This window comes from Flavobacterium sp. (assembly GCF_046317795.1).
Classification (GTDB): Bacteria; Bacteroidota; Bacteroidia; order Flavobacteriales; family Flavobacteriaceae; genus Flavobacterium.
Genome location: NZ_JBKCVI010000154.1, coordinates 1 through 49,430, shown reverse-complemented (window position 1 = coordinate 49,430; position 49,430 = coordinate 1). Strand labels below are relative to the sequence as shown.

Below are 49,430 nucleotides of genomic sequence, written 5' to 3'. Positions count from 1 at the left end.
GATGGTACTGCATTTTGTGGGAGAGTATGTCGCTGCCTTTTTTATGGAAGTCCTCATCATTTATTTGATGGGGACTTTTTTTGTTTTATATAAATTTTTAGAAAAAATTAAGTAAAGATAGTCGAACAGAGAAGTTAAGCCCGTTTGCGTCCCGTCCCGAAGTTTCGGGATTGGGAGTACTGCATTTTACTTCGTCTGTTCGCTACGCTCGGGTGTGGGAGTCCCGATAGCTATCGGGAGTCGCTGTCCTGCCTGCCGGCAGGCAGGCTTTTTTAGTGGAACCCTTTACAGAAATGTAGAGGGTTTTTGTTTTATATAAATTTTTAGGAAAAATTAAGCAAAGATAGTCGAACAGAGAAGTTAATCCCGAAGTTTCGGGATCGGGAGTACTGAAATTTACTTCGTCTGTTCGCTACGCTCGGGTGTGGGAGTCCCGATAGCTATCGGGAGTCGCTGCCCTGCCTGTCGGCAGGCAGGCTTTTTTATTGAACTCTTTATCAAAGATGAAGGGTTCTTTTTTTATAGGAGCAGCGTGTCCCCGCTAAGGCGGGTCGATTGAAACTATAGGTATCCACCATAGATGTTTCGGGATTAGAAAGCGGCAGCTATTTTGTTAGAATTTATAATTAATTGCTCCTAAAGGGCCACAATTAATAAAATTAAATACTGCTTTCAAGTTAGCAGAGTAGTACAAAAAAACTCGAAATTTTTTATTTCGAGTTTTTATTGTGAACTATTTATAAGATTATTTTATTCTAAAAATAACTTTTCTAACAAGACTTCTTGTCTCTGGAGAACTTGGATCGTATGTTTGGTCTTCTCCAGCAGAAATAGCTTTTAATCGGTAAGGTTCTATTCCTAATTTTACTAAAGTTTCTTTTACATAATTAGCCCTATCTAACCCTAATTTTTTATTGAATTCATTTGGACCTATTTCATCAGTATACCCAATCAAATCCATTTTAGCTTCAGGATTTGTCAATAAATAAGTTAGAATGAAGTTGACACTATCATTTGAAGAACTCTTATATACAGACTTCCCTGTTTCGAAAAATATACAAATGTAGCCTTCATCTATTGCTTTCTTGAATATATCGTCATTTGATTTTGTTGTATTATTACTTAAATTTCCGTTGACATTCCCTTTATTTAAGTCCAAATATTTTTCGACTTCATCAGGAATATTATTTTTATTTTTATCAAGCATAATCCCTTTGCTGTCAACCAAAGCTCCTTCTATTGAATTATTTTCTAAATCTATATTATCCGGAACTCCATCTTTATCAGTATCAATCAATTTAGATTCAAGCTCAGAAAGTCTTTTTTCTAATTCAGCATTTTTTGCTTCATCTAGTTTCTTTAGTTCTTCTTTTTCTTCATTGATAATTGGTTTTCCTAATTTATAACTTATTCCTAATGAAAAACTACTCATTTGACCTGTCAAATTGTTCTTTTCATCAGAAACATTTCCATCCCACGTATGGTGTTGTCTAAAGTTATTTATTATCGTTACATCTAAAAATAATGAAGTTTTCTTGGTTACATTATAGGAAGGAGTAAGTCCTAAAATAAGTCCTATGATATAATCAGGTGAACCAATTATTTGATTTTGTGATGACTTAATAGTTTTTAAAGAAGCAATATTCAATCCTAAATGAGGTTGTAATTTAAATCTTGAAAATTCGTCTAAACCAAACAACATATTGATATTTAACATTGTTTGAATAGACCATCTAAATTGAGCCACATCAAAGTCAAAACTTCTATCACTTCCAGGGATAAATCTATCAAAAGCCAAATCAGATTTAAAAGTTACATATTTATTAAGATAATATCTTGCACCAATAGTAACCGAGTTTAAACTTAACTCTCCTAAAAACTTATCATTTACTGTTGAATAATAGCCGTCATTGTAGGGTCTAATTCCTCGACTACTTCCAAAAGAAAAATCCAAAGACCATCTATTTATTTTAGTTTTTTTTGTGCTTGCTGTATCAATAATTTCTTGTGAAAAAGAAGTACTTGCAACAAGAATTAATAAAAGTAAAGACAAATGATTTCTCATAAGAATATATATTTTTTTGCAAATCTATTCATTTTAAAAGTCGTTAAAAAACAGCAAATTAATTATTAACAATTTCAAAACATTCATCACATTTTTAATTTAGGAAGTAATGATTTGTTAATGTTTTTTTAATGATATACTTGTATTATATAATTTTATATTAACAATAACTTGACAATTGCGCCTTTAGTTTGCATGTAGCAAAAATCTAAAGCATGAAATTATTTTACACCTTACTTTTATTCACAATATCTCAATCTATTTTCTCTCAAACGGGTATTATCTCAGGAAGCGTTGTTGATGAATCAAGCGGATCATCATTACCTGGAGTGAATGTTACTTTAAAAGAATTAAAAAAAACCTTAACTAGCGATTCTGATGGAAAATTTATTTTTAGAAATATTCCTGTTGGTATTTACGAATTAGAATTTCGATTTATCGGCTATGAGACAAAAGCAGTGTCGGAAGTAAATGTAATTGCTAATGAAACAACCAGTATCAACGCTTCATTAAATTCCCAAAAAAATGTATTGGATGAAGTAGTAATTACGAGAACAAAAGCAAAAACTGAATCAGTTAAATCATTATTGATTGCTCAAAAAAATAGTGCCAATGTATCCGATGGTATTTCTGCTGAAACCATAAAAAGAACTCCCGACAAAAATACTTCAGATGTACTAAAAAGAATAAGTGGTGCGAGTATTCAAGACAATCGTTTTGTCATTGTTAGGGGTTTGAATGATCGTTATAATGCCGCCTTTTTAAATGGTGCTCCATTACCTAGCTCCGAATCCGATAGAAAAGCATTCTCTTTTGATATTTTTCCTTCTAATATGTTGGATAATTTAATTATAACTAAAACTGCTTCACCCGATTTACCAGGTGACTTTGCTGGAGGTGTCGTTCAGGTAAATACAAAATCGGTTCCTGATAAAGATTTTCAAACTATTACTATTGGTACTGGTTACAATACCATAACAACAGGTAAAACTCAAAGAACTTACAAAGGCAGCGGTACTGATTGGTTGGGTTTTGATAACGGAACACGTGCTTTACCTTCTACCATTCCTAATACTGAAGTATTTAGCACTTTGGGTTTTCAAGAAAGAGTAGATGTAGCAAAATCGTTTCAATCCGATTGGAACATCAATAATAGTACTTTTGCCCCAAATTATAGTTTTCAGTATTCTATAGGCCATCATTTTGATATTAAGGATAAAACATTGGGAATTATGTTTTCGGTTTCCAATAATAAATCAAATAATTTTAATACTGCTTTGAGAAATGATTATGAATATCCTGGTGCTGGTATTCCTGCCGAATTAACACAAAAGTATACTGACAGCAATTATAGAGAACAAGTTTTAACTGCAGCTCTGGCCAATTTTTCCTTAAAATTTAATGATAATCACTCTGTTTCTTTTAAAAATATTTTGAGTTTGAATTCCACTGATTTAGTTCTAGAAAGGTCTGGGCAAAGAGATTATCCAGAGGTTAGGATAGTTAATACAGATGTAAGATGGTTTAGAAGTAGCAGAATTTATTCAGGACAACTAAATGGGGAACATTATTTTTCTAAGCCAAAAATTAAACTGAACTGGACTGGATTTTATAGCGATATAAAAAATGAAATTCCAAATCTGCGTTCGAATGCTTATACTATTGCTGACCCTAATAGTACAAATCCATCAGACACGACCCCTATTGCTATAATTGAAACTAATAATGGCTCACCAGATTCTGGTGGATTTATGTTTTGGTCTGAGACTAAAGAGTTTATCACAGGAGGTAAAATAGATATTTCAAGAAAATTCTCTATTGGTGAAAAATTGAATAATGAAATAAAAATTGGTGCATTTACTCAATATAGAGAAAGAAACTTTTTTGCACGTCAATTGCAATATAATAAGCTGACACAAGGAGGAGGTACATTTGATTCAGCTCTGTTAGAATTACCAAATGCAACAATATTTAACGTTGCTAATATGGGGCCACAACCTTCAGGAAAAAATGGCTTTACCCTTTTTGATGCTACAAAATTTACAGATGCCTATTTTGCAACATCTAGATTACATGCCGGGTATCTCATGTTGGATAATCGTTATAAAAAGTTTAGACTGATTTGGGGCGTTCGATTTGAAAGTTTTACACAAACTTTGGATGCAAGAAAAACTGAAGAAGTATATTTAGCATTAAATAAAAAACAAAATGATGTATTACCGTCTGTTAATTTAATCTACGCTATCACAAGCAAACAAAACTTACGAATTAGTTATTCTAAAACTTTAAACAGACCTGAATATAGGGAATTAGCTCCTTTTGGTTTTTACGATTTTGAAACTCAATTTTTTACGCAAGGAAATGATACTTTGACAAGAGCTACTGTTAAAAATTTTGATTTACGGTATGAATTTTATCCCGGAAAAGGGCAGCTACTTTCAATTTCCTATTTTAGAAAAAATTTCAAAAATCCAATAGAACTGAAGCAGGAAATTAATAATAAAACGGTAACCTACAGAAATGCAGAAAGTGCTGTAAATAGTGGAATAGAATTAGAATTTAGAACCTTATTAAGTTCCATTTTTACAAACGAAAACACGACTGTATTTGATGATATCACATTATTTGCCAACACTGCAATAATTAAATCTGTAGTTGATGTTGGAAATTTTAATACCGCTAATACAGACACAAGTGTTCCACTCCAAGGACAATCACCATTTGTCGTAAATGTAGGTGTACAATATTTAAACAAAGAGAATGGTTGGGTTTTTTCTTCCAATTTAAACAGAGTTGGAAACAGAATAGCGATAGCTGGAAATCAATTTAATCCAGCTTTGTGGGAAAAAGGAAGGACAATGATTGATTTTCAAGTGGCAAAAAGCTTAATGAAAAACAAAATAGAACTGAAACTTAACATTCAAAATGTTTTGGCTCAAGATCAAATTTTCTATCAGAACGATTACACTAATGCAGATAGATATGGAACTTTTGAAACTTTGGGTAATTATATATTTACTGGAGATTATCTTTATGAAGATGGCTATAATCCAAAATACGATATTCTATTTTGGCGTATAAAATATGCACCAACATTTTCTTTTTCAATGACTTATAATTTTTAAAAAGTTCTTTACTAAAAAGATAAGTAATGATTTAGCACGAATTGAAAGAATAATTGAATGTAAAAAAAATTATATACATTTTTATTCTTTTGACTTTTCTAAACTAAGATTTATGAGACTAGATTTATGAAAATTCTTTACACGGTTCAGGGCACTAGTAACGGTCATATCACAAGAGCTATAGAAACTATTCCCTACATACAAAAAAAAGGAAATTTAGGTATTCTTTTCAGTGCTATAGAAACTGTAATTGAGTTTCCATTTGATGTAAACTATAAATTTAAAGGACATTATACCGTTTACTTACCTTCCTATGATGCTATAGAAATTATCAAAAAATTAAAAAGAATAGAACAGGTCGAATGGCATTTTTTTTTAAAATATAGCTCAAAAAAATACAAAGTTTTCAACCTATCTATAAACCCTATAAACTCAAAACTTATTCCCAAAAGTAGGACTTCGGCTGAAGGAGTAGTAACAAACACTGGATTTGACAAAACCAGTGAAGCATTTTTTCTTAGAAAGAAACTGTTAGTAATTCCAATGAAAAAACAATTTGAGCAACATTGTAATGTTGCCATGTTAGCAAAAATGGGAGTTACCGTACTAAAAAAATTAAACAAAAAAATGATTCAACCTATACTAGAGTGGGGCAACAAGAATACGCTGGTAGAAGTAAAGTATAAAGATAATGGTAAAGCTATAATTGATTTAATCTTTAAAAATCATCCTGTTTTAATTGATAACATTCCAATTGACAACTAATTGATGTGAAGAAGTTAGAACAAAATATTGATTTGTCTTTCAATTATACAAAAGCTGATTTTGGTGATGACTTTTTATGGGGAGTTGCATCTTCTGCATTTCAAACTGAAGGCCATCATGATAAATTTGGAAAAGGAGCATCAATATGGGATGAATTTTCTAGTAGAAAAAAAGCCATCTTAAATAATGATTCTCCTAATATTGCTACCAATTTTTATGAAAATTATAAAGAAGACATAAAACTAGTAAAAGCATTATCCATACCCTATTTTAGATTTTCAATTTCGTGGTCAAGAATTCTTCCAAATGGTACTGGAGAAATAAATCAAGAGGGAATCAATTTTTATAATGATGTATTAGATGCCTGCAAGGAAAACAATGTTGAACCATTTGTAACCTTATACCATTGGGATTTACCGCTAGAACTAGAAAAAAAAGGTGGATGGACTAATCGAGATATTTTAGAATGGTTTGAGGAATACACTACAGTTTGCGTCAACGCTTTTAAAGATAAAGTAAAGTACTGGGTTGTTTTAAACGAACCTTCTATTTTTGTTGGTGCGGGTTATTTTTTAGGAATTCATGCACCAGGAAAAAAAGGAATAAATAACTTTTTGCCGGCAATGCATCATTCCCTACTTTGCCAATCTATAGGTTTTAAAACCATCAAAAAAATTGATCCAAATACGCAGGTAGGAACTACTTTTTCATGCACTTACATTACCCCAAAAACGTACAGTGAAAAAGACATTAAAGCCGCCGAAAGGATAGATACTCTTTTAAATAAAGCGTTTTTAGAACCTTCATTAGGACTAGGATATCCAATTTCTAAATTGCCCTTTTTAAAACATATTGCTAAATACACTCTAAAAGGGGATGAAGATTTGATTAAAGTAGAATTTGATTTTATAGGACTTCAAAATTATACTAGAGAAGTAATAGAACATCATTCTTATACACCTTATGTTAATGCTAAATTAGTAGCTGCCAATAAAAGAAATGTAGATACCACTTTAATGAATTGGGAAATACATCCAAAGTCAATCTATATGATGATTTTGAAATTTAGTGAATATGAAGGTGTCAAAAAAATTATTATTACTGAAAATGGTGCTTCATTCCTCGATGAAGTTAAATCAGATATAATCCATGATGAAAAACGGGTCAGTTTTATAGAAAGTTATTTACAACAAGTTTTATATGCAAAACAAAAAACAGACAAAGTTAAAGGGTATTTTGTATGGTCATTGACCGATAATTTTGAATGGACTGAGGGTTACAAACAACGATTTGGATTAATCTATATTGATTACGATTCTCAACAAAGAATTATAAAAAAATCTGGTATTTGGTACAAAAAATTTTTAGAAGGCAAGTAAATTTAGTAAACATAAATTAACATTTGATAAAAAATTGTGTCTTAAATAGAGCTGTTAACCCTAACTTAACAAATAGTAAAATATAAATTTACATTGAAGGCAAATTAGCAAACTATTCCTTTACCTAATAATCATCTTTATTTAATTTATTTTTTACACTCAATTATTCTGTTGAAACTATGTTTGCCATGTCTAACAAAAAAACATTTTTAAAAAATGAAAAAAAATTATTTAATTGCGCTTTTGGCATTATTTGTCAACTTTGCAAACGCTCAACAATTTATTGAGTCAACAACTTATCGTGGTGCCTTTGCACCTGGAACTCCAATGTGGACGGATTCATGGACCAATTATGATCCTATCAATGAACCGTATCTTGATGCTGCAACTGTTGTAAACGTAACTGCTGATATTACAGCAAACACAACGTGGACAACAGGTAAAACTTACAAATTAACAGGTTTAATTTATGTAAGAAACAATGCCACTCTAACTATCCAACCTGGTGTAGTAGTTAAAGGACTTTCTTCGGTTAACGGGACAGCTTTAATTATAACTAGAGGTTCTAAATTAAATGCTATTGGAACTGCAGCAAGTCCAATTGTGTTTACCTCTGGGAAAACAGTTGCTCAAGGAAGACAACCTGGCGATTGGGGTGGAATTATCATGTTAGGAAAAGCTAAATTTAATGCTAATAATGGTGTAAACAACATTGAAGGTATTACAGCAAATGTTAACACTGAATATGGTGGTGGATTAGCTCCTGTCGATAATGACAATTCTGGTACATTAAAATATGTTAGAATTGAATTTGGTGGTTATGTTTTCTCGCCAAATAATGAAATTAATGGATTGACAATGGGTGCTGTAGGAAGTGGCACTACCATTGATTATGTTCAAGTATCCTACACTAATGATGATGCTTTTGAATGGTTTGGTGGTTCTGTAAACTGTAAACACTTAGTTTCTTACAGAAACTTGGATGACGATTTTGATACTGATAACGGTTATAAAGGTATTGTTCAATATGGTTTAATTGTAAGAGACCCTTCTATCGCTGATAACCCTTCGGTTTCAACTTCAGAAAGTTTTGAGTCTGATAATAATGCTGCAGGAACTGCGTCAGCTGCTGGTTTAGATACTACTTCTGCATTATTTACAAACATTACTTCTGTAGGACCATCTTTCCGTGCTACTTTAGCTCCAACTACAACATTAGCTGTAGGACATGAAAGAGCATTGCGTTTAAGAAGAGCTACTCAATTGAAAGTCTTCAACTCTATTTTTATGGACTTCAAACAAAGTATTGTATTTATTGATGGATCTCTTGCTGTTGGAAATGCTAACGGTGGTACTTTAAAGTTTGTAAGTAATATTATGGCAGGTGCTGTTGGTACCTTTACAGGAGGTATTAACCCTACTTCATTAAATTCATGGTTTACATCAAACGGAAACACGACTCAAGCATCTAGTGCTGGTTTATTGGCTTTACCTTATAATGCTACTACAAATACCTATTTAGGTTTAGATTACAGACCAGGTACTTCTAGTGCAGCTTTAACTGGAGCTAATTTTACTGATAGCGCCATTGCTCCTTTTGTAATTCCTCCTACGCCTGGTACAACTCCAGTGGTAACAAACGTTACCTATTGTAGAGGTGCTGTAGCTGTTCCATTAACAGCTACTATTACTGGTACTGGTACTTCTTTATTATGGTATACTGTGGCTAGTGGTGGAGTAGGTTCAGCTACAGCTCCAACTCCTACAACATCTACTGTTGGTGTTAAAAATTTCTGGGTTTCTCAAATGAATCCAGGATCAGGAGAAAGCGCAAGAGTATTATTAACAGTTACTACATTTGCTTTACCAACTGAAGTTTTAGGTACAATTACTGGTGTAGGTCCTGTTGGATCGACTTCTACAACTGCAATTGGACCATTTGTGGGAACTACTTCTCAATTTGTTTATTCAATTCCAGCTTTTGTAGATACTACATTATCCTATTTATGGACTGTGCCTTTGGGAGTAAATATTATTTCTGGACAAGGAACAAATAGTCTAACTGTAAACTTTGCTAACGTTGCTTTTGGTGCTGGTGCTGTTGGATCAATCCAAGTACAAGCTGTAAATGCAAATGGATGTAGAACTGCTGCAAAAGCTATAGCTTTAACAAAAGCGTTACCTGCTGCACCAGGAACAATCAATATGTACGATATTACTTCGACTACTCCTACTACAAAAATTACTAACTATGCAAAATATATGGGTTCTACTACTCCATTAATGCTAACTGCAACTCCTGTTGTTGGTGTTACAACTTATGAGTGGGATTTACCAGCTGGTGTTACTATAAGTATTCCTGCAGGAACTCCTGCACCAGTAAATACAAGTGTAAACTATACAGCAGAACCATTTTTTAGTCCATCAACTGGATCGCTTCCTACAGGAACCAGATTTTGGACAGTCAACAATTCCACTTACACTATTGATGTAAATGGTACTCCAACAACAATTACTGTTTCTCAATGTGCTCAAAGATACCAAGGTGGTGGCGCATATCCTTCTACTACTGCACCTTACTTACAATACGGAACGGTAGTTAGAAGTAACTCAAACTCTATTTTAGTAAATTTTGCTGGAGTAACAAACCCAGCTACAACGACACTATATGTTGGAGTTAGATCACTTAACGGTGTTGGATATTCTGTTACAAATAATACAAATAATGCTGATGTTTTAGCTAATTTAACAGGAATTCCAGGTTTGTTTAATACAACGTATACAGCAACAGAGACATTAATTACTCCTCCTAATATTCAGGGAAGTACAACTTACACTCCAAGTGGATTTGCTCCAAAAACTTCAAAATTGAAAAAGTTTACAGGTACAATACCTAAAGCTCCTTCAACTTTAGTATTAACTAATCCAGCTTCATCAACACCAACTACTGCTATAACTAATGCAGGTGTGTTTTTAGGTACATCTACTTCATTAACATTGACTGCATCAGCATCAGCTCTTGCATCGTCATACTCTTGGGAGTTACCAGCGGGTGTTATTCAAACGTCTGGAGGAAATTCAAGAATTATCACTGTTGATTTATTTGGTGTAGCCCCAGGTACAACTACATTATATTTTGGTGTGAAAGCGGTTAATGGAATTGGTTCTTCAGTAACAGATAATACTGCTGCTGTTCCTGCAATTTCTTCTACTGCTAAATTGTTAAAAATAACAAACAAAGCTCCTGCTGCTGTTTCAACTGTAACGGGTACACTTACTGCTATTAGCTGTGGAACTACCTATAGCTATACGATGACTGCATCTCCATTAGCAACCTCTTACATTATTACTGGTCCTACTGGTTCTGTGGTTACTTCTGCAAGTAATCCTACAAATCCTACAAATACTATTACTACAAGTGATTTAACTTTCTCTGTTGTTTATCCAAGTAACTTGGCAACGGTAACACCAAAAACTATAGTTATCACTTCCGTTAATGGTTTTGGAAATAGTACAACAAACAAAACACTTACTGTTGTTCCAGCTACATTATCATCGGTAGGAACTATAGGAGGAGGTTCAACATTTAGCAGAACAATTCAGAAAACAATTTCAATTCCTGCTATTACAAATGCTACTACATATACATGGTCAGTAGTGAATGGTGCGGTAATTGTTTCTGGTCAAGGTACAAATTCAGTTCTTGTAGATTTTTCTCTTGTACCATTAGCTTCATCTACAAATGTTGTTTCTGTTTTTGCTAGTAGTAATTGTGGTGTAAATACACCAACAAAATCAATTACATTAACTGCTACATTACCAAGAATGGCAGAATCTACAATTATTGATGAAAATGTTTATAGCAATACATCAGTATATCCAAACCCTGCTACATCTGAATTAAATATTGATATTGATGCTTCGATAAGTGGAGATGTTCAAATGTCAATTTATTCAATTACTGGTATTATGGTAATGAACTCAAAAACTATTAAGTTAGAAGAAGGTAGAAATACTATCAATGAAAATATCTCAAATTTAAGCAATGGACTTTACATTGTTAGATTAGTAGACTCTTCAAACAAAGAAGTAATGGTTAAAAAATTAATGAAAAATTAATTTTTAAATCATAGTTTTAAGGGCCGCCAATTTGGCGGCCTTTTTTTTTCTACTTAATTAAAAAATAACTTAAACATAACAATATAAAAATAATAGTAATTAATTCATTTTTACCTTTATGGTTTTAATTATTATGATGAAAAAGCTATATCTATTATTATTATTTTTGCCCTTTTTTTGTTCTTTAAATGCACAAATTATAACTTTTCCAGACTCAGCATTTAAAGCTAAATTATTAGAATCAAGCCCAAATAATTTTATTGCGAGAAATTTAAATGGCGATTACTTTTCTATAGATTCTAATTCAAATAACGAAATTGAATTTACAGAAGCTTTAGCAGTGGCCTATTTAGAAATTGATAATTCTTCCATATCCTCATTGAGCGGAATTAACAATTTTACTAATTTACTACTACTTAACTGTGAAAACAATTTACTTACCAACTTGGATGTTTCAGGTTTAATCAATCTTACCATTTTAAATTGTAGTTCTAATCAATTAGCTAATTTAAACGTAAATGGTTTAACCGAATTACTGAATTTAAATTGTCAATACAACCAACTTACTAGTTTAAATGTTAACGGAAGTACGAATCTTGAAATCGTAAACTGTAGCTATAACCTCATTGCTAGTTTAGTTTTAAATAACTTATTAAATCTGGAAGAAGTTAATTGTAATGACAATCTGATTACTTCTATTGGCTTAACTGATTTAATTAATCTTTCTTCTTTGAACTGCAGCAACAATAGGTTGACTTCACTAGATACAACCAACTTAACAAGTCTTGAATTTTTGAATTGCAACACAAATTTGTTGGTTTCATTGACGATTAATGGTTTAGTTAATTTTAATGAATTGAACTGTAGTAATAATTTATTAACGTCTTTAAATTTAATAAACACATCCAATCTAAGCGATTTGAATTGCAACTTCAACCAATTAACTTTGATTAATTTAAGTGGTTTGATTGGATTAAAAAATTTTAGCTGTAGCAATAACCTTTTAATCGCTCTTGATCTTAATGGTTTGACTCAATTAAAAGATGTAGACTGTTCGAATAATGTAATTACAACCATTAGCTTTTTAAATACAAATCAACTGCAAAATCTAAACTGTAATAACAATCAACTTGTTACTTTAGCAATTAGTAGTTTGATTAACTTAAAGTATTTGTATTGTAATAATAATTCCATAATTGATTTAAATACAAACGGACTTAATACGCTATTAGTCCTAAGTTGTAACGCGAATGAAATTACAACTTTAAACCTTTCATCAACAAACAATCTACAATCTTTATACTGTTCAGATAATCAAATTGCATCATTGAACTTGAGCAATTTGTTTAATTTTCAAAATCTATTTTGCTCAAATAACCTATTGAACAGTTTGTTTATAAAAAATGGAAGTTTTGAAGATAACTTGCAATTAACGGGAAATCCTAATTTGGAATTTATTTGTGCAGACGCATTTCAAATGGAATTTGTTCAGGATGAAATTAATGATAATAACTATACCAATTGTCATGTCAATAGTTATTGTTCATTTGTGCCAGGAGGTATCTCGTATACAATTCAAGGTAGCAGCAAATTTGACATCAATTCAAACGGATGTGATGCCTTAGATATTGTATTCCCTAATTTACAAATGGCTTTCTCTGATGGTTCAGTTACAGAAAACCTTATTTCAAATACTTCTGGTAATTATGCTCAATCAGTAAAAGAAGGTACTTATACAATTACTCCAATTCTCGAAAACCCAAATTATTTTTCAATTACACCCTCAACAGTTTCGGTAGAATTTCCTTTTCAGGCAAGTCCTTTGCTTCAGAATTTTTGTGTATCATCAAACGGAAATCATGCCGATTTAGAAATTGCTTATTTGCCATTAAACAATGCAAATCCAGGACAAGAGGCAAATTATAAGATAGTCTATAAAAATAAAGGAACAATTACACAATCTGGAAATGTAAGTTTAAATTTTAATGATGCCATTTTAGATTTTTTAAATTCTAATCCAGCCGCAACATCACAAACCGTAAACAATTTAAACTGGAGTTTTTCTAATCTGAAACCACTTGAAACAAGATCCATAGTAGTAACATTAAGAGTAAATGCCACAACCGATACACCATCGGTAACTGTTGGTCAATTATTACCTTATACGGCTATAATATCATCTTCAAATTCGGATGAATTTCCAAACGACAATGCAATAACGTTAAATCAAAAAGTGGTTAATGCCACTATTACAAATGATAAAGTTTGTATAGAAGGGAATAGTATTTCAACTTCTCAAATTGGCGATTATTTACATTATTGTATTCGATTTAAAAACACAGGTACCGCAATCGCACAAAATATAGTAGTAAAAGATGTAATAGACACTTCTAAATTCGATGTTAATTCGTTAATCCCTCTAGATGGAAGTCATCTGTTTGAAACAAAAATCACCAACATTACTACTGTTGAATTTATTTTTAAGAATATTAATTTGGCTTTTGGCCTTAATAACAGTGAAGGTTTTGTTCTTTTTAAAATCAAAACGCTACCAACGCTGACAAATGGAGACACATTTTCAAATACAGCTTCTATTTATTTTGATTATCTGGCTCCTTCTTCAACAAACATTGAAACAACAATTATACAAACTTTAGCCAATCAAAACCTTGCATCTTCTGAAAATTTCAAGGTATATCCTAATCCTGTAAAAGAAGTTTTAAATTTATATGCTACTGGTTTATATACGGTTAATTCTATCAGCATCTTTAATTCACTTGGCCAGTTAATCCAAATAATTGCAAATCCAACTAATCCATCTATTAATGTATCCAGATTAAAACAAGGTATTTATTTCATAAACATTAGTACCGAAAATGGAATTACAAGTTTTAAATTCATAAAAGAATGAATTTATCAATAAAAACTTTAATATAATGTATTAATAAATTCGGAGAGCAATGCTATTTTTTAAAACAATAGCTTTCAAACCACAAAACAATATTTTTTTCATCTTTTATAATGAAACATTTTAATGTCTTTAAAGCAAAAAGCACTTAGCGGATTTATATGGACTTATGCGGAACAATCTGGAGGGCAAATAATCAATTTTTTTGTAAACATCCTTTTAGCCAGAACATTATTCCCTGCTGATTTTGGGATTTTGGGATTGTTGTTTGTTTTCATAACAATAGCCAATGTGCTTGTCGATGGCGGAATGAAGGTTTCAATAATCAGGAAAAAAGAGGTTACAGAAAGGGATTATACCACCGTTTTTTTTGCAAACATTCTGATGAGTTGCCTCCTTTATGTCATCATTTTCTTTTTGGCACCCTATATTGCTGATTTTTATAAAAAACCACAATTGGTGTCCATAATGAGGGTTTTTTCGATTACAATAATTATTCAAGCTTTCGTTTTTGTTCAATCTGCTATTTTGACAAAAAATCTAAATTTCAGACAGCAAACCTTGATGAAATTGCCTTCCATCATTTTAAGCTCAGCTATAGGAATAAGTTTAGCATTGCTTGATTATGGCGTTTGGAGTTTAGTTTGGATGTACTTAACGCAAACCTTTTTTTGGGCACTTTTTCATTGGATTTTTAGTGAATGGAAACCAAAATGGATTTTTGACAAAGCCCTTTTTAAATTTCATTTTGATTTTGGGTATAAACTGACAATTGTTGAAATTCTAAATAGTGTAACAGCCAATATTTATCAAATAATTATTGGAAAATTTTATGCTATTAAGGATGTAGGATATTACACGCAATCATTAACTGTAAGACAATTGCCAATATCAAATATTTATGGTGCAGTTTCAAAACTCTTACTTCCTATTTTTTCTAAAGTTCAGGATGATCCAGTTAGATTGACAACGATTTACAAAAAAATATTATCCATAATACTAGTTATTATTACCCCAATTTTAATATACATAGCTTTTTTTTCTGAAGAGATTATTGTTTTTTTATATTCAGAAAAATGGAAATTAGCAGCACCTTTTCTATTTTATCTTTCTATTGCGGGTGTATTCAATGTGATTTACACCTTTAATTCAAGTGTTTTAAGTATAGTGGGAGATTCAAAATTAATTTTAAAAATTGAAATTTTAAATAAATTGCAAAGGTTTATTTTTATAATAATAAGCTTAATTTTAATGTTATCTATAAAAAGTTTTCTGTTAGTAATTTTAATTTCAACTATAGTTAATTATTTTATTGTCAACCATTACACTTCTAAATTATTGAAAATTAGCAATTTAGAATTATTGTTAGTTTTTTCACATATAGGATTAATTGCTTTTTTGTCAACCTTTAGTTCATATTTTATTTTTAATTTTTTCAGATTCAATAGTAATCCTTTTTTGATTTGTCTTACTTCAATTTTGTTCGGATTAATGGTGTATGTAAGTTTATTGTATATTTTCAAAAGAGTCATTATTATTAGTTTATTAGATTTTTTTAAAACATTAAAGCCAATTAGTTGAATGAGAGTAATTAGATTAACAACATTACTAGACTATGGTGGTCAAGAAAGAAAGTACATTTCATTTGTTGAAGATGGAAAAAAAGCTCTTAAAAACGACTATTTTTTTGCTGCTTTAGGTCATGGCGGACATGCAGAAAAATTTATTTTGGAAAAAGGGTTTCCAGTTAAAATTTTTAACTTAAAACCAAGTATCACTAATTTAAAAAATATTTGGCTGCTCTGTAAATGGTTTAAAACTATAAAGCCAGATATAGTTCACACCGCAGCCGCCGAAGCCAATTTTCACGGAATTATTGCGGCCAAGATGGCTGGAGTTAAAGTAATTATTGCCGAGGAAATTGGCTTGCCAAAACATTCCAAAATAGCTAAAATTATTTTTAAATATCTTTATAGGTTGACTAACAAAGTAATTTGTGTATCAAGAGCAGTAAAAAATTTTCTTATTAGTATAAATGAAATAGAAGATTATAAAGGAATTGTAATCTATAATCCTGCTAGTGAATCAAAAACAGTAGAACGTACTCTTTTAAATGAGTTTACGATTGTTAGCGTTGGTAGATTAGAAATTGTAAAAAACCAACAATTGCTGATAAAGGCATTTTCAAAAATAGATAATCTATCGGCTCAACTAATATTAGTGGGTGACGGAAGAGAGAGGGAAAATTTAGAGCAATTAATAGCAAGTTTACATTTAGAAAAGCGAGTGAAAATTACAGGTTTTGTTTCAAATCCAGAATTTTATTTGTGTCAAGCCCATCTTTTTGTTCTTCCTTCATTATCTGAAGGTTTCGGAATAGCTGTTGTTGAAGCAATGCAGCAGCAAGTTCCTTGTTTGTGTTCTAATGTTGGGGGTATTCCTGAATTTATTACTGAAAATGAAACAGGTTGGTTGTTTGATCCAAATAATGAAGAAGAATTAGTAGCCAAAATTAATGTAATTATGAGAACTCCATATGGAAATGTCCAACTCGTTGGGAATAATGGCAAAAACTTTGTAGAGAATCGATTTACAAGCCAAAAATATAGATATAATTTAGAAAATCTTTACCAAGAATTATCGTGATTAGAATACTACATATTCAAGAAACTATTGGATCAGGCGGTGTGGAACGACTTCGTTTGTCTCTTAGTAAATTATTGGATAAAGATAAATACGAGCTCAAAATTATTTGTACCCATACTGGAGGTAGTATAAAAGAGGAAATAGAAAAAGAGGGTACAGAAGTCATAGCTATTGGTCAGTTTAAAGGAATATTTGATTATAAAAAGCATCGTGAGGTTCAAAAAATAATCAATACTTTCCAACCTCATATCATTCACGGAGCCGTTTTTGAAGGAGTGACTATGGCTGCAATAAACGGTTTTATTAAAAAAGTACCCGTCATAGTACTTGAAGAAACATCAGATCCTAAGAACAGATCTTGGAAGGGAAATTTGTTAATGAAGTTTTTTGTTAAATTATCAGATGCAATTATTGGCGTTTCACCAGGTGTAGTTGATTATTTAGAGAACACTTTGAAACTACCTAAACACAAAATTTTTTTAGTAAACAATGGAGTGGTCTTGCCAAGAGAAATTAGCAGAACAGAAATAGCTGAACTTAAAGTTTCACTCGGAATTAACTCGAATGATATTGTTATTGGTTCTGTTGGCAGAATGCTTCAAGATGAACATAAAAGATTTTCTGATTTGATTAAAGCTTTTGCAATTGTTTGCAAAACTCATAGCAATGTAAAATTATTGTTAGTTGGTTCAGGCCCTGAGGTAGAGAAATACAAAAAACTTTCAAAAGAGTTGACAATCAGTGATAAAGTAATTTTTACAGGATACCAATCGGATGTCACCTTATACTATCGATTAATGAATATTTTTGTTTTAGTGTCTGCATATGAAGCTTTTGGGCTGGTTTTAGCGGAAGCGATGTTATCCAAACTGCCCGTTGTCGCCACCAAAGTTGGAGGGATGAAATATATTGTTGACGATACTAAAACTGGTTTTTTAGTAAAGCCATTTGATGTAAATGCAATAGCTGAAAAATTAGATTTTTTATGTGACAATGAGGAATTAAGATTAGGATTTGGTATAAATGGATTTACAAAAGCAATAGCAAACTATACAGAAAAGCAGTATGTAAATAACCTTTTTACTTTGTATCAAAAGTTGTTAAAAAAAAATAAGATACAAGTTCAATAATTTTTTTTAAAAATTTTAAAAAATAAAATGAAAAAAAAAATATATCTATATATAATTTATTTAATAAAATTTTATCGAAGATCTATTATAGAAATTATAAAATATTTTGGTTTAAAACAAAATGAAAGAATCATTATTGAAGGGTATTGTGAGACTTCCAATTTTGGAGACGCATTAAACTATCCTTTTGTAGAATATCTGTCAGGGAAAAAAGTTTTGTTGTCAAAATTCCTTCCCAAATTCATTTTATCTTCAGAGAAAACAAATGCCATAATTGGAAGTATAATACAAGTATCAAAAAACAATTGCATAATTTGGGGAGCAGGTTTTATTTCGGATAAAAATATTAGAGTACCTAAACCATATAAAATTCATGCTGTTAGAGGTCCTTTAACAAGACAAGTTTTTTTAGATAATAATATTGAATGTCCCGAATCTTATGGAGACCCAGCTTTATTAATGCCTTTTATTTATAATCCCGAAATTAAAAAAAAATACAAAATTGGTTTTTTACCTCATTTTGTAAACAAAAACTCTGAATATATTAAATGCTTTGAAAACAACAACGATTGTCTAATTATGAATATCCTTATTGGACAAGATTACAAAGGATTAATTAACAAAATGCTTTCCTGTGAATATATTGTTACTAGCTCATTACATGGATTAATCTTTGCCCATAGTTATAATATTCCGGTATTATGGGTTAAATATTCGGTTGAATTAGAAGGAGGTAGATTTAAGTTTGATGATTATTTACATACTGTCAATAAGCAAAACAGCAATCCTCTGTTTATAGACAAACAGTATACAATTGAAGAATATATAGCGTTAATGGATGCTGAAAAAATTAATTTCAACTATAAAAAACTCTTAGACACTTGCCCTTTTATTTGTCAATCTGCTAAAAACGAGATTGCTTTCAATATTAAAAAACGTGAAAAATCATCATGAAAATACTTTTCTTAGTAAATCATTTAGCTGAATATGGAGGTATTCAACGAATGCTGAATCATAAAATTTTGGCATTTAAAAAACATGGGGATTGCGAGATAATTATGGTTACTCGATTTCAGAACAATCGAGATTATTTATATGAAAGTCATCAATTGACAAAAAAATATGATTTAAATCTTGAAGGCAATAGATCCTTTTTTGGAAACCAAGTGATCAAGTTTAGTTTTTATAAAAAGACAAAAAAAATTATAAAGAACGAAAAACCAGATGTTGTGATTACAACACTTACAAGTTTCTATTCGCTAATTTTGCCATTTATAAGTAAAAAAACACCCAAAATAATAGAATTTCACAGTACTGCCAATACAATAAAAGCGGGTCAATGGAAATTCAAACGACTTATCTACAAACTGTATGATGCCGTTATAGTTTTAAATAAAGACGAAAAAAACAATTATGATTTAAAGAATACATTTGTGATACCCAATTTCATTCACGAAGAAAATCCTATTACTTATCCTGAATTCCATAAACGAAAACTTACCCTAATTGCAGCAGGAAGAATTGAACCTGTTAAACAATTTGACCATTTAATTCTAGCTTGGGCACAAATCAGTAACCAATATCCAGAATGGAAGTTAGAAATCTATGGCGATGGAAATATGAAGAGTGCATTAGAAAGTCTAATACAAGAAAATCAATTGTCAAACTCCGTCCAGTTGATGGGAAATACTAAAAATTTATCCAATAGTATGAGAGAAGCTTCCATATACTGTATGACGTCAAAGACCGATTGTTTTCCTATGGTTTTACTAGAAGCCAAACAAGCAGGATTACCTATTATCTCTTATGACTGTCCGTATGGTCCCAAAAATATTATACACCACAATAGTGATGGAATTTTGATTGAGAAAGACAATTTTAGAGCGTTTTCTAATGCAATTGAAAAATTAATTATGAATACGGAAATCAGAGAAAATATGTCGGTCAATTCCTTTAAAAATGCTGAAGAATTTTCATCAGGCAACATCGTGAAATTATGGTTTAGTTTATTCACTCAATTAAATGTAAATGTCGGAGAATAATAAAATATATTTACCAGGACTCAATGGCATTAGAGCAATTGCAGCTTTAGCAGTTGTTGCGTCTCATATAAACCATAGAAGTATCGGTTTTGGTCTGCCCGCAATGCCATTACTTGATCTAGCGGGTTATGGCGTAACCATGTTTTTTGTTTTGAGTGGTTTTTTGATTACTTTTTTACTGTTAAAAGAAAAAAAAATGACTAATACCATCAATTATAAATTTTTTTTTATCAGGCGAGCATTAAGAATATGGCCTTTGTATTTTTTGTATTTGTTAATTTTGATACTGATTTTTGGAGTCGATAGTTTTAGAGGTACCTTGGTTTATTATGTTTTCTTTATGCCCAACTTTGTAAATCTAGTGGTTGCCGAATATGGTGTTGTTCCTGTTTCTAAGGTTTTATCTGAAAAAATCGGTCACTATTGGTCGTTAGGTGTTGAAGAGCAATTTTATATATTTTGGCCCTTAGTAATTAAGTTTTTGAATAGATACCTATTTGTATTTTTGATTTTATTCCCTGTACTGTTTCTTTTGTTTAAAATTTTTCTAAAAATTTTACATTCACCAATCGAAATTCAAGCTTTTTTCCATTACAGTCGATTCGGATGTCTTGCAATTGGAGGATTAGGAGCATATTTGTATTGCAACCATATAGAAAGGTTGAAATACTTTAATTCTATTTTGTTGCAAATACTATGCTGGTCGATTATGGTTTTGATTGCAACTAATAATTTTTATATCTATGGAATTATTAATCACGAAATTGTCGCCATAGTTACAGTACTATTAATTTTCAACCAAGTACATAATCCTAAACCCCTAATTAATTTAGAAAATGCTTTTTTTGATTTCTTAGGTAAAATTTCTTTTGGTTTATATGTATACAATCCATTAGTTATTTTCTTTCTACAAAAATTACTTTCTAGTTTATTAATAAACAGTTTGGTTAAAATAGTGCTTGTTTATAGTAGTGTCTTTTCTGCATTAATTTTAGTTTCCTATTTATCTTTCACATATTATGAAAACTATTTTTTAAAATTTAAGAAAAATTTTATAAGGGTAAATAGTTTTTCAAATTTTAAATCATACAAAAGTGCCAGTTAACGTACTCTTTATCACTTGGGATGGACCACAAACCAATTACATGGAAGGGTTATTTATGCCCATTTTTCATCAGATTCAAAAAGAGAATAAATATCGTTTTCATGTAATTCAATTTACTTGGGGAACAAAAAATCGCACATTAATTACACATAAAAAAGCTCAAGAACTTGATATAATATATACTTCAAAAAAAATTCATAGAAAGCCCAATTCATTAATTGGTAGTTTTTTTACAATAATTGAAGGAATATCATTCATAAAAAAATATTTAAAAAACAACCCTATTGACATTATTGCACCCAGAAGTATTATGCCTTCCATTATGGTAAATCGACTATGGATTAAAAATTACAAAATTCTATTTGATGCCGATGGATTACCTATCGAAGAACGAATAGATTTTTCTGGATTAAAGAAAAATGGGGTCTTATATACTATTTATAAAAAAGAAGAAAGGTCAATGTTACTAAAAGCGGATGCTGTCATAACAAGAAGTAAAATGGCTATTGATTTTCACCTAAATTATATTGGTAAAAATTATCAAGATAAATTTTTTGTTGTAGTCAATGGAAGAGATGTTGATTTATTTAAACCAAATATTGAACTTAGCCAAAAACTAAGGGAAGAATTTAATATAAAAAAAGACACTAAAGTATTCATTTACAGTGGGTCTCTTGGCCCTCAATATGGATGGGAAATTATGATAAAAATATTTAAAAGGTATTTGCAAATAAACCATAATTCTATTTTTTTAATCTTAACAGGAAATATAGAATTTGCTTCAAAAAGAATTCCAGCTGCTTTACAAAATCATATAGTTTTGAAATCATCACCATTTGAAGATATCCCAAAATACCTCTCAATGGGTGATATCGCTTTTGCAATTAGAGAACCTAAACCAAGTATGCAAGGTGTAGCACCAATTAAACTTGGTGAATATTTGTTAGTAGGAATTCCCACTATAGCTTCATCTGGAATTGGTGATACAAAAGACATTTTAAAGAATAAGCACTTTTGCTTTTTGTTTAAGCATAACGAAACAGATTCTATTGAAAATGCAATAAAATTTATAGAAAAAGCAAAATATATCAATAAAGTTGAAATACAAAAGTTTGCTGTCGAAAATTTTTCAATGGAAATTAGCGTAGCTAGTTATAATAAAGCATTAGAATATTGCTCATGAAAGTAATTTATCTAACAAAATATAGTAGAAATGGCGCAAGTAGTCGTTTGAGAAGTTATCAATTCTTCCCTTTTTTAGAAAAAGAAGGAATAGATATAACAGTGAGGCCATTTTTTGATGAAGATTATTTGAATCATTTGTATGCTAAAAAAAAAATAGCCAAATTTAAACTGGCAAAATATTATTTTCAAAGATTTTTTGTGCTTTTTAGTGTAATTAAATATGACAAAGTTGTAATTGAAAAAGAACTTTTTCCCTATTTTTTTAGTTGGTTTGAAAAATTACTATTTCTTTTAAAAGTTAGCTATATTGTTGATTATGACGATGCTGTTTTTCATAATTATGATTTAAGCAATAATAAGCTTATTCGCTTTTTACTGAAAAATAAAATTGAAAACGTGATGAAGTATAGTGGTTGTGTTTTAGCTGGAAATAACTATTTGGCAGAAAAAGCAAATCAATCTGGTGCCAAGAAAATCATTGTTTTCCCGACAGTTATTGATATTGAAAAGTATAATTCTAAAAACTATATTACAACTAATGATAAAATAATTATTGGTTGGATCGGTTCACCTTCTACTTTCAAATATGTAAAAAAATTATCCGCTGTTTTTGAAAAACTCGTAAATGAAATTCCTTTTGAAATACATATTATTGGATCAAATGAAAAATTAGATATTCAAGGTTCAGTACACTATTTGAATTGGTCAGAATCGTCAGAAGTAGCTTTGATATCAAACTTTGATATTGGTATCATGCCTTTAGAAAATTCGCCATGGGAATTGGGCAAATGTGCCTATAAATTAATTCAATACATGGGTTGTAGTCTACCAGTTGTGGCTTCTTCAATTGGAATGAATAAAGAGGTTGTTGATGATGGCAGTAATGGTTATTTAGTTGACAATGAAAAGGAATGGATTGAAAAATTAAGAATTTTATTAAATGATTCCAACTTAAGAAAGCAATTTGGCAAAAATGGAAGAAGAAAAATGGAACAAGAATATACTTTACAAAATAACGTTCAAAAATTAATTTCGCTTTTAAAAGATGGAAGTGCAAAGTAAAAATAGATATCTATTTTTATTACAGATTTTTAGAGGATTTGCTGCATTTATGGTAGTTGTTCATCACGCTATTAGATTGGTTATCTGTTATTATATTATATTTGAAGAAAAGTACATGAATTTTATAAAATCCAAAATAATAGGATAAATTATGAATCTCCTATTTGTAATACTATTTGTTTTATTAGGTTTATTGTTTGTAAATAGTTTTAAAAATAAATTATCTCCAAACAATCTTACCTCACTTAAGCAACTTTATGTTTATCATTTACTGTTTGGAATATACTATTATTTCTTTATACTTGGAGATTCAATAGGGTATTGGCAACAACCAAAAGTAATGACTTTCGAAAGTTTTTTATACTCATTTCAAGAAGAACAAGGTACTTTTTTTGTACATGCTTTAAACTTTTTTCCGTCAAATTTTCTGGGTCTATCATATTTTACAGGTACCATAATGTATAGTATAATTGGCTTTATTGGATTTGCCTATTTTTATGTTACCGCTATTGATACAATTCCTAATAATCCAAAATATAAGGGATTTAATTTATTTCCATTTTTATTTTTTCTGCCCAATTTACATTTCTGGAGTTGTGCGGTTGGTAAAGATACGCTCTTGTTCTTTTGTATAGGTATTTTTGTTTACGGATTAATGAACATAACTAAGAGATTTTTGTTTGTCATTTTGGCATTGTCATTATCTTATGCTATAAGACCTCACATTACATTGTTTATGATTATTTCTTTTGGTTTTGTTTTTATGTTCAATAGAAGCAAATCATTATTCCAAAGAATTTTATTTTCTTCAATCATGATTGGTATTGCTATTTCAATATTCCCTTTGGTATTGAAATTTTCAAAAATTGAAGAAGTATCTATAGATAGTTTTAACAATTTTGCTTTAAATAAAGCTTCATTGTTGAGTAAGTCTTATACAAGCTCGGCAATAGACATATCATCGTATTCTCCACCTGTTAAAATATTTACTTTTTTGTTTCGTCCTTTCTTTTTTGATATAAATAGTATACCATCTTTATTGGCATCTATTGAAAACACTATTCTTTTACTTTTAACTATAAGTTATTTTATAAATAAGCCAATTACCTCATATAGAAAAGCTCCATTTGTTATTCAAGGGATGTTTTGTTTTTTGATTATTGGAACATTGGCCTTTTCTCAATCATTGGGTAATTTAGGAATTATGATTCGAATGAGAAATATGTTTTTACCTGGCTTAATTATATTTTTACTTTGGCACTTTTCATTTCTCAATACGGATGAAATAGAAGATATTTCAACTTAACAAAAGGCAACTATTCAAACCTTTTTTCTTATTTACTTTTAGATATCACGCTTTGTTTTAACTCAACTTAAAGTAATCTTTAAGACATCTTCCCTATTTTTAAATAATTGTAAAGTTTTGTTTTATCAACATTAAACAATACAATATGACCTTAAATTTGTTTTGATGATCGTATTCCTCAATGAATATTTTTTTATAAATTTTAAATACGAATTAAACCTGAATTAGGATAGTTCATGTCAGAAACAAGAAAGAAATTAGTTAGAATTACAACTGTACCATTGTCTTTGGATAAAATTTTAGATGGACAGTTGGCTTTCATGAACAATCACTATGAAGTGATTGCGGTTTCTTCTGAAAAAGAATATTTAATTCGATGTGCTAAAAATGAAGGTGTTCGTTTCAAGCATATTGAAATGACAAGAAAAATAACGCCAATTAAAGATTTCATTTCCTTAATTAAGTTAATATCGTTTTTGAAAAAGGAAAGACCTTTAATTATTCATTCACACACTCCAAAAGCAGGTATTTTAGCTATGCTTGCTTCAAAAATTACCAATATTCCTATCCGTTTGCATACTGTTGCTGGATTACCACTTATGGAAGAAAAAGGGAGTAAAAAAAAGTTGTTGGAATTGATTGAAAAATTAACTTATTCGTTTTCAACATTTGTTTTTACTAATTCCAATGGGCTTTACAAATACATTATTGAGAATAATTATGTTTCTAAAAACAAATTAAAAGTTATAGGCAATGGAAGTTCAAATGGTGTCGATATAAACTATTTTTCACCAACAAGTGTTTCAGTAAAAGAAAAGGAAAAACTAAAATTATCATTAGGGATTTTAGAAAACGACTTCACTTTTGTTTTTGTTGGAAGAATTGTAGCAGACAAAGGAATTAATGAATTGATTAATGCTTTTGACACAATATCTTTTCAAAACAATGCAATAAAATTGTTATTAGTAGGTGAACAAGAAAGCCATTTAGACCCTTTAAACGAAAATACTTTAAAATTAATATCAAGTAACAAAAATATAATTAAAACAGGTTTTCAAAAAGACATAAGACCATTTTTAGCTGTTAGTGATGCGCTTGTTTTTCCTAGCTATCGTGAGGGATTCCCAAATGTAATTATGCAAGCTGGAGCAATGGAATTGCCCGTTATCGCAACAAACATAAATGGATGTAATGAAATTATTATTAATGAAAAGAACGGTGTTTTAATTGAGTTAAAAAATAATGGCGCAATTGTAAAAGCCATGGTTAGATTAATAGAAGACGAAGCATTTTATAAAAATCTCAAATCAAATGCGAGAAGCATGATAGTTTCAAGATTTGAAAGAAAAGTGATTTGCGAAAAAATACTGTATGAATATAAAGAAATGGAAAAAGTTTTAAATTATGGAATATAGAGAACATTTTGTATTTGGTGCTGGTGGACATGGCAGAGTAATTGCTGAATTGATGCAATTCAACGACTGTAAAGTAGATGCTTTTATTGATGATTTTCCAAGAGCTACTAATGTCAACTCAATACCCATCATTTCCAGTAATTTAATTCAAAAAAATGAGTTAAAACTTTATATTATAATTGCAATTGGAGACAATTTAACTAGAAAAAATACTAGTAAAAGATTAATGAACAATATTTTCTTTTCCTGTATTCATAAAAATGCATCAATTTCTCCCACTTCTAAAATTGATAGTGGCACAGTTGTGATGTTAAATGCTGTAGTAAATACAAATACAGAAATAGGAAAGCATGTAATCATTAATACTGCAACAATTATAGAACATGACTGTGTTATTGAAGATTTTGTTCACATATCACCTAATGCTACATTATTAGGAAATGTTACTGTTGGCGAAGGAACACATGTAGGCGCAGGAGTAATTATTTTACCAGGAGTAAAAGTTGGAAAATGGTGTGTGATTGGTGCCGGAAGTGTTGTGTTAAATGATATTCCTGATGGCTCTGTAGTAGTTGGAAATCCTGGAAAAATAATAAAACATAATCCTTTATATCATGCAAGAGAATTCGAAGTGATGTATAAGGTTTTTGATTAAAAAAACTATAAAAAGTTTTAATATAAGATTACGAAAAGAATTCTTTTATTTTTTTGAAAATATTTTTCTTTGTTAGAACTTCTTGATTTCCATATCCATAATTATATCCATAATTGTATTTGTAACCGTATCTTTTGTTTATTTCAATATTATTCAAGATAATACCCATATTTGAAATATTATTTAGCTTTTTAAAATTAGAAATATATTTTAGAAGTGTTTTTTCTGTAAAATCAGCTCGAGTAACATAAAGAATAGTTTCTGCTAATCCTAAAATCAAACTGGTATCTGTTACTAATATTGTTGGGGCTGTATCTACAATAATGTATTCGTATTTATCTCTTAATTCGCTTAATAATTGTTCAAACCTTCCGTTAGACAATAATTCGGCTGGGTTTTGAGGTATTATTCCAGAAATAATTATATCTAAATTTAATTCGTTTTCAAGACTTTTAGTAATGATATCTTCACTGGTTAATTTATCATCATATAAATAATTGGTTACTCCTTTTACCAATACTTTTTTCAAATCTAACGTTTTATGTAATTGAGGATTTCTTAAATCTGCTCCAATTAAGACTACTTTTTTTCCAAAAGATGAAAGTGTGATTGCTAAGTTTGTTGATACAAAAGTTTTACCTTCACCTTTTATAGAGGAAGTGACAAAAATCACATTCCCGTCTTTTTTTAAATTAGAAATAAATTTTAAGTTAGAGGTTAGAATTCTAAAAGACTCCGACAGCATAGAACGATCAAATTCAACCACCTTTTTGTGGTCATCCTTAATATTGGGAATTTCTGAAACGACAACAATATCTTTAATTTCTTCTTCAATATCTTCTTTTGAAGTGATTTTATTATTAAATAAATTATTGATGTAAATAATAACGAAAGGAACTAATAAACCTAAAAAGAAAGCAATCCCAAAATATAATTTTCTATCTGGAAAAATTGGAGTCGAGTCAAAACTTGCATATTCAACAACTTTAACACTAGGGTTTGTTATAGCAAGATTTACAAGAGCTTCTTCTCTTTTTTGTAATAGCAAAACATATAAATTTTCTTTGATAGTTTGTTGTCTTTCAATTGATCTAATTTTCTTTTCTTTATTTGGAACACTTCCATATTTGCTTTTTTCTTCTGAATTAATTTTTCTTAATTCGTTTTTATTAATTGTTAAAACATTTTGATAACCAATAATAGAAGATTTTACATTGTTTTTTAATTGAATGACCTGACTATACGCTTCTTTAACAAGAGGATTGGATTCTCCTGCTCCAGATTGCAAAAGTTTTTTGTATTTAAGGAGTTGCTGATTGTATTTATCGATTAATATGTTTATTTCTTGATCTTCAAATCCAACATTAGGAGGCAAAAGCTCTAAATCTTTCGATTTATTAATAGAGAGCAACATCAATTTTGATAAAGTTAATTGAGTATTGGCTTTATCTAGTTCCGATTTTGATTGAAAAGTACTTTGCATCAAAATACTAGCATCACTATCTAAATTTACTACTTCATTTTCTTTTTTGTAATCTGCTTTTGATTGCTCAATCGAATCTAATTCGTTATAGAGATATTCAAATCTTTTATCAACAAAATCAACTGTTTTTTGGTGAACAAATTGTCTGTCTTTACCGCCATCTTTATTAAACACATCTATTAAAGTGTTTACTATATCAGTAATTTTTTCTGGATTATAACCCGTTAAATTGATTCGTAAGATATCACTTTGATTGCCAACATAATCAATGGCTATTTGTTGGGATATCGTTTTTATTACATTTTTCCTGTTGTTAAGAGCAATAGAGTAGATTTTTCCTTCTATCCTTTTTAAAGAAGTAGTGCTTTTTAAATTTAATTTAAAGGGGATTTCGTAATCAAAATTAGTTTGATTGAATTTATAGACCTTTTCAGAATTATCAAATTTATAGCCATTTTTAACAATTTCAATTTGAAAAGCAGTCAATTTATTTTTTATGGAATCATTTTCTAAAGCCCAAACTACATTAAAAGGTAAATTATTCCATAATTCTTGAGACTTCACTCTTCCTTCACTATAAATTTCTGTAGTTAAATTCAAACTATCAACTACGTTACCTATTATTCGAGAAGATTTAATATTTTCAATTTGATTTTCTAAATTAACCTTGGTTGTCCCAAATATTGAAACTCCATCATTTGGCATTTTAAATGCTGAATTAGCAGCGTCAATAATTTGTATTTTTGCAGATGTTTGATAAACATCACTTGCATACCGCAAATAGAAATAACATCCTAAAAGTGATACTATTATTGAAAATACTATCCATCTCCAATGGAGTAAATATTTTATAATCTCTTCTTTTATATTAATCTTAATTGGTTGACCTTGCATTTATTGTGTAAGTAAAAAAACGGTTAATATCATTGATAATGAAAGAGATACAATAGAGATAAATGTACCCAGATTACCTATATAACCAGCAGTTTTTACTTTTGGTCCATTTGGGTTGACATATATTACATCATTCGGTTTTATGTAATAATAAGGCGAACCAAACCATTGCTTAGAAGTCATATCGATAGTTATATAGGTCTTTGCATTATTCTCTTCTCTAATTAGTAATACGTTTTCTCGTTTACCATTAATTGTTAAATCACCAGCATATCCTAAAGCTTGAAGAACACTAATATTTTGTTCAGAATAGGTGTAAGTTCCTGGTTTACTTACTTCGCCTAACACGGTGAATTTAGCATTCATTAAACGAGCCGTAACAATTGGCTCGCTAAGATGTTTTCCTTCTATTAAAATTTTAACTAATAATTCTTCCAACTGCGCCATTGTTAAATCTTTCACAGTAATCTTGCCTAAAATAGGTAAAGTTATTTTGCCTTCTAAATTGACTAAATACCCGGGAAAAAAAGAAGAGTTTTGATTTTGATCTTGATTTAAATTATACATAGCAGATAGTTCGGTAGAACTTGATGAAATAATTATACTCAATATATCATTTGGTTGAATTTTACCTACAGAAATAATATTCTTATCTTGATTTTCAAAATTTATATCATTAAAATATATCACTTGTTTTTTGGAAGAACAGGATGATAAAAAAAGTAAAAAAAAAGTAAAAAAAATGAAACTTGATTTTGTTAAATTCATTAATGTTTTGGTTTGATATAATAAAATTATTACTTAAAACTCGAAAATCAATTGATAAAATTGAAGAATGAAATATTTCGGAACAAATCTATACTTATACAAACTAAGTAGCAACTGTAAAACAAATTAATAAACTTTTATAAATTATTATTTAATACAAACTTAACATTGCGATTTTTATATTATAAATTAAAACAAATAATAATAAAGAAATTATAAGAAAAAAAGCAGCTACTCTATTAATTATAAAAAATCTAATGTTCGCTCCAAAGCCATTCCTCTGGAACCTTTTATAAGCATTGTTTTATGTTCAAATTTTGTTGAGGATAAATACAGAGTAAATTCATCAAAGGTGCTGTAAAAATGGAAGTTTGCGTTATGAATTTTGTTTGCATAAAAATCTTTTCCCACAAAATGACATTCAAACGAACTATAATCATTTAAAAAAACAACTATAGCTTTGTGCTCTTCTATACTTTCTACTCCTAACTCATACATATCGCCAATAATAACCAATTTGTTCTTTTTATCTAACTGTATAAAGTTTTCCAACGCCACTTTCATACTACTTGGATTGGCATTATAAGCATCCAAAATTATTTCGTTTGTTCTTTTAGTGATTAGCTGTGAGCGATTATTTTCGGGCACATAACTTTCAATGGCAGCTTTAATGTCTTCTGTAGAAACTTTAAAATAATTTCCTATAGTTATTGCTGCATTGATATTTGTAGCATTATACAAACCTATTAAGTTAGAATTAATTTCGACACCCATCGTTTTAATTTTGACAAATGGATTTGCCACTACACTCTCAATAAATATAGTGGCATTTTTAGCTTTTTGGCTAAACGTAATTCTATTAAAATCAACAGTCTTCGTATTTTGAATTTCATCATCTAGATTTACAAAAACAGACTTATTATTTTCTTTTAGAAAAATATACATTTCACTTTTCCCTTTAATTACTCCTTCTACTCCGCCAAACCCTTCAAGATGTGCTTTCCCAAAATTAGTAATGTATCCATAATCTGGCTGAGCAATATTGCACAACAATTCAATTTCTTTTTGATGATTGGCACCCATTTCTACAATTCCTATTTCCGTTTCTTTTGTAAACGATAATAAGGTTAAAGGAACCCCAATATGGTTATTCAAATTACCAATAGTTGCCTTCGTTTTGTATTTTTTTGATAAAACTATATTGATAAGCTCTTTAGTAGTTGTTTTTCCATTGCTTCCAGTTAAAGCAACAATTGGTAATTGTAAAAATTGTCTATGGTATTTTGCCAACTCTTGCAATACTTTCAAACTGTCTTCAACCAAAATGGTTCTATCATCTATATAGTTTGATGGGTTATCAATTAACACAAAGCTTGCTCCTTTTTCTAATGCTTCTTTCGCAAAGGTATTCGCGTCAAATCGCTCACCCTTTATGGCAACAAAAAAAGAGTTGTTATCAATATTTCTTGTGTCAATAGAAACTTTATTACAAGTTAAAAACAACTTATGTATGTTTTGAATGGTCATATCAAAATTATTTTAAATAAAAAAGCCCTTAAAAATAGGGCTTTTTTATTGGTGTTTAAAAACTAAAATTAGTTTCTAGCTCTTTTCTTTTTATCTGTTTTTGGACCTACTTTAGACATAGCACATCTAAAACCAATGTAATCTGTAGCAATATCTTGAGGAAAGTATCTCCTTTGTGCTGGATCTAACCAATAAGCTCTATCCCTCCATGAACCACCTTTGTATACCCTAACGTCATCGTTAACTAAAGTTGTTCTTTTGTTAGATTTGTCATATTTTCTTATCATGTTACCTAAACTGTCTGTAGAAACATTGTGTTTAGGAGAATCATACATTCTTTGATCGTCTTTCATTTTACCTTTTTCATCACCTTCTTCAGACGCTCCAAATTTGAAATATCTTGTTGATTGCTTATCACCATCACGATAATTTCTGTTATCTGATTTATCAAAGTTTTGTCTTAAATAGGTTTCTTTATCATCTATTGGTACTTGCGCAATTTGACCTGGTAAATTTCTTGAAATAATTTTACCGTTAGATAAAGTATCAAACATTTGTGTTTCAGATGTAATTAATTCTACTTTACCATCTTCACCAATTTTATCTTTCATGTACACATTACCTCTATAATAGTTAAAATCATTTGCTTCATCATCTACAACTGGTCTGTAAACATCAGCAACCCATTCTGCAACATTTCCGGCCATATCATACAATCCAAAATCATTTGGAGGATATGATTTCACTTGATTAGTAATATCCGCACCATCATCAGACCAACCAGCTATACCACCATAATCCCCTTTTCCTTGTTTAAAGTTAGCCAATTGGTCACCTCTAACTTGTCTTTTTCCTGAACGAGTATAGGTCCCAGACCATGGATACTTCTTTTGTCCTTTGTAAGAATTATACTCTCTCTGCCCTACATCAGCGGCAGCAGCATATTCCCATTCAGCTTCAGTTGGAAGTCTATATTCTGGTAATAGTAAACCTGACGTCATTTGAGCGTATACATTTTTTTTACTGTTGCCAGCTGTATTATTTGCCCCTGCTCCAGCACCATCCTTGCTTGGTTTAGCTGCTCCTCTTCCTTGCCCTTTTTGTAAAACAATTGCTTGATCTCCGCCCATAGCGGTTGAAGGTGATGCTAAATATGCTTGAGTACTAAATACTTTGTCAGCACTTACGTCAGTAACTTTAGAGTCTTTTTTTAGATAGCGTTGTTCTTCAAGTATTTTCTCATTAACACGATCTGTTCTCCATTTAGCAAATTCTGTTGCTTGAATCCAATTAACTCCAACAACGGGATACTCAGCATAAGCTGGACTTCTTAAGTAATAGTTGGTCATTGTTTCATTATAACCTAACCTATTTCTCCATACTAGGGTGTCTGGGGATGCACCATCATAAATGTTTTTGTAGTTTTCTTGATCTGGTGGAAAAACTGTTTTCAACCAATTTAAGTACTCTGTGTACATCATATTAGTTACTTCTGTTTCGTCCATGTAAAAGGTCATAACGTGTTGTTGATTGGGCGTATTGTTCCAATCATGCATTACATCATCAGCAACCTTACCCATAGTAAAGGTTCCGCCTTCAACCATAACTAAACCTGGCCCAGTAGCTTGTTTTTTAAACTTGGTTCCATATTGAAAACCACCTTTTTTATCATTGATTTTCCATCCAGTAGCTTTGGAATTACCTTTTGAGTCGGATTTTTTACTACAACTAGCAAATCCTATAATTATCACTAGGGACAGTAATAATTTAACGGCATTAATTTTGTTTACTTTCATAATATTAGTAGGTATAATTTTAGTGGTGCAATATAATAATTTACCTTTAAATAACAACATAATTTTTAAATTAATAGTAAATTTGACCATTTTAGTGGCTATATTACATAACGCAAAATTAATTCTTTTATTGTATTTTGACATAAAAAAATATTTTTTTTGCTTTGTTATACTATTTTAAGTAATTCTACGTTACGTATTAACTATGAAAAAGATTTTTACTCTTACACTATTAGTACTAGGCGTTTCTTTGGCTATTTCTCAAGAGCAAGGAAGTGTAGTAATTAAATGGACCGAAAAAAAAGAATTGTCTTATGGCAATTTTTCCTATTCAGTTCCACAATTTAATGCCGTGAATTATCAGTTCGACACCTACAATAAAACCTTAAAATTTTCATTACAAATTAAACTAAACAATTTAGTTAATGAAAACGGACTTCAGATAAGCAATCCTGTTTTTGAAACTATTTCAGAAAACCAACTCGGGGATTTATCCACAAAAAATATCCCTTCAGAGCTAATATATTCATTAAGAAATTCTATTGCTCGAGATTTATATTATGGACTAATTACTATTTCACCCATTATAAAAGAAGGAAATGATTATAAAAAACTAGTGTCTTTTAGTTACTCTTTAGCACAAAATACTGCTAATAGAAATTCCTTATTGTCAAACAATGTTAGTACTATTGAAAATTCTGTTTTGAGTTCTGGAAATTGGTATCGTTTTTATGTAGAAAAATCGGGTGTCTATAAAATTTCTAAAAGCTTTCTTCAGAGTTTGGGATTAGAAACTAATGTTGACCCTCGAAAAATTAAAATTTTTGGGAATGGAGGAAGAATGATTCCGCTTTTAAATTCAATTCCTTATCCATCAGATTTAGAAGAAAATGCCATCCAGTTTATCGGCGAAAATGATGGTGTTTTTGACAACCAAGACTATATCCTTTTTTATGCTGAAGGTGTTGATAATTGGAATGATGAAAACAAAACCAATTTAAATCTTTATTCTAACAAGGCCTATTATTATGTAACTACAACCGGAGAAACGGGTAAAAGAATTACTGAAATGCCTCAACCTACTGGAGCTGCTAATACTACTTTTACCACATTTGATGATTATAAGTTCCATGAAGTTGATAAATTAAATATTGTAAGATTAGGCAGGGTTTGGTTTGGAGAACAATTTAGTATTGATAACGAACAAGAATTCGATTTCACATTTCCAAACATAGCAAACACAACTCCAATCCAAATTTCTGTTCATGGTGCTTCTGCTGCCTTTGCACCTACTAATTTTAAAATTGAAGCGAACAACCAATTGGTAGGCAATATGGTTTTTAGTTCATTAAATGTTAATAGCAGTAATCTTGCCTATGACAGTTCTTTAATTAATTCTTTATTAATTTCATCTGACAATGTTACTGTAAAAGTAACTTATGATAATGGCGGTATTCCAAATGCAAAAGGATATTTGGACTATATTAAAATCAAAGCAAAAAGAAATCTTGTAGGATATAATAAGCAATTTAGATTTCAAAATGATCAATCAAGTTCGTTGATAGGAATTGGAGAATACCAACTTTCGAATGCTACATCTATTAATCAGGTTTGGGACATAACAGACATTTATAATGTCACCAAAACCGAAAACCCTAGTCAGAGTAGTTTTTCATTTAAAACAAGTCTTGGAGAAGTAAAAAAATTCATAGCTGTTGCTAATGCAGATTTTTTTACACCTTTAAAAGAATCAAAAACAAAAGTTGATAATCAAAACCTCAAAGGCACCATTTTCACAAATGCACAAGGACAATTTCAAGATGTAGATTACTTAATTATTACACCAAAATCCTTAAATATTCAAGCTGAAAAATTAGCCAATTTTCATAGAAATTATTCTAATTTGAATGTGAAAGTTGTTAATCTTGAAAACATCTATCAAGAATTCTCTTCAGGAAAACAAGACATTGGCGCCATCAGAAACTTTGTAAAATATGTTTATTCCAATGCCTCTTCGTTGGACAAAAGAGTTAAGTATCTTAACCTTTTTGGCGATGCGTCCTATGATTTCAAAGATAGAATAGTAAACAACACCAATATAGTTCCTATTTACCAAGCATTAAATAGTTATTCTGAAGGGGAAACCTCATTTGCTACAGATGATTTCTATGGCATGATGGATGCAAATGAGGGTAGAATTGACTCCGCTAATTCACCTTCTAATGGTCCCACAAATTTCTCTTATAATTTTACTGGCGTTGATATAGCTATCGGTAGAATGATTGTATCATCTTCCCAACAAGCGGAAGAAATGATAAATAAAGTGATTGAATACCACGATATAAAGTCTTATGGAAGCTGGAGAAACAATTACGTGTGTATTGGTGACGATCCTAACCCAGAAAAACCCAGTGACAATCAATTACAGTATTACCAAAATCGACTGGCAGACAGAATAAAATTAGAAAAACCATTTATAAATACTAAAAAAGTACTTTTAGACTCTTATGTACAAGTAACTTCTGCTGGCGGAAAGCGATACCCATCAGCACGCGAAGAAATTATAGCTTTATTTGAAAAAGGAGCATTAGTATTCAATTATTTAGGTCATGGTGGAGAAGATGGCTTGGCAGAAGAACGCATTTGGGAAAAATCTGACGGTCTGAATTTGAGTAATCGATTTAAATATCCTTTATTCATCACTATAACCTGTGACTTTTCAAGATTTGATAACCCTTTTCGACCTACGGCTGGAGAATATGCCTATTTAAACCCTAAAGGTGGCGCTATTTCGATGATTACTACTATTCGTTCAATTGGCCAATCTACTGCCCAATACTTTAATGATGATTTAGCCGAAAAACTCTTTTCGTTTGGAAGCGACACCTATTATTCCATTGCAGAGTCTTTACGTTTAGCTAAAAATTTAGGACCCAATTCTGCCACAAATATTGTTGTTTATTTGGGTGATCCTGCATTAATGCTAGCAATTCCAAAGCCAAAAATTGTACTGACAAAAGTGAATGACATTCCTATTACAGGACCAATAGACGATTTCCAATCACTTGATTTGGTAAAACTGACTGGAGAAGTACTCGATTCAAATAATAATTTAATGCCAACCTACAATGGCGTTTTATCGGTAAATATTTTTGATAAAAATATTGTTGTCAATACACTGCGAAACGACAATTCTGATGCAGTAATTAATGACCTATTGCAACTTGGGCCAACCATGCCTTTTACAAAACTAGGTGAAACCATTTTCAGAGGAAACGCTTCAGTAATCAATGGTAGATTTGAATTTAGTTTTGTAGTACCTAGAGATATTCGAATTCCTGTTGACAATGGAAGAATTAGTTTTTATGCCAAAAGAAATCAAATTTTATTAGACAAAACAGGTTTTAATACGGATATAAAAATTGGAGGAATAAATACAAATGCTGCCGTTGATGATATTGGTCCTACTGTAAAACTATATATGAATGATGAATCATTTGTAAATGGAGGAATAACAAATGAATCGCCATTCTTTTTGGCAATACTTGAAGACGAAAATGGAATTAACACTGCTAGCGGTATTGGTCATGATATTTTGGGAATTCTTGATGGTGATGAAAGTAACCCATACATTATGAATGATTATTACCAAACCGAATTGGATGATTATACAAAAGGAAGAGTCTATTTTCCATACAGAAATTTGGCTCCAGGATTGCACACTATTACTTTTAAAGCTTGGGATGTTTATAATAACCCAATTAACGCCGAAATACAATTTGTAGTTGTTGGTGATGAAAGTGTAACACTGAAAAATGTTTTGAATTATCCCAATCCATTTGTGAGCTACACCGAATTTTGGTTTTCTCACAACAAACCATTTGAGCCACTAGAAGTGCAAGTACAAGTGATGACTATAACGGGTAAAATTGTTTGGACAAAAAATCAAACAGTAACTACCGATGGATTTCTATCTAGAGAAATAACTTGGGATGGAAAAGATGACTTTGGTGACCGAATTGGAAAAGGTGTTTATGTCTATAAATTGACGGTAAAATCCACTTTATCGAATAAAAAGGCAGAAAAAATAGAAAAACTTGTAATACTTTAGGAAAGTACTATATTTGCTAACTTTTATAAAATTGAAAATGAAGAAAATTGCATTATTATTTATTTTATTTACTACAGTACAGTCAATACAATCTCAACAACAAGAAAGCCGAGTAATTACTACTGGTGTACCATTTTTATTGGTTGCTGCCGATGCTCGTTCTGCTGGTTTAGCAGATCAAGGCGTTGCTACTAGTACCGACGCCTTTTCACAACAATGGAATCCAGCAAAATATGCCTTTGCCATTGATGCGCAAGGTTTTTCTGCAAGTTATACTCCCTATTTAACAGATTTGGTAAACGATATTTCATTAGGTCAAGCAACCTATTATAAAAGATTTGGTGCCGAAGGAAGAAGTGCATTTGCAGGAAGTTTACGCTTTTTTGGTTTAGGGGAAATTGAATTAAGACAAAATGCAGATGATCCCGCATTAGTCGTTAAACCAAGTGAAATGGCAATTGACGGTTCTTATTCCTTAAAACTAAGCGAACGATTTGCCATGGCGGTTGCCGGAAGATACATTCGCTCTGCTTTAAGAATTCCTACTGGCGAAGGTGATGCAACTCCAGCAAGTTCTTTTGCGGTAGATATTGCGGGTTTTTACCAAGGTGAAGAAACAGCTTTTTCCGATTTTAATGGAAGATTACGACTTGGTTTTAATTTTCAAAATATGGGACCAAAAATAAATTATGACGCCGGTACTTCTGATGATAATAGCGCTAATTTTTTACCAGCCAATATGAGATTGGGTGGTTCTTATGACTTTATTTTTGATGATTATAATAAAGTTTCATTAAATGTTGAATTGGCTAAATTATTAGTCCCGACTCCACAAAGTGCAGACCGAAATGGCAATGGAATTGTTGATGGACTGCCTTACACTGATGCAAACGGTAATACAATCAATGAACAAGAAATAAGAGACCAAAACAATATTGATTATAATAAAGTTAATTGGGTTTCAGGTATTTTTAAATCTTTTGGTGATGCTCCTGGTGGTTTTAGCGAAGAGTTAAAAGAATTCACTTACTCAGTAAGTAGCGAGTATACCTATCAAGATTCATTTGCAATGCGCTTGGGTTATTTCCACGAGAGTCCAGATAAAGGGGCAAGAAAATTTTTCTCTCTTGGTGCTGGATTTAAGTACAACGTTGTTAAAATAGATGTCTCATATTTATTTTCAGCATCACAAGTTAAAAATCCTCTTGAAAACACACTTCGCTTCTCATTAACTTTTAACTTTGGCGAAAAATACGATGATTATTAGTCAATAACAAACAAATAATAAATCCAAATTTCAAATCAGAAATTTGGTTTTTTTTTCCTTAATAATGAAATATTCCATACGAATGAAAGAAATAAATATTAATACTTCATTCTCTGTTTATAGTTCCATTGCTGAACTACCAGAAGAAATTCAGTCATTAATGCTAAGCGCAATAGAAACAAGGAAAAATGCTTACGCCCCATATTCTAAGTTTAGAGTTGGAACTGCTCTAATTTTAGACAATGATAGAATAGTTTTAGGATCGAATCAGGAGAACGCAGCCTATCCGTCTGGCCTTTGTGCAGAAAGAGTGGCCATATTTCAATCTGGAGCAATTTATCCAGAGGCAAAAATTTTAAAAATGGCAATATCAGCAGCTTCAGATACAAACGAAACAAAATCACCAATACCTCCATGTGGTGCCTGCAGACAATCAATATCGGAGTATGAATTTAAGCAAGGCACTCCTATCGAAATCTATTTCATGGGCGAAAGTGGCGAAGTTTATAAATCAGATTCAATCAAAAATTTACTGCCGTTAAGTTTCGATAAAAACTTCTTATAGTAAAACAAAAAATTACTGTTTTAAATTTTACTTCTTACTTGGAATGTTTTACTTTTGCTTCCGACATTTCGGAATCGCAAATTTGTGTGTGAGTGAACTATTTTGCGTTGAATACTAATTTACAACTTAATAACGCTTGATTAAAAGTAACAAATGAAAGAAGTAACAAAAGAAGTTTATTTAAAGTGGTATGAGGATATGCTACTTTGGAGAAAATTTGAAGACAAATTGGCAGCACTTTATATTCAACAAAAGGTAAGAGGTTTTCTTCACTTATATAACGGTCAAGAAGCGGTTTTAGCAGGTGCTTTACACGTAATGAACTTGGGCGGAAAAGACAAAATGATTACTGCCTATCGCAATCACGTTCAGCCCATAGGAATGGGTGTTGACCCACGAAAAGTAATGGCTGAACTTTTAGGAAAAGTAACTGGAACTTCCAAAGGAATGGGTGGTTCTATGCACATTTTTTCCAAAGAACACGGATTTTATGGAGGTCATGGTATCGTTGGAGCGCAAATTCCAGTGGGTGCAGGAATGGCTTTCGCCGATAAATATTTTGAAACTGGCGGCGTAACGCTTACCTATTTTGGTGACGGTGCAGCGCGTCAAGGTTCTCTTCATGAAGCATTCAACATGGCTATGCTATGGAAACTACCAGTAGTTTTTATTTGTGAGAATAACGGTTATGCCATGGGAACTTCGGTTGAAAGAACTGCCAATCATACTGATATTTGGAAACTTGGTTTGGGCTATGAAATGCCCTGTGGCCCAGTAGACGGAATGAATCCTGTTAAAGTGGCCGAGGCCATGCACGAAGCTATGGAAAGAGCACGTCGTGGTGATGGACCAACTTTCTTAGAAATGAAAACCTATCGTTATAGAGGTCATTCAATGTCTGATGCACAGTTATACCGCACAAAAGACGAAGTAGAAGAATACAAAAAAATTGACCCAATTACGCAAGTATTGGATATCATCAAAGAAAAAAAATATGCTACCGATGCTGAAATTGAAGCTATTGACGAAAGAGTAAAAGATTTAGTAGAAGAATGTGCCACATTCGCTGAAGAATCTCCTTTCCCAGAAGCTCAGCAATTATACGATGTAGTATACGAACAAGAAAATTATCCTTTCATTCCTCACAGACTTTAATTATGGCAACAAAAATTACAATGCCGCGTTTGAGCGATACCATGACGGAAGGAACTGTAGCGACTTGGTTAAAAAAAGTTGGCGACAAAATTTCAGAAGGAGATATTTTAGCAGAAATCGAGACGGATAAAGCTACTATGGAATTTGAATCTTTCAATTCAGGGACATTATTATACATAGGAATTCCTGAAGGTGAAACAGCTGCCGTAGATTCTCTTTTAGCTATTATAGGCAAAGAAGGTGAAGATATTTCAGGATTAATTTCAGGAACAATTGAACTTGATGCTCAGCAAAAAGTTGAAGCTAAAGAAGAAATTACAACTGAAAAACTTCCAACTTCCAACTCCCAACTACCAGCTAATGTAATCGTAGTTACCATGCCTCGCTTAAGCGACACCATGACCGAAGGAACCTTAGCCACTTGGTTAAAAAAAGTTGGTGATGAAGTAAAAGAAGGTGACATTTTAGCCGAAATCGAAACCGATAAAGCTACCATGGAATTCGAGTCTTTCAATGCTGGAACATTATTATTCATAGGAATCAACGAGGGACAATCAGCACCTGTAGATAGCGTTTTAGCCATCATTGGTCCTGCCGGAACGGACATTACTGGCATAGCCGAAAACTATAAAAAAGGAGGTTCAGCTCCAGCTCTTGATGCTGCAGCAACAAGCAAATCAGAAGTTTCACCAACTTCTTCCAACTCCCAGCTTCCAGCTTCCAACTCTTCAGACAGAATATTCGCTTCACCACTAGCCAAACAAATTGCTGCTTCAAAAGGTATTAACTTGTCTCAAGTAAAAGGAACTGGAGAAAACGGACGCATTACCAAAATTGATGTTGAGAATTTCACTTCATCAGCAAGTGTTTCAACTCCAGTAACTCAACCACAAACTATAAACAATGAACCACAAACAACAACTGCAAAACCATTCGTTCCAGCTGGAGAAACTTTAACCGAAGTGGTGAAAAATTCACAAATGCGTAAAACAATTGCAATCCGTCTTTCGGAATCCATCTTTACCGCACCACATTTCTATTTAACGATAGAAGTGGCTATGGACGAAGCCATGAAATCTCGCGCAGCCATCAATACCATTCCTGATACCAAAGTGTCTTTCAACGATATGGTGATTAAGGCCTGTGCGATGGCATTAAAAAGACATCCAAAAGTAAACACCCAATGGTCTGCTGATGCTATCATCATCAACCATCACGTGAACATTGGAGTTGCCGTAGCTGTTGAAGACGGGCTTGTTGTACCTGTTTTGAAATTTACAGACCAAATGAGCTTAACCCAAATTGGTGGCAACGTAAAAGACTTAGCTGGAAAAGCAAAAAGCAAAAAATTACAACCTGCCGAAATGGAAGGAAGTACCTTTACGGTTTCCAACCTAGGAATGTTTGGTATTCAATCTTTCACTTCTATCATCAACCAACCCAACTCAGCCATTCTCTCTGTTGGAGCCATCGAAGAAAAACCAGTAGTTAGAAACGGGCAGATAGTAGTAGGTAATACGATGACCTTAACGTTAGCTTGCGACCACAGAACGGTAGATGGAGCAACAGGAGCACAATTCTTGCAAACGTTACGACAGTATTTGGAGAATCCGGTGACGATGTTGGCGTAAACAAAATTTGACATCCCGATAGCAGTCAACGGATTATCTAACTTTCGTATTTATTCGTGCGCGATGAGGATTAACTTCGTTGATTCTTTTAAGGGGAGATTGTAGCACAAGAAAAACCTGCAATAACGATTTGCATCCTTTGGCTCTTTTATTTCCAAAACACTTACAAAAGTAAACTCTTGACGCGTTTCAAAAAAAAACCGATTAGTTTCCTAATCGGTTTTTTTTGTGGGCGATGAGGGATTCGAACCCCCGACCCTCTCGGTGTAAACGAGATGCTCTGAACCAGCTGAGCTAATCGCCCTGAATGCGAGTGCAAATATAGACTACTTTTTTGATAATGCAAATTATTTCAAGAAAAATTATAAAATTTCTGAGACAACAAAGGTGCTTCCGCCAATGTATATTAAGTCTTTTGGTGAGGCATTTTTTATTGCACTTTGATAAGCATTTGAGACTGAATTGTATATTTCGCCAACTAAATTAAATTCAGTAGCTTTTATACTTAAGATTGCTGCATCAAGTCCCCGAGGAATATTGGGTTTGCAGAAATAATAAATAGCATTTTTAGGGAATAAGGGTAAAATTTCTTCTAAGTCTTTATCATTTACAACTCCTAAAACGATGTGTAATTGCTCAAACTGTTCTTTTTTTAATTGGTTCAAAACAATAGAAAGACCATGAGCATTATGTGCGGTATCGCAAATTACTTTTGGATTCTCTCCCAGTTGTTGCCATCTCCCTTGAAGATTGGTATTTTTGATAACATTCAAGAATCCTTTTTTAATATCATTATTTGAAATAGTCAAGAGTTGTTTTTCTTGCAACACTTTAATAGTTTGCAACACTGTTTTTTTATTGTGAATTTGATAATCACCAAGCAATGCTGAGGGATAATCTTCTTGTACTAAATCGGAAGCAAAATAAATTTCGGAACTTGTTGCAGCAGCTTTATCTAAAAAGACAGCTCTGGTTGCTGCTACATATTCCCCAATAACTACTGGAATATTTGATTTAATAATCCCAGCTTTCTCAAAAGCTATTGCCTCTAAAGTAGTGCCTAAAAACTGAGTATGATCTAATCCAATATTAGTAATGACAGAAATCAACGGCGTGATAATGTTTGTAGAGTCTAATCTTCCGCCCATGCCCACTTCTATAATGTTGATATCTGTTTTCTCGTTAACAAAATACTCAAAAGCTAATCCAACACTCATCTCAAAAAAACTCAATTCATTCGCTTCAAAAAACGATTTGTTTTTGTTGAAAAAATCGCAAACATACTTTTCCGAAATAGGTTTTCCATTAATGGTAATTCGCTCTCTGTAATCTTTCAAATGTGGCGATGTATACAAGCCCACTTTATAGCCAGCTTCTTGTAAAACGGAAGCAAGAAGATGTGAAATAGAACCTTTTCCGTTAGTGCCAGCAACATGTATACATTTCAGATGATTTTCAGGATTCCCTAAATGATTGGCTAATAAAACAGTATTGGTAATATCTTTTCGATAGGCACTTGCGCCTTGCATTTGATACAAAGGCAGCTTATTAAACATCCAATCTAGGGTTTCTTTATAGTTCATAATTTCAGGAAAAAATTAAACGATCGATATACTTTTATATCTTTTTTTTCGTTTATATTGTGACTCGCATTTGGAAAGTGCAAAATTGAAATTATTTTCAGAATTAATAGTCAAAAAATAGATAAATATGATTAGTACATTTTTACAGTTACAAGTTGATACATTAGCTCAAGCAATTCCTTCGGCAGATACCACCAATACTGCTTTAACCAACGAAGTTTCTGTTTTAGAATTTATTTTCAAAGGAGGTATATTTTTGATACCAATTGCTATTTTACTATTTTATACGTTATATCTCGTTTTTGAACGATATCTATATATAAGCAAAGCAGCTAAAATCGATAATCATTTAATGAACGATGTACGCAATCACTTGAATAATGCCAATATTGACATGGCCGTTAATGCCGCAGAAAGAAGTGGTTCTGCTCAAGGAAATATTCTAAAAGAAGGGGTGCTGACTATTGGAAGACATATCAACGAAATAGAATCCAATATGGATCGTGCTGCCAATATCGAAATTGGGTATATGGAAAAACATCTTGGACAATTAGGATTGATTGCAGGTATCGCACCAACAATTGGTTTTATTGGAACGATTTCGGGAGTTATTAAAATATTTTACAGCATTTCGGTGACAGAAGATATCAGTATTGGAAATATTTCTGGAGGGTTATATGAAAAAATGATCAGTAGTGGTGCTGGTTTGATTGTAGGGATTATTGCCTATAGTGCTTACCACTTATTCAATGGAAGGATTGATTCTTTTTCACTGGCTATCCAAAAACAAGTATTAGAATTTATCAATATAATTCAAAGACCTCATGCCCATAAAGCGAAATAAACGTTTTCATGCAGAAGTCGCTACTTCCTCTTTGAGCGACATTATGTTTTTCTTATTGTTGTTTTTCCTAATCATTTCGACGTTGGCAAACCCAAATGTCATCAGAATGACATTGCCTAAATCGAAAACCAATGAAAAGACAAACAAACAATTAATTACACTTTCTGTTACCGATGAAAAGCGTTTTTATGTTGATAAAGAAGAAGTGGGTTTTGACCAATTAGAAGCCAAATTATTATCCAAAATGAACCCAGAAAAAAATTTAACTGTCGTAATTAGAATTCCTGCAACTATGCAAGTTCAAGACTTGGTAGATGTGTTGCAAATAGGAGTGAAGAACAAACTCAAGTTTGTTATTGCTACTAGTCCTAAGTAAAATTAAATATATTTTTATTATAATTCAAAAAAAGCATCTACTCGGTTGCTTTTCTTTTTAGTTTAAACTAAAAGTATAAATAATCTTTCCCACTTGTTTTTCTGGTGCATTACTATCGGCTTGCCATTTGGTATTCATCGCAGCTATTTTTGCTTGATCTAACAAACATTTTGCTGTATTTGTTGTGCCTTGCACTCCAGCCGTAACACTAATGGTGTTTCCATTTCTATCTACAGAAACTTGCACTGCTACTCGTCCTTGTTCTTGGCAAGTATAATCGGGTTGTGGTTTGCTTAATGCTTTTCGGTTTCCTAACGAATATCCCGAACCGCTTCCATTACCACCACCGTTTCCACTTCCTGTTCCTGAACCTGTTCCGCTGCCAGTTCCTGTTCCCGTTCCTGAACCATTTCCACCGCCCGAACCTGTCCCACTTCCGCTACCATAATAACCATTGGAATTTAAATTCCCGTTAGCACTACCTTTATTTCCTGTTTTACCATCATTACCATCACCACCTTTGTTACCTAAAATGCTCGATAACGCATCATTGGCACTTTTAGAAACAGTAGGTTTTGGCGCTACAGGTTTCACATCTTTCTTTACATCAACAGGCGTTTTCTTTACATTCTCTTTCTTCGGAATAACAGCTACAGCATCAGAGTTGTCATCCGAAACAACATCTTCATCAGGAGAAGTTGCTGTGGGAGTTGCTGTGGCTTGGTCTTTCACATTCAATACTTCGCTTTTATAATTATCGCCCATACCGTAATCACTATCGCCAAAATTCATTTCGATGCCGCCACCGCCACCACCGCCCATGAGTTTCATATTGGCTGGAGGCCAAAAACGAGCTAAAAAAAGTAAAAACAAAATCAAAGCATAAACCAAAATGGTTAGTGCCAAAGATTTCTTTTCGTCTTTTGAAATTTCAAAACTCATAATTTTTCTTTTGTTTGTGCTCTTAAATAATAACGTTTAAAAGTACTAAATATTGTGTAAACTCAACTGATTTTTTATCCTAAACCAATTGACTCAAAGCAATTTCAAAAGCAGTCGCACTAATATTCTTTCTATTAGCATGTAAATTGTGTGCGGTTTCTAGTGCTTTCTTAATCGTTTCCGAAATATCATAAAAAATGGCCTCATCCGTCATTTGAACTTTTTTCTCCATGAAATAAGCAAAAACTCTTGCCATACCACAGTTGGAAATAAAATCAGGAATCAAACTCACTTTGCTATCCGTTTCTTCCATAATGCTTCCAAAAAAGATTTCTTTGTCAGCAAACGGCACATTCGCGCCACACGAAATCACTTCCAATCCATTGGCAATTAAATTATCAATTTGGTCTTTAGTAACCAGTCTTGAAGCGGCACAAGGCGTAAAAATATCGGCACCCAATGTCCAAATCTTCTCATTGATAATTTCAAACGGTATCATGTTTTCGGCAACCAATTTGTTCCCATCTTTATTCAAGAACAGTCTTTTGATTTCGTCAAAAGTAAATCCTTCCTCTTTGATGATACCACCATCGCGGTCGATGATGCCTATTATATTCGCACCCATTTCTGCCAAATAAAAAGCTGCCGCCGAACCTACATTCCCAAACCCTTGTACAATCGCTTTTTTGCCTTGCACATCGCCACCATAAATTTGATAATAATGCCGCACCGCTTCGGCAACACCATAACCAGTAATCATATCGGCTACCGTATATTTCCGTAAAACATCAGGAGAGAATTTTGGGTTTTCAATTACCTTGATAACACCCTGACGCAATTGACCTATTCTATTAATTTTATCCGCTTCGGTTGGTTTGAAGTGACCGTTAAAAACGCCTTCTTGCGGATGCCAAACCCCACATTCTTCGGTAAGTGGAATCACTTCGTGAATTTCATCTACGTTCAAATCGCCTCCAGTTCCGTAATAACTTTTCAATAGTGGCGAAACTGCTTTGTACCAACGTTGTAAAACACCTTTTTTTCTAGGGTCATTTGGGTCAAAGTTGATACCAGATTTAGCACCGCCAATCGCTGGTCCTGAAACCGAAAATTTCACTTCCATTGTTTTGGCAAGCGAAAGTACTTCATTCATATCCAATCCTTTTCTCATTCTGGTTCCGCCACCGGCAGCACCACCACGAAGCGAGTTGATTACGGTCCAACCTTCGGCTTCGGTCTCCGCATCTTTCCAGTTGAAAACTATTTCGGGTTCTTTGTTTTCGAATTTTTTTAATAACTCTTTCATTGTTATTGGTTCGTTTGTGGCGCAAATATAGGTTTATAATTTTATTTGAATATTCCATTAATAGCATACAAAGGAATATTTGTCAACCAATCTTCTTTCCTAAATTTGCTCATTGAAGTACGAATAGCACTTTGGTTTTCAAATTTTTCTACAAATACTTTTAAACTTTTAGATTTTAAATTTTCTTCGGCTTTTACTTCTATTGGAACAACTTCGTTTTTATTTTGAATTATAAAATCAATTTCGGCAGTATTACTTGACGACCAGTAAAATAATTGGTGATGAATAGTCAACTCTTGGCAAACATACTGTTCGGACAACGCACCTTTAAATTCAGATAATATTGCATTTTTTTCTAATAGTATTTTCTGGTCTAAATTAGCAACCGCATTAAGCAAACCTATATCAATAAAGAATAATTTAAAAGCATCATAATCAGCATAAGCATTTAATGGTAATGTTGGTTTTTCTATTCGATTAACTTTTAAAACCAACCCTGCATCGACTAACCAATTGATTGCTGCCTCAAAATCTTTCGCTCTTGCACCATTCTTGATTTGTCCATAAATAAATTTTTTGTTTTCTTTTGCTAACTGACTTATTAAGAAATTCCACACTAGCTTTATTTTTGGAACAATCTCATTTGGAGCGTATTTTCCAAAATCATTTTCATATCCAATGAGTAGCTTTTTTTGTAACGTTCGTGTTGTTTCTAAATTTTTATTTTCTATATAATTTGCAACTACTTCAGGCATTCCACCAATAAAATAATACAATCGCAATAACTCTATAAGTTTTTCGTGAAACGAATCTAATACTTTCCAATCTTTATTTTGTATTTGTTGTACTAAATTTTTGTGGTCTAAATTTTCTAAAAATTCGCTAAAACTCATAGGGTATAATTGCTTAAAATCGACTTTTCCAACTGGAAATGAATTGTTTTTTTGCATTGAAACCCCAAGTAATGATCCAGCGGAAACTAGATAATATTCTGGTGCTTGTTCATAAAAATATTTCAAAGCGGTCAAACCTTTTGCTGCTTCTTGAATTTCATCAAAAATCAGCAAAGTATTTTCGGGAGTTATTTTTTGACTAGTTTCTATTTCTATTACTGTAATAATTCGTTCAATATTAAAATCAACCGTAAATAAATCTCTCAAACGGCTACTGCTTTCAAAGTTGAGGTAAACTACTTGTTCAAATTCTCTCTTTCCAAATTCCTTCATTATCCAAGTTTTCCCAACTTGTCTGGCCCCTTGAATCAGTAAAGGTTTTCTTTTTTCTGAGTTTTTCCAAACAATCATTTCATTTATTAAAAATCTATTCATGAGTATCTAATTTTAATTAATCAATTACAAAAATACACTTTTTCATATGAATAAATGTAATTAAATACACTTTTTCATATTAAAAAATGTAAAAAACCACACTTTTCCATACGAAACAAGCATAAAAAATGAGATTATTAATATATAATTCCAGATGAATGATCCATTTTTGCACCAGTAACACTGCTCAAAACATTCACCTCATTACGCAGTTTCAATACGCCAAGCAACGCAAAGATTAACGCCTCTTTATATTCCAGTGTCTTTCTATCAGGAATGATGAGTTCAAGTTTTGCTAAATGAAATTGCAAGAGACCAATCAAAAAATCATTATAAGCTCCACCACCAGTAACTAACATTTTGCCCTGTTGGTTTGTCAAAGCCAAAGCCGTTTGCATCGCAATATGTTCCGTGAACGTATGCATTTTATCTTCAATAGGAATAGAATACTTTTCCATTAAAGGCAAAACCACAGTCTTCACAAATTCAAAACCAAGCGATTTCGGGAACGGCTTTTTGTAATATTCCAAAGCATTCAAAGCATTTAATAAATCGGAATTAATTTTTCCCGATTTAGAAATTTTCCCTCTATCATCATAATCAAATCCGAGTTGATTGGCATAAAAATTCAAAACCGTATTGACTGGTGAAATATCAAAAGCTATACGTTTTCCATCTTGCTCAAACGACACATTAGAAAAACCACCTAAGTTCAAACAATACTCATAATCGGCAAAAAGAATGCGGTCACCTATAGGAACTAAAGGCGCACCTTGTCCACCCAATTGTACATCTTGCACTCTAAAGTCGCAAACCACAGTTTTATTTACAATTTTTGCTATTTCAGGAAGATTGCCTATTTGTAATGTAAAACCGTTTTGCGGTTGGTGCAAAATAGTGTGACCATGACTACAAACCGCATCAAGATTTTTTATGTGGTGTTTATC

General features: G+C 31.6%; 33 protein-coding genes and 1 tRNA gene. 23 read left to right on the top strand and 11 right to left on the bottom strand.

All coding sequences use genetic code 11. The features are described from left to right. Positions 1–745 precede the first annotated feature (745 nt). Positions 746–2,065, bottom strand: coding sequence for an OmpA family protein (locus ACK5ON_RS09350; protein WP_409821917.1), 1,320 nt, complete (start codon positions 2,063–2,065; stop codon positions 746–748). A 215-nt stretch (positions 2,066–2,280) separates the two neighbouring features. Between ACK5ON_RS09350 and ACK5ON_RS09345 the strand changes: the two genes are divergently transcribed. From ACK5ON_RS09345 to ACK5ON_RS09270, 16 genes are all read left to right on the top strand, one after another. After that, positions 2,281–5,190 carry a TonB-dependent receptor domain-containing protein gene (locus ACK5ON_RS09345; protein ID WP_409821915.1) on the top strand — a complete coding sequence of 970 codons (2,910 nt, stop codon included), beginning with the start codon at positions 2,281–2,283 and terminating at the stop codon, positions 5,188–5,190. Positions 5,191–5,316: 126 nt separating this feature from the next. After that, positions 5,317–5,955 (top strand): glycosyltransferase family protein, encoded by a 639-nt coding sequence (locus ACK5ON_RS09340; RefSeq protein ID WP_409821913.1) that lies wholly within the window; start codon positions 5,317–5,319, stop codon positions 5,953–5,955. 5 nt (positions 5,956–5,960) lie between these two features. Then, positions 5,961–7,334, top strand: a complete 1,374-nt coding sequence (locus ACK5ON_RS09335) for a GH1 family beta-glucosidase (RefSeq protein ID WP_409821911.1) — start codon at positions 5,961–5,963, stop codon at positions 7,332–7,334. A gap of 216 nt (positions 7,335–7,550) precedes the next feature. After that, on the top strand, positions 7,551–11,453 hold the full coding sequence (locus ACK5ON_RS09330; protein ID WP_409821909.1) for a T9SS type A sorting domain-containing protein: 3,903 nt from the start codon (positions 7,551–7,553) through the stop codon (positions 11,451–11,453). A gap of 133 nt (positions 11,454–11,586) precedes the next feature. After that, entirely contained in the window at positions 11,587–14,364 is a 2,778-nt protein-coding gene (locus ACK5ON_RS09325) for a T9SS type A sorting domain-containing protein (RefSeq protein ID WP_409821907.1), read from the top strand. A 123-nt stretch (positions 14,365–14,487) separates the two neighbouring features. Beyond that, positions 14,488–15,942, top strand: coding sequence for a lipopolysaccharide biosynthesis protein (locus tag ACK5ON_RS09320; protein WP_409821905.1), 1,455 nt, complete (start codon positions 14,488–14,490; stop codon positions 15,940–15,942). After that, entirely contained in the window at positions 15,943–17,007 is a 1,065-nt protein-coding gene (locus ACK5ON_RS09315; protein ID WP_409821903.1) for a glycosyltransferase, read from the top strand. Then, positions 17,004–18,137 (top strand): glycosyltransferase family 4 protein, encoded by a 1,134-nt coding sequence (locus ACK5ON_RS09310; protein WP_409821901.1) that lies wholly within the window; start codon positions 17,004–17,006, stop codon positions 18,135–18,137. The genes ACK5ON_RS09315 and ACK5ON_RS09310 overlap by 4 nt, the downstream gene beginning before the upstream one ends. A 27-nt stretch (positions 18,138–18,164) precedes the next feature. Further along, on the top strand, positions 18,165–19,091 hold the full coding sequence (locus ACK5ON_RS09305) for a polysaccharide pyruvyl transferase family protein (RefSeq protein WP_409821899.1): 927 nt from the start codon (positions 18,165–18,167) through the stop codon (positions 19,089–19,091). Beyond that, on the top strand, positions 19,088–20,179 hold the full coding sequence (locus ACK5ON_RS09300) for a glycosyltransferase family 4 protein (RefSeq protein ID WP_409821897.1): 1,092 nt from the start codon (positions 19,088–19,090) through the stop codon (positions 20,177–20,179). Before ACK5ON_RS09305 ends, ACK5ON_RS09300 begins: the two co-directional genes overlap by 4 nt. Further along, positions 20,166–21,284 carry an acyltransferase family protein gene (locus ACK5ON_RS09295; protein WP_409821895.1) on the top strand — a complete coding sequence of 373 codons (1,119 nt, stop codon included), beginning with the start codon at positions 20,166–20,168 and terminating at the stop codon, positions 21,282–21,284. Before ACK5ON_RS09300 ends, ACK5ON_RS09295 begins: the two co-directional genes overlap by 14 nt. 40 nt (positions 21,285–21,324) lie before the next feature. Then, positions 21,325–22,467, top strand: a complete 1,143-nt coding sequence (locus ACK5ON_RS09290; RefSeq protein WP_409821893.1) for a glycosyltransferase — start codon at positions 21,325–21,327, stop codon at positions 22,465–22,467. Next, positions 22,464–23,531 carry a glycosyltransferase family 4 protein gene (locus tag ACK5ON_RS09285; RefSeq protein ID WP_409821891.1) on the top strand — a complete coding sequence of 356 codons (1,068 nt, stop codon included), beginning with the start codon at positions 22,464–22,466 and terminating at the stop codon, positions 23,529–23,531. Before ACK5ON_RS09290 ends, ACK5ON_RS09285 begins: the two co-directional genes overlap by 4 nt. A 151-nt stretch (positions 23,532–23,682) precedes the next feature. Next, positions 23,683–24,837 carry a hypothetical protein gene (locus ACK5ON_RS09280; RefSeq protein ID WP_409821889.1) on the top strand — a complete coding sequence of 385 codons (1,155 nt, stop codon included), beginning with the start codon at positions 23,683–23,685 and terminating at the stop codon, positions 24,835–24,837. 236 nt (positions 24,838–25,073) lie between these two features. Then, on the top strand, positions 25,074–26,252 hold the full coding sequence (locus ACK5ON_RS09275) for a glycosyltransferase family 4 protein (protein ID WP_409821887.1): 1,179 nt from the start codon (positions 25,074–25,076) through the stop codon (positions 26,250–26,252). Then, a complete protein-coding gene (locus ACK5ON_RS09270; RefSeq protein WP_409821885.1) occupies positions 26,242–26,907 on the top strand; it encodes an acetyltransferase in 666 nt (221 codons plus the stop codon). The genes ACK5ON_RS09275 and ACK5ON_RS09270 overlap by 11 nt, the downstream gene beginning before the upstream one ends. A gap of 28 nt (positions 26,908–26,935) precedes the next feature. On the opposite strand, the gene ACK5ON_RS09265 is transcribed toward ACK5ON_RS09270, so the two are convergent. The 4 genes from ACK5ON_RS09265 to gldJ form a co-directional block, all read right to left on the bottom strand. Further along, positions 26,936–29,284, bottom strand: a complete 2,349-nt coding sequence (locus tag ACK5ON_RS09265; protein WP_409821883.1) for a GumC family protein — start codon at positions 29,282–29,284, stop codon at positions 26,936–26,938. Beyond that, positions 29,285–29,974, bottom strand: coding sequence for a polysaccharide biosynthesis/export family protein (locus ACK5ON_RS09260; RefSeq protein WP_409821881.1), 690 nt, complete (start codon positions 29,972–29,974; stop codon positions 29,285–29,287). 321 nt (positions 29,975–30,295) lie between these two features. Continuing rightward, the gene (murF, locus tag ACK5ON_RS09255; RefSeq protein WP_396175776.1) at positions 30,296–31,579 is read right to left on the bottom strand and encodes a UDP-N-acetylmuramoyl-tripeptide--D-alanyl-D-alanine ligase; all 1,284 of its coding nucleotides are present in this window, start codon (positions 31,577–31,579) and stop codon (positions 30,296–30,298) included. Between the two features lie 68 nt (positions 31,580–31,647). Next, a complete protein-coding gene (gene gldJ, locus ACK5ON_RS09250; RefSeq protein WP_396175774.1) occupies positions 31,648–33,375 on the bottom strand; it encodes a gliding motility lipoprotein GldJ in 1,728 nt (575 codons plus the stop codon). Positions 33,376–33,580: 205 nt separating this feature from the next. On the opposite strand from gldJ, the gene porU reads away from it, so the two are divergent. The 5 genes from porU to ACK5ON_RS09225 all read left to right on the top strand — a co-directional run bounded on the left by porU (position 33,581) and on the right by ACK5ON_RS09225 (position 42,104). Then, entirely contained in the window at positions 33,581–37,486 is a 3,906-nt protein-coding gene (gene porU, locus ACK5ON_RS09245) for a type IX secretion system sortase PorU (protein ID WP_409821878.1), read from the top strand. Positions 37,487–37,523: 37 nt separating this feature from the next. After that, on the top strand, positions 37,524–38,753 hold the full coding sequence (gene porV / locus ACK5ON_RS09240; RefSeq protein WP_396175770.1) for a type IX secretion system outer membrane channel protein PorV: 1,230 nt from the start codon (positions 37,524–37,526) through the stop codon (positions 38,751–38,753). Positions 38,754–38,835: 82 nt separating this feature from the next. Next, positions 38,836–39,318, top strand: coding sequence for a cytidine deaminase (locus ACK5ON_RS09235; protein ID WP_409821876.1), 483 nt, complete (start codon positions 38,836–38,838; stop codon positions 39,316–39,318). 153 nt (positions 39,319–39,471) lie between these two features. Beyond that, complete coding sequence (pdhA, locus tag ACK5ON_RS09230; RefSeq protein ID WP_396176619.1) at positions 39,472–40,473, top strand: pyruvate dehydrogenase (acetyl-transferring) E1 component subunit alpha; 1,002 nt, start codon at positions 39,472–39,474, stop codon at positions 40,471–40,473. Positions 40,474–40,475: 2 nt separating this feature from the next. Beyond that, entirely contained in the window at positions 40,476–42,104 is a 1,629-nt protein-coding gene (locus tag ACK5ON_RS09225; protein ID WP_409821873.1) for a 2-oxo acid dehydrogenase subunit E2, read from the top strand. A gap of 229 nt (positions 42,105–42,333) precedes the next feature. Here the strand turns inward: ACK5ON_RS09225 and ACK5ON_RS09220 are convergent. After that, a tRNA-Val gene (locus ACK5ON_RS09220) sits at positions 42,334–42,408 on the bottom strand. Positions 42,409–42,466: 58 nt separating this feature from the next. Then, positions 42,467–43,687 carry a bifunctional folylpolyglutamate synthase/dihydrofolate synthase gene (locus ACK5ON_RS09215; RefSeq protein WP_409821871.1) on the bottom strand — a complete coding sequence of 407 codons (1,221 nt, stop codon included), beginning with the start codon at positions 43,685–43,687 and terminating at the stop codon, positions 42,467–42,469. A gap of 130 nt (positions 43,688–43,817) precedes the next feature. Between ACK5ON_RS09215 and ACK5ON_RS09210 the strand changes: the two genes are divergently transcribed. Together ACK5ON_RS09210 and ACK5ON_RS09205 are read left to right on the top strand one after the other, a co-directional pair. Then, positions 43,818–44,531: a MotA/TolQ/ExbB proton channel family protein gene (locus ACK5ON_RS09210; RefSeq protein ID WP_396174126.1), complete on the top strand. Its 714-nt coding sequence runs from the start codon at positions 43,818–43,820 to the stop codon at positions 44,529–44,531. After that, entirely contained in the window at positions 44,512–44,907 is a 396-nt protein-coding gene (locus ACK5ON_RS09205; protein ID WP_396174080.1) for an ExbD/TolR family protein, read from the top strand. Before ACK5ON_RS09210 ends, ACK5ON_RS09205 begins: the two co-directional genes overlap by 20 nt. Before the next feature lie 57 nt (positions 44,908–44,964). Here ACK5ON_RS09205 and ACK5ON_RS09200 read toward each other — a convergent pair whose 3' ends face one another. From ACK5ON_RS09200 to ACK5ON_RS09185, 4 genes are all read right to left on the bottom strand, one after another. Continuing rightward, the gene (locus tag ACK5ON_RS09200) at positions 44,965–45,849 is read right to left on the bottom strand and encodes an energy transducer TonB (RefSeq protein ID WP_409821869.1); all 885 of its coding nucleotides are present in this window, start codon (positions 45,847–45,849) and stop codon (positions 44,965–44,967) included. Between the two features lie 79 nt (positions 45,850–45,928). Beyond that, positions 45,929–47,155 carry a Glu/Leu/Phe/Val dehydrogenase dimerization domain-containing protein gene (locus ACK5ON_RS09195; RefSeq protein ID WP_409821867.1) on the bottom strand — a complete coding sequence of 409 codons (1,227 nt, stop codon included), beginning with the start codon at positions 47,153–47,155 and terminating at the stop codon, positions 45,929–45,931. A gap of 41 nt (positions 47,156–47,196) precedes the next feature. Then, positions 47,197–48,483: an ATP-binding protein gene (locus ACK5ON_RS09190; RefSeq protein WP_396174086.1), complete on the bottom strand. Its 1,287-nt coding sequence runs from the start codon at positions 48,481–48,483 to the stop codon at positions 47,197–47,199. Positions 48,484–48,620: 137 nt separating this feature from the next. Then, on the bottom strand, positions 48,621–49,430 hold an 810-nt coding region (locus ACK5ON_RS09185; RefSeq protein ID WP_409821865.1), incomplete at its 5' end, for an anhydro-N-acetylmuramic acid kinase.

Bases quoted from the DNA above. Each gene is read 5' to 3' on its own strand.
- ACK5ON_RS09315 (WP_409821903.1), top strand. From the start codon at position 15,943: ATGAGAGTAATTAGATTAACAACATTACTAGACTATGGTGGTCAAGAA.
- ACK5ON_RS09330 (WP_409821909.1), top strand. From the start codon at position 7,551: ATGAAAAAAAATTATTTAATTGCGCTTTTGGCATTATTTGTCAACTTT.
- porV (WP_396175770.1), top strand. From the start codon at position 37,524: ATGAAGAAAATTGCATTATTATTTATTTTATTTACTACAGTACAGTCA.
- ACK5ON_RS09285 (WP_409821891.1), top strand. From the start codon at position 22,464: ATGAAAGTAATTTATCTAACAAAATATAGTAGAAATGGCGCAAGTAGT.
- ACK5ON_RS09280 (WP_409821889.1), top strand. From the start codon at position 23,683: ATGAATCTCCTATTTGTAATACTATTTGTTTTATTAGGTTTATTGTTT.
- ACK5ON_RS09325 (WP_409821907.1), top strand. From the start codon at position 11,587: ATGATGAAAAAGCTATATCTATTATTATTATTTTTGCCCTTTTTTTGT.
- murF (WP_396175776.1), bottom strand. From the start codon at position 31,579: ATGACCATTCAAAACATACATAAGTTGTTTTTAACTTGTAATAAAGTT.
- ACK5ON_RS09340 (WP_409821913.1), top strand. From the start codon at position 5,317: ATGAAAATTCTTTACACGGTTCAGGGCACTAGTAACGGTCATATCACA.
- porU (WP_409821878.1), top strand. From the start codon at position 33,581: ATGAAAAAGATTTTTACTCTTACACTATTAGTACTAGGCGTTTCTTTG.
- ACK5ON_RS09345 (WP_409821915.1), top strand. From the start codon at position 2,281: ATGAAATTATTTTACACCTTACTTTTATTCACAATATCTCAATCTATT.
- ACK5ON_RS09200 (WP_409821869.1), bottom strand. From the start codon at position 45,849: ATGAGTTTTGAAATTTCAAAAGACGAAAAGAAATCTTTGGCACTAACC.
- ACK5ON_RS09295 (WP_409821895.1), top strand. From the start codon at position 20,166: ATGTCGGAGAATAATAAAATATATTTACCAGGACTCAATGGCATTAGA.
- ACK5ON_RS09215 (WP_409821871.1), bottom strand. From the start codon at position 43,687: ATGAACTATAAAGAAACCCTAGATTGGATGTTTAATAAGCTGCCTTTG.
- ACK5ON_RS09275 (WP_409821887.1), top strand. From the start codon at position 25,074: ATGTCAGAAACAAGAAAGAAATTAGTTAGAATTACAACTGTACCATTG.
- ACK5ON_RS09225 (WP_409821873.1), top strand. From the start codon at position 40,476: ATGGCAACAAAAATTACAATGCCGCGTTTGAGCGATACCATGACGGAA.
- ACK5ON_RS09320 (WP_409821905.1), top strand. From the start codon at position 14,488: ATGTCTTTAAAGCAAAAAGCACTTAGCGGATTTATATGGACTTATGCG.
- gldJ (WP_396175774.1), bottom strand. From the start codon at position 33,375: ATGAAAGTAAACAAAATTAATGCCGTTAAATTATTACTGTCCCTAGTG.
- ACK5ON_RS09300 (WP_409821897.1), top strand. From the start codon at position 19,088: ATGAAAATACTTTTCTTAGTAAATCATTTAGCTGAATATGGAGGTATT.
- ACK5ON_RS09290 (WP_409821893.1), top strand. From the start codon at position 21,325: ATGGAAGGGTTATTTATGCCCATTTTTCATCAGATTCAAAAAGAGAAT.
- ACK5ON_RS09190 (WP_396174086.1), bottom strand. From the start codon at position 48,483: ATGAATAGATTTTTAATAAATGAAATGATTGTTTGGAAAAACTCAGAA.
- ACK5ON_RS09195 (WP_409821867.1), bottom strand. From the start codon at position 47,155: ATGAAAGAGTTATTAAAAAAATTCGAAAACAAAGAACCCGAAATAGTT.
- ACK5ON_RS09270 (WP_409821885.1), top strand. From the start codon at position 26,242: ATGGAATATAGAGAACATTTTGTATTTGGTGCTGGTGGACATGGCAGA.
- pdhA (WP_396176619.1), top strand. From the start codon at position 39,472: ATGAAAGAAGTAACAAAAGAAGTTTATTTAAAGTGGTATGAGGATATG.
- ACK5ON_RS09205 (WP_396174080.1), top strand. From the start codon at position 44,512: ATGCCCATAAAGCGAAATAAACGTTTTCATGCAGAAGTCGCTACTTCC.
- ACK5ON_RS09235 (WP_409821876.1), top strand. From the start codon at position 38,836: ATGAAAGAAATAAATATTAATACTTCATTCTCTGTTTATAGTTCCATT.
- ACK5ON_RS09350 (WP_409821917.1), bottom strand. From the start codon at position 2,065: ATGAGAAATCATTTGTCTTTACTTTTATTAATTCTTGTTGCAAGTACT.
- ACK5ON_RS09265 (WP_409821883.1), bottom strand. From the start codon at position 29,284: ATGCAAGGTCAACCAATTAAGATTAATATAAAAGAAGAGATTATAAAA.
- ACK5ON_RS09305 (WP_409821899.1), top strand. From the start codon at position 18,165: ATGAAAAAAAAAATATATCTATATATAATTTATTTAATAAAATTTTAT.